General features: G+C 65.3%; 55 protein-coding genes (2 of these 55 running past the window's edge). 27 read left to right on the plus strand and 28 right to left on the minus strand.

What is annotated here, in order from left to right; genetic code table 11:
* The 3 genes from QQL87_RS26600 to mbfA form a co-directional block, all read right to left on the minus strand.
* Positions 1-1,160, minus strand: the 5' portion of a protein-coding gene (locus QQL87_RS26600; protein WP_284418364.1) for an amidase. Its footprint begins 310 nt before the window's first position; the window shows 1,160 of its 1,470 coding nt (coding positions 1-1,160); it begins with the start codon at positions 1,158-1,160; its stop codon lies beyond the left edge, outside the window.
* Positions 1,161-1,244: 84 nt separating this feature from the next.
* Positions 1,245-1,775, minus strand: a complete 531-nt coding sequence (locus QQL87_RS26605) for a cytochrome b (RefSeq protein ID WP_284418363.1) — start codon at positions 1,773-1,775, stop codon at positions 1,245-1,247.
* 78 nt (positions 1,776-1,853) lie between these two features.
* A complete protein-coding gene (mbfA, locus tag QQL87_RS26610; RefSeq protein WP_284418362.1) occupies positions 1,854-2,825 on the minus strand; it encodes an iron exporter MbfA in 972 nt (323 codons plus the stop codon).
* Positions 2,826-3,027: 202 nt separating this feature from the next.
* Here mbfA and QQL87_RS26615 point away from each other — a divergent pair, with 202 nt between their 5' ends.
* Positions 3,028-3,750: a hypothetical protein gene (locus QQL87_RS26615; RefSeq protein WP_284418361.1), complete on the plus strand. Its 723-nt coding sequence runs from the start codon at positions 3,028-3,030 to the stop codon at positions 3,748-3,750.
* A gap of 71 nt (positions 3,751-3,821) precedes the next feature.
* Here QQL87_RS26615 and QQL87_RS26620 read toward each other — a convergent pair whose 3' ends face one another.
* The 4 genes from QQL87_RS26620 to QQL87_RS26635 form a co-directional block, all read right to left on the minus strand.
* Positions 3,822-4,205 (minus strand): hypothetical protein, encoded by a 384-nt coding sequence (locus QQL87_RS26620; protein WP_284418360.1) that lies wholly within the window; start codon positions 4,203-4,205, stop codon positions 3,822-3,824.
* A 95-nt stretch (positions 4,206-4,300) separates the two neighbouring features.
* On the minus strand, positions 4,301-5,371 hold the full coding sequence (locus tag QQL87_RS26625; RefSeq protein WP_284418417.1) for an alpha/beta fold hydrolase: 1,071 nt from the start codon (positions 5,369-5,371) through the stop codon (positions 4,301-4,303).
* A 224-nt stretch (positions 5,372-5,595) separates the two neighbouring features.
* Positions 5,596-7,131 carry an acyl-CoA synthetase gene (locus QQL87_RS26630; RefSeq protein ID WP_284418359.1) on the minus strand — a complete coding sequence of 512 codons (1,536 nt, stop codon included), beginning with the start codon at positions 7,129-7,131 and terminating at the stop codon, positions 5,596-5,598.
* A 172-nt stretch (positions 7,132-7,303) separates the two neighbouring features.
* Complete coding sequence (locus QQL87_RS26635) at positions 7,304-8,476, minus strand: acetyl-CoA C-acetyltransferase (RefSeq protein WP_284418358.1); 1,173 nt, start codon at positions 8,474-8,476, stop codon at positions 7,304-7,306.
* Positions 8,477-8,614: 138 nt separating this feature from the next.
* Here QQL87_RS26635 and QQL87_RS26640 point away from each other — a divergent pair, with 138 nt between their 5' ends.
* The 8 genes from QQL87_RS26640 to QQL87_RS26675 all read left to right on the plus strand — a co-directional run bounded on the left by QQL87_RS26640 (position 8,615) and on the right by QQL87_RS26675 (position 17,932).
* Positions 8,615-9,274 carry a TetR family transcriptional regulator gene (locus QQL87_RS26640; RefSeq protein ID WP_284418357.1) on the plus strand — a complete coding sequence of 220 codons (660 nt, stop codon included), beginning with the start codon at positions 8,615-8,617 and terminating at the stop codon, positions 9,272-9,274.
* Between the two features lie 81 nt (positions 9,275-9,355).
* Positions 9,356-10,114 (plus strand): SDR family NAD(P)-dependent oxidoreductase, encoded by a 759-nt coding sequence (locus tag QQL87_RS26645; protein ID WP_284418356.1) that lies wholly within the window; start codon positions 9,356-9,358, stop codon positions 10,112-10,114.
* A 214-nt stretch (positions 10,115-10,328) separates the two neighbouring features.
* A complete protein-coding gene (locus QQL87_RS26650; RefSeq protein ID WP_284418355.1) occupies positions 10,329-11,135 on the plus strand; it encodes an enoyl-CoA hydratase/isomerase family protein in 807 nt (268 codons plus the stop codon).
* A gap of 41 nt (positions 11,136-11,176) precedes the next feature.
* Positions 11,177-13,045, plus strand: a complete 1,869-nt coding sequence (locus tag QQL87_RS26655; protein WP_284418354.1) for an AMP-binding protein — start codon at positions 11,177-11,179, stop codon at positions 13,043-13,045.
* A gap of 158 nt (positions 13,046-13,203) precedes the next feature.
* Positions 13,204-14,331 carry an acyl-CoA dehydrogenase family protein gene (locus QQL87_RS26660; RefSeq protein ID WP_284418353.1) on the plus strand — a complete coding sequence of 376 codons (1,128 nt, stop codon included), beginning with the start codon at positions 13,204-13,206 and terminating at the stop codon, positions 14,329-14,331.
* Between the two features lie 152 nt (positions 14,332-14,483).
* A complete protein-coding gene (locus QQL87_RS26665) occupies positions 14,484-15,728 on the plus strand; it encodes an acyl-CoA dehydrogenase (protein ID WP_284418352.1) in 1,245 nt (414 codons plus the stop codon).
* Positions 15,729-15,848: 120 nt separating this feature from the next.
* Complete coding sequence (locus QQL87_RS26670; RefSeq protein ID WP_284418351.1) at positions 15,849-17,096, plus strand: acyl-CoA dehydrogenase; 1,248 nt, start codon at positions 15,849-15,851, stop codon at positions 17,094-17,096.
* A 188-nt stretch (positions 17,097-17,284) separates the two neighbouring features.
* Positions 17,285-17,932, plus strand: a complete 648-nt coding sequence (locus QQL87_RS26675) for a nitroreductase (RefSeq protein WP_284418416.1) — start codon at positions 17,285-17,287, stop codon at positions 17,930-17,932.
* Positions 17,933-18,513: 581 nt separating this feature from the next.
* Here QQL87_RS26675 and QQL87_RS26680 read toward each other — a convergent pair.
* The 4 genes from QQL87_RS26680 to QQL87_RS26695 all read right to left on the minus strand — a co-directional run bounded on the left by QQL87_RS26680 (position 18,514) and on the right by QQL87_RS26695 (position 22,078).
* Complete coding sequence (locus QQL87_RS26680) at positions 18,514-19,197, minus strand: acyl-homoserine-lactone synthase (RefSeq protein WP_284418350.1); 684 nt, start codon at positions 19,195-19,197, stop codon at positions 18,514-18,516.
* An 82-nt stretch (positions 19,198-19,279) separates the two neighbouring features.
* Positions 19,280-20,014: a helix-turn-helix transcriptional regulator gene (locus tag QQL87_RS26685; protein WP_284418415.1), complete on the minus strand. Its 735-nt coding sequence runs from the start codon at positions 20,012-20,014 to the stop codon at positions 19,280-19,282.
* A 157-nt stretch (positions 20,015-20,171) separates the two neighbouring features.
* On the minus strand, positions 20,172-20,966 hold the full coding sequence (locus QQL87_RS26690) for an enoyl-CoA hydratase/isomerase family protein (RefSeq protein ID WP_284418349.1): 795 nt from the start codon (positions 20,964-20,966) through the stop codon (positions 20,172-20,174).
* Positions 20,963-22,078 carry a cyclic nucleotide-gated ion channel gene (locus tag QQL87_RS26695; protein ID WP_284418348.1) on the minus strand — a complete coding sequence of 372 codons (1,116 nt, stop codon included), beginning with the start codon at positions 22,076-22,078 and terminating at the stop codon, positions 20,963-20,965. The genes QQL87_RS26690 and QQL87_RS26695 overlap by 4 nt, the downstream gene beginning before the upstream one ends.
* Before the next feature lie 282 nt (positions 22,079-22,360).
* On the opposite strand from QQL87_RS26695, the gene QQL87_RS26700 reads away from it, so the two are divergent.
* The 4 genes from QQL87_RS26700 to QQL87_RS26715 all read left to right on the plus strand — a co-directional run bounded on the left by QQL87_RS26700 (position 22,361) and on the right by QQL87_RS26715 (position 25,097).
* The gene (locus tag QQL87_RS26700) at positions 22,361-23,029 is read left to right on the plus strand and encodes a Crp/Fnr family transcriptional regulator (protein WP_008961245.1); all 669 of its coding nucleotides are present in this window, start codon (positions 22,361-22,363) and stop codon (positions 23,027-23,029) included.
* Between the two features lie 20 nt (positions 23,030-23,049).
* Positions 23,050-23,931: a DUF6537 domain-containing protein gene (locus QQL87_RS26705; protein WP_284418347.1), complete on the plus strand. Its 882-nt coding sequence runs from the start codon at positions 23,050-23,052 to the stop codon at positions 23,929-23,931.
* A gap of 293 nt (positions 23,932-24,224) precedes the next feature.
* The gene (locus QQL87_RS26710) at positions 24,225-24,575 is read left to right on the plus strand and encodes a DUF3307 domain-containing protein (RefSeq protein WP_284418414.1); all 351 of its coding nucleotides are present in this window, start codon (positions 24,225-24,227) and stop codon (positions 24,573-24,575) included.
* Between the two features lie 129 nt (positions 24,576-24,704).
* Positions 24,705-25,097: a hypothetical protein gene (locus QQL87_RS26715; RefSeq protein ID WP_284418345.1), complete on the plus strand. Its 393-nt coding sequence runs from the start codon at positions 24,705-24,707 to the stop codon at positions 25,095-25,097.
* Between the two features lie 9 nt (positions 25,098-25,106).
* On the opposite strand, the gene QQL87_RS26720 is transcribed toward QQL87_RS26715, so the two are convergent.
* Positions 25,107-25,427 carry a YkgJ family cysteine cluster protein gene (locus tag QQL87_RS26720; RefSeq protein WP_284418413.1) on the minus strand — a complete coding sequence of 107 codons (321 nt, stop codon included), beginning with the start codon at positions 25,425-25,427 and terminating at the stop codon, positions 25,107-25,109.
* Between the two features lie 16 nt (positions 25,428-25,443).
* Entirely contained in the window at positions 25,444-26,142 is a 699-nt protein-coding gene (locus tag QQL87_RS26725; protein ID WP_284418344.1) for a helix-turn-helix transcriptional regulator, read from the minus strand.
* 218 nt (positions 26,143-26,360) lie between these two features.
* Between QQL87_RS26725 and QQL87_RS26730 the strand changes: the two genes are divergently transcribed.
* Positions 26,361-27,089, plus strand: a complete 729-nt coding sequence (locus QQL87_RS26730; RefSeq protein WP_284418343.1) for a glutathione S-transferase family protein — start codon at positions 26,361-26,363, stop codon at positions 27,087-27,089.
* 79 nt (positions 27,090-27,168) lie between these two features.
* On the opposite strand, the gene QQL87_RS26735 is transcribed toward QQL87_RS26730, so the two are convergent.
* Positions 27,169-27,801 carry a pyridoxamine 5'-phosphate oxidase family protein gene (locus tag QQL87_RS26735; RefSeq protein ID WP_284418342.1) on the minus strand — a complete coding sequence of 211 codons (633 nt, stop codon included), beginning with the start codon at positions 27,799-27,801 and terminating at the stop codon, positions 27,169-27,171.
* 120 nt (positions 27,802-27,921) lie between these two features.
* Between QQL87_RS26735 and QQL87_RS26740 the strand changes: the two genes are divergently transcribed.
* Positions 27,922-28,806, plus strand: a complete 885-nt coding sequence (locus tag QQL87_RS26740) for a LysR family transcriptional regulator (RefSeq protein ID WP_284418341.1) — start codon at positions 27,922-27,924, stop codon at positions 28,804-28,806.
* A 12-nt stretch (positions 28,807-28,818) separates the two neighbouring features.
* Here QQL87_RS26740 and QQL87_RS26745 read toward each other — a convergent pair whose 3' ends face one another.
* Positions 28,819-29,232: a PaaI family thioesterase gene (locus QQL87_RS26745; RefSeq protein ID WP_284418340.1), complete on the minus strand. Its 414-nt coding sequence runs from the start codon at positions 29,230-29,232 to the stop codon at positions 28,819-28,821.
* A 410-nt stretch (positions 29,233-29,642) separates the two neighbouring features.
* Here QQL87_RS26745 and QQL87_RS26750 point away from each other — a divergent pair, with 410 nt between their 5' ends.
* From QQL87_RS26750 to QQL87_RS26765, 4 genes are all read left to right on the plus strand, one after another.
* Complete coding sequence (locus QQL87_RS26750) at positions 29,643-30,662, plus strand: TRAP transporter substrate-binding protein (RefSeq protein WP_284418339.1); 1,020 nt, start codon at positions 29,643-29,645, stop codon at positions 30,660-30,662.
* A 265-nt stretch (positions 30,663-30,927) separates the two neighbouring features.
* On the plus strand, positions 30,928-31,437 hold the full coding sequence (locus QQL87_RS26755; RefSeq protein WP_284418338.1) for a TRAP transporter small permease: 510 nt from the start codon (positions 30,928-30,930) through the stop codon (positions 31,435-31,437).
* Positions 31,438-31,443: 6 nt separating this feature from the next.
* Positions 31,444-32,763, plus strand: coding sequence for a TRAP transporter large permease (locus QQL87_RS26760; protein WP_284418337.1), 1,320 nt, complete (start codon positions 31,444-31,446; stop codon positions 32,761-32,763).
* Positions 32,763-33,242, plus strand: coding sequence for a DUF3237 domain-containing protein (locus QQL87_RS26765; RefSeq protein ID WP_284418336.1), 480 nt, complete (start codon positions 32,763-32,765; stop codon positions 33,240-33,242). Before QQL87_RS26760 ends, QQL87_RS26765 begins: the two co-directional genes overlap by 1 nt.
* A gap of 211 nt (positions 33,243-33,453) precedes the next feature.
* Here QQL87_RS26765 and QQL87_RS26770 read toward each other — a convergent pair whose 3' ends face one another.
* Positions 33,454-33,789, minus strand: a complete 336-nt coding sequence (locus QQL87_RS26770; protein ID WP_284418335.1) for a hypothetical protein — start codon at positions 33,787-33,789, stop codon at positions 33,454-33,456.
* 1,020 nt (positions 33,790-34,809) lie between these two features.
* Between QQL87_RS26770 and QQL87_RS26775 the strand changes: the two genes are divergently transcribed.
* From QQL87_RS26775 to QQL87_RS26800, 6 genes are all read left to right on the plus strand, one after another.
* Positions 34,810-35,613 (plus strand): crotonase/enoyl-CoA hydratase family protein, encoded by an 804-nt coding sequence (locus tag QQL87_RS26775; protein WP_284418334.1) that lies wholly within the window; start codon positions 34,810-34,812, stop codon positions 35,611-35,613.
* Between the two features lies 1 nt (position 35,614).
* On the plus strand, positions 35,615-37,516 hold the full coding sequence (locus QQL87_RS26780; protein ID WP_284418333.1) for a feruloyl-CoA synthase: 1,902 nt from the start codon (positions 35,615-35,617) through the stop codon (positions 37,514-37,516).
* 25 nt (positions 37,517-37,541) lie between these two features.
* Positions 37,542-38,306 (plus strand): SDR family NAD(P)-dependent oxidoreductase, encoded by a 765-nt coding sequence (locus QQL87_RS26785; RefSeq protein ID WP_284418332.1) that lies wholly within the window; start codon positions 37,542-37,544, stop codon positions 38,304-38,306.
* 208 nt (positions 38,307-38,514) lie between these two features.
* The gene (locus QQL87_RS26790; protein ID WP_284418331.1) at positions 38,515-38,934 is read left to right on the plus strand and encodes an acyl-CoA thioesterase; all 420 of its coding nucleotides are present in this window, start codon (positions 38,515-38,517) and stop codon (positions 38,932-38,934) included.
* Between the two features lie 216 nt (positions 38,935-39,150).
* Entirely contained in the window at positions 39,151-40,296 is a 1,146-nt protein-coding gene (locus QQL87_RS26795) for an ABC transporter substrate-binding protein (RefSeq protein ID WP_284418330.1), read from the plus strand.
* A gap of 99 nt (positions 40,297-40,395) precedes the next feature.
* The gene (locus tag QQL87_RS26800) at positions 40,396-41,202 is read left to right on the plus strand and encodes a shikimate dehydrogenase family protein (protein ID WP_284418329.1); all 807 of its coding nucleotides are present in this window, start codon (positions 40,396-40,398) and stop codon (positions 41,200-41,202) included.
* A 29-nt stretch (positions 41,203-41,231) separates the two neighbouring features.
* Here QQL87_RS26800 and QQL87_RS26805 read toward each other — a convergent pair whose 3' ends face one another.
* From QQL87_RS26805 to QQL87_RS26815, 3 genes are read right to left on the minus strand one after another with little or no spacing between them, the layout of a single operon-like run.
* Positions 41,232-41,957, minus strand: a complete 726-nt coding sequence (locus tag QQL87_RS26805) for an ABC transporter ATP-binding protein (RefSeq protein ID WP_284418328.1) — start codon at positions 41,955-41,957, stop codon at positions 41,232-41,234.
* A complete protein-coding gene (locus tag QQL87_RS26810) occupies positions 41,954-43,723 on the minus strand; it encodes a branched-chain amino acid ABC transporter ATP-binding protein/permease (protein ID WP_284418327.1) in 1,770 nt (589 codons plus the stop codon). The genes QQL87_RS26805 and QQL87_RS26810 overlap by 4 nt, the downstream gene beginning before the upstream one ends.
* Positions 43,724-43,726: 3 nt before the next feature.
* Positions 43,727-44,767: a branched-chain amino acid ABC transporter permease gene (locus QQL87_RS26815; protein ID WP_284418326.1), complete on the minus strand. Its 1,041-nt coding sequence runs from the start codon at positions 44,765-44,767 to the stop codon at positions 43,727-43,729.
* Positions 44,768-44,963: 196 nt separating this feature from the next.
* Here QQL87_RS26815 and QQL87_RS26820 point away from each other — a divergent pair, with 196 nt between their 5' ends.
* Complete coding sequence (locus tag QQL87_RS26820; RefSeq protein ID WP_284418325.1) at positions 44,964-45,470, plus strand: MarR family winged helix-turn-helix transcriptional regulator; 507 nt, start codon at positions 44,964-44,966, stop codon at positions 45,468-45,470.
* 18 nt (positions 45,471-45,488) lie between these two features.
* Here QQL87_RS26820 and QQL87_RS26825 read toward each other — a convergent pair whose 3' ends face one another.
* The 9 genes from QQL87_RS26825 to QQL87_RS26865 all read right to left on the minus strand — a co-directional run bounded on the left by QQL87_RS26825 (position 45,489) and on the right by QQL87_RS26865 (position 55,459).
* A complete protein-coding gene (locus QQL87_RS26825; RefSeq protein ID WP_284418324.1) occupies positions 45,489-46,769 on the minus strand; it encodes a glycerate kinase type-2 family protein in 1,281 nt (426 codons plus the stop codon).
* A 28-nt stretch (positions 46,770-46,797) separates the two neighbouring features.
* Positions 46,798-48,021: an ABC transporter substrate-binding protein gene (locus QQL87_RS26830; RefSeq protein WP_284418322.1), complete on the minus strand. Its 1,224-nt coding sequence runs from the start codon at positions 48,019-48,021 to the stop codon at positions 46,798-46,800.
* A 253-nt stretch (positions 48,022-48,274) separates the two neighbouring features.
* Positions 48,275-49,498, minus strand: a complete 1,224-nt coding sequence (locus tag QQL87_RS26835) for an ABC transporter substrate-binding protein (RefSeq protein WP_284418321.1) — start codon at positions 49,496-49,498, stop codon at positions 48,275-48,277.
* Between the two features lie 355 nt (positions 49,499-49,853).
* Positions 49,854-51,077 carry an ABC transporter substrate-binding protein gene (locus tag QQL87_RS26840; protein WP_284418320.1) on the minus strand — a complete coding sequence of 408 codons (1,224 nt, stop codon included), beginning with the start codon at positions 51,075-51,077 and terminating at the stop codon, positions 49,854-49,856.
* Between the two features lie 12 nt (positions 51,078-51,089).
* Positions 51,090-52,106, minus strand: coding sequence for a branched-chain amino acid ABC transporter permease (locus tag QQL87_RS26845; RefSeq protein ID WP_284418319.1), 1,017 nt, complete (start codon positions 52,104-52,106; stop codon positions 51,090-51,092).
* Between the two features lie 2 nt (positions 52,107-52,108).
* Complete coding sequence (locus QQL87_RS26850; protein ID WP_284418318.1) at positions 52,109-52,987, minus strand: branched-chain amino acid ABC transporter permease; 879 nt, start codon at positions 52,985-52,987, stop codon at positions 52,109-52,111.
* A 13-nt stretch (positions 52,988-53,000) separates the two neighbouring features.
* Complete coding sequence (locus tag QQL87_RS26855; protein WP_284418317.1) at positions 53,001-53,714, minus strand: ABC transporter ATP-binding protein; 714 nt, start codon at positions 53,712-53,714, stop codon at positions 53,001-53,003.
* Positions 53,711-54,508, minus strand: a complete 798-nt coding sequence (locus QQL87_RS26860) for an ABC transporter ATP-binding protein (RefSeq protein ID WP_284418316.1) — start codon at positions 54,506-54,508, stop codon at positions 53,711-53,713. The genes QQL87_RS26855 and QQL87_RS26860 overlap by 4 nt, the downstream gene beginning before the upstream one ends.
* A gap of 66 nt (positions 54,509-54,574) precedes the next feature.
* Entirely contained in the window at positions 54,575-55,459 is an 885-nt protein-coding gene (locus tag QQL87_RS26865; RefSeq protein WP_284418315.1) for an IclR family transcriptional regulator, read from the minus strand.
* 227 nt (positions 55,460-55,686) lie between these two features.
* Between QQL87_RS26865 and QQL87_RS26870 the strand changes: the two genes are divergently transcribed.
* A protein-coding gene (locus tag QQL87_RS26870) for a 3-hydroxyacyl-CoA dehydrogenase NAD-binding domain-containing protein (RefSeq protein ID WP_284418314.1) crosses the window boundary here: on the plus strand, positions 55,687-55,929 show its 5' portion. It continues 1,851 nt past the right edge of the window; the window shows 243 of its 2,094 coding nt (coding positions 1-243); the start codon lies at positions 55,687-55,689; the stop codon falls past the right edge of the window.

A 55,929-nucleotide genomic window follows, 5' to 3' on the forward strand; every position in this document is an offset into this window, starting at 1 on the left:
CTCTCGAACAGGAGACGCCATTGGGCACGCAGCCGGGCACGGGCGCCAGTGGCCTGCACCCAGTCGCGATGGCTGAGTACGAGGCCGCGGAGCTGGTCCGCCGCGAGGCTCTTGGCCTCCGCCGGAAGGCGCGCCGCCGCCTGCTTCGCTCCGGCATAGATATCCGGCGGCATGGTAGCGCCGAGGAAGGCGTGCAGCATGCGCATATAGAGCCCGCTCGATGCGGCGAAGTCCGGCAGCAGCGGGCTCTGTCTGGTCACGCTGACACCGGCCCTGGCGAGATCGGCGGCGAGCCGTTCGATCGCGCCGCGCACGGCCGTGTCGGTCGGCAGCAGCGGATCGCTGGCGATCACCAGCACGCGGAAGTCCTGCAAACGGGCATGGCGCGGTGGCGGGAGGTCGAGGCGATAGGCCTTGCCGGCCTCGAGTGGGTCCGGACCGGCGATGACATCGAGCAGCAGCGACAGATCGGTGGCCGAGCGCGCCATCGGGCCGACCACGGCGAGGTCCGCCTCGTTCGGCAGCGGCGGGAATGGCGGCGGCGTGTGGCCGCGCGAGGCGACGAGGCCGTAGGTCGGCTTGTGCGCGGTGACGCCGCAGTGAAACGCCGGCACGCGCAGCGAGCCGCCGATGTCGGAACCGAGCGACAGCGATCCGTAGCCGGCCGCCAGCGCCGCCGCCGACCCGCCGGAGGAGCCGCCCGGCGTGCGGCCGAGATCGTAGGGATTGTTGGTGGTGCCGTAGATGTCGTTGTAGCTCTGCCAATCGCCGAGCGCGAACGGCACGTTGGTCTTGCCGAGCACGATGCCGCCGGCGTCCTTCACGCGCGTGATGGCGAGTGCATCCTCGGCCGCGATGAAATCCTTCTGCTGCGGAAAGCCCCAGGTCGTCGGCAGCCCGGCGACGTTGTAGGACTCCTTCACCGTCAGCGGCAGGCCGAGCAGCGGCCGGCGCTCGCCGCGCGCGAGCGCAGCATCGGCAGCGCGGGCGGCCTCGAGAGCGCGGTCGAAATCGCGCATGCAGACGGCATTGATCCTGGTGTCATGTCTGACGATGCGATCGATCGCGAGCTGGGTCAGCTCGACCGACGAGACCTCGCCGTGCGCCAGGGCCTTCGCCGTCTCGACGGCGGTTGCGAACGTCCATTGCGATGCGGCCAAGGGTTCTGCTCCCATGCGTTGAGGGAGCCATGTTGTAGCCGATGCCGAAGGCGGCGGCTTGATCGAAATTGCGCAGCCGCGCGGTCAGCCCGGCAGCATGCGCTGCATGACGCGGTCGCGATAGATGAAGACGTGGGCGAGCGCGGCGCCGACATGAACGACGATCAGGATCAGCAGCAGCCATTCGGACGCCTGGTGCAGCCCGTCGATGGCGCGGTTGCCGGCCGGGTCGCGCGCCGCCAGCATCGGCAGCGGAAACAGATAGAAGTACGACACGCTCCAGCCGCGGAACGAGGCGAACAGCCAGCCGGTGATGGTGGTCGCCAGCACCATCACATAGAGCATCCAGTGCACGGCCTCCGAGCTCAGCCGCTGCCACGGCGGCAACGAGCTTTCCGGCGCGACGGGATGGGTCAGCCGCCAGACGAAGCGCAGCGCGATCAGCGCCAGGAGGGTGAGGCCGAACGAGATGTGCAGGATCATCGGCGCGCCGGGCGGCGTGTTGGCGTGGAGGTCCGGCATCAGCCAGCCGATCGGATATTGGATGGCGAGCAGCGCCACCACCAGCCAATGCAGGATCTTGGCAGGCGTGCCGTATTGCAGGCGTGGTGTCATGACGAGCCTTTCGTTGTGGCCGGTCCGCTGCGATCGGCAGTCCGGCCGGGAGTTCTCCAGCGCGACCCTCGCCGCACGCTAAGCCGCTCCGATCAGGATCCCGACGCCGAGCACGATGATGCCGCCGAGCACGATCTGGAAGACGGCCTGCAGGAACGGCGTGTCCATGTAGCGGGCGCGGATGTAGGCGATCGCCCACAATTCGAAGAACACGACCACGCCGGCGATCGCGGTCGCGATCCAGAACGCGTTCGCCCAGGAATCGGGGACGAGATAGGGCAGCGTATGGCCGAGGCCGCCGAGCGTCGTCATCGCGCCGCAGACCGCACCGCGCAGCCAGGGCGAGCCGCGTCCGGTCAGCGATCCGTCGTCGGACAGCGCCTCGGCAAAGCCCATGCTGATTCCGGCGCCGATCGAGGCGGCAAGGCCGACCAGAAACGTCTGGAAGTTCTGGTGGGTGGCAAAGGCGGCGGCGAACAGCGGCGCCAAGGTCGAGACCGAGCCGTCCATCAGGCCGGCGAGACCCGGCTGCACATATTGCAGCACGAACACGCGCCGCCGCGTCTCGTCCTCCTTGTGGCGGACGTCGGGGCTGAGGATCTGGTCGGTCAGTTTCGCTGCAACCTGCTCGTGGCCCTTCTCGGCCAGCGCGAGATCGCCGAGCAGCCGGCGAACGCCGACATCCTTGGCCTGCTCGGCAGCCTTGGCATAGAAGCGCTCGGCCTCGAACTCCATCGTGCCGACCTCCTTGCGGATGGTGTCGAGCGACAGGTTCTTGGTCAGCCAGATCGGGCGCCGGCTCATGAAGCCCTTGACGTTCTCGCGCCGGATCGGCGGCAGGTTCTTGCCGAAGCGCTCCTCATAGAGTTCGAGCAGCATGTGGCGATGGCCCTTCTCCTCCTCGGCCATCTGCTCGAACAGTTTCGCCGAATCCGGATACCGCTCCGCCAGGTCCTCCGCGAAGCTCATGTAGATGCGGCCGTCTTCCTCTTCGGCCGAGATCGCGATCGCCAGGATCTCGCGCTCGGTGAGGTCGGCGAAATTCTTCATTCCAAGGTCCCCGGATTTGACGTTCGCAACATTCGACAGTTTAGAACGTTTCTAAAAGCTATATGGATTTGCCGCACGGCGGTCAAACTGCCGCCGCGCGGTCGTCGCGAAACATTTCGTGACGTCGCATTCAGGCCCCAGTCAGGGAACCGATACGCTAATTCACCGTTCGCGTTTCCGCTCAGCTACCTAAGGAGTTCCGATGGACAGCGTCAAATACCGGTTGAATGACCCTGGACTGGCGCCGCGCCGGACCAAGATGGATATTCCGGGCTGGGCCGGTGACCGGCAACCGCGCGCGAATGGCTCGCACGAGCAGGTCTGGCACTGCGTGCCGTTCTCCGAAGGCGCGCAATACGGGATCGAGCTGTTTTATCCGTACGCCTTCGAGCTGCAGGTGACGACGCGCGACGGCAAGCTGGAGATCTCCGGCGATTGGGGCGAGCCGCCGAGCCCGAGCCTGCAATGGCCGCCGTTCCGGGATTTCGGCGGAGCATTCTACACCTATCAGATCCTGCTCGATCTGAAGGTGCCACCCGGTTTTGCGATCCGGACCGAGCCGCATCCGCGGTTCTACACCGACCGGACCGACACGTGCCCGATCGCGGTGCCGGCGCTGGTGCGCGGCTTCTGGCCGATGCTGTTCTTCTGCGTCTTCAAGGCGCCGGCGGAAGGCCGCACCCACATCTTCCGTCCCGGCGAGCCGTTCGCGCAGGTGATCGTCATCCCTGAGGAAGCCAACTTCACGGTGGAGCCGATGAGCCCCGACGAGGCGGCTGAGCGCGAGCTGCAGTCGCGCCGCATCCATGCCAGCCGCCCGGTGCTCGCCAAGGAGACCGAGTGGGTGTCGAGCACCGACACCGTGTTCGACGGCACCTACCGCCATCTGCATCGTGCCGCCAAGGAGAAGGCGCGCAAGTCGTGAGGGCCGGAGGCTGAAACGAAAAGGGCGCCGGCTTCGCAGCCGGCGCCCGTCAGGCCGCACGCGCCATGCGATCAATAGCGATCGTAGTACCAGTGGTGATGGTGATGGTGGTGGTGATGATGGTAATAGCGGCGCGGCACCACGTAGACCCGCGGTCCGTAGCCATAGCCGTAGCCGTACCCATAACCGGGGCCGCGGTAGTAGCCATGGTGGTGATGGTGGTGGTGGTGATGATGATACCACTGGGCGAGCTGCACCTTCGGCTCATCCGCCTGCGGTCCCTGCTCGTCGAGCGCCTGCAGCACCCGGGCGGCATCCGGGATCGGCTCGAGCAGGTCGGCGTAGGAATTGACCTTCAGCACATCGGCCGGAGCCGGAGCCGCCGACGCCTGCACCGTGCCGAGCGCGCCGACGGCGGCCACCGCGCCCAACAATCCTGCGATCTTCTTATCCATAAATCATCTCCTGATGGGCATCGCCCGGATGCCAAAACGCCAACCCCGATTGTTCGTTCCTCGATTCACCCAATAGGTCGGAACGGAGTCCGAATTCAGGCTGTCGATCTGTTCAGGAACGTCAGCAGCAACTGAGAAACTCGTTCATGTTGCTCCTGCTGCACCCAATGTCCGGCACGATCGATCAGCTCGCACAGGATCATGTTGGTGCAGACTCGGGATTGCATCGCTTCAAACACGCCGGGCCGTTGGTAGATGCCCCAGTCTTGCAGGCCGGAGATGAATGCAGACGGAACGTCGATCGTGCGATCCGACCAGGTCTGCAATTCCGCGTCGAACAGGCCGGAGGTGCCGCAGCGGTACCATTGCAGCCCGCCTTGAAAGCCGTTGCGTTCATATTCGGCGGCGTAAACCGCGAGCTCATGCTCCGGCAGCCAGCGATTGGCTGCGATCTCATCGCAACTGGGCATCACCTCGGCGACGGTCTCGGCCATCGTCCTGTCGAGGTCCATCACGTAATAGGTCGGCAGCTTCGCGAGCTCAGTCGCGTTCCAGGCCTGCAGCGGCGTGGGCGCATTGTCCGGCCAGTCGGCGCTCTTGTGATGATAATAGGCGCGCAGGAAGGCGTGCAGGCCCTGTGGCGCCCTGACCATGTCGGCGTTCGCCTCTGGTGTCGAGTAGTACCACTGGTAGTGCTTGCGTGGTCGCGGCAGCGCGGCGAGTTCGCGATGCACGGGATCCTGCTGCGCCGTGAGCGGATGATCGGCGATGCCGAACGGTGCAGCCGGCGGCCCGGCGAACGGCGCGCTCATCATCACCACCGCGCGGAAGACGTCGGGGCGGATCACGGCACACCACGCGGCGACGAAGCTGCCGAAGTCGTGGCCGATGACGGCGGCGACATGGCGATGCCCGAAGGCATAGACGACGCCGAGCGCGTCGCGCACCAGGTTGGTGAAGCGGAACGGCGCGAGGTCGCCGTCATATTCGGCGCTCCAGCCGGTGGTGCGGCCATAGCCGCGCTGATCCGGGGCGAGCACGTGATAGCCGGCCGCCGCCAGCGCCGGCATCACCTTGCGCCAGCTGTAGGCGAGCTCCGGAAAGCCGTGCAGCAGCAGCACGCACGGCCGGCCCGGCGTCTCGAAGCCGGCTTCGAGCACATGCATGCGCAGGCCATTGATGCCGTCGACGAAGCGGGAGCGGATCGTGGGTGGGAGGGGAAGTGGGGGCAGGGACATCGCGTGATCTTTCCTCGCGTCGTCCCGGCGAACGCCGGGACCCATAACCACAGGATGGCATGGTGAGGTGTCGTAGCAGCTCCAGCCTTCGCAAAGCGAGGTACGGTGGCTATGGGTCCCGGCTCGAGGCCGGGACGACACCGTTGGTGGAGCTACGCCGCGCCCTTCTTCGGCCAGTAGCGCTCGCGCAGATGGCGCTTGACCAGCTTGCCGGTCGGTGTGCGCGGCAGCTCGGGCTCGAAGTCGATCGAGCGCGGGCATTTGATTGGCGACAGGCGCTGGCGGCAAAACAGCATCAACTGCTCCTCGAGCGCCTTGCCGGCGCGCGCCATGTCGTGCGGTTGCACCACCGCCTTGACCTCCTCGCCCATCTCCTCATTGGGCACGCCGAACACCGCGACATCGGCGACGTCAGGATGGGTGATGAGGACGTCCTCGGTCTCCTGCGGATAGATGTTCACGCCTCCGGAGATGATCATGTAGGACTTGCGGTCGGTGAGATAGAGAAAGCCGTCGGCATCGAGATAGCCGACATCGCCCAGCGTCGACCAGCCCTTGTCGTTATAGGCGCGCTTCGTCTTCTCCGGATCGTTGTGATAGGAGAAGGCAGGCGCGTCGGCGAAATAGACCGAGCCGATCTCGCCCGTCGGCAGCTCCTTGTCATCCTCGCCGAGGATCTTGATCTTGCCGACCACCGCGCGTCCGACGCTGCCGCGATGCTCCAGCCATTGCTTCGAGGTGCAGACCGTGACGCCGTTGCCTTCCGAGCCGGCATAGTACTCGATCAGGATCGGTCCCCACCACTCGATCATCTTCGCCTTGACGTCGACCGGGCAGGGCGCGGCGGCGTGGATCGCGCCTTTGAGCGTGGAGACGTCGTAGCTCTTGCGGACATCCTCGGGCAGCTTCAGCATCCGCACGAACATGGTCGGCACCAGCTGCGACTGGGTGACCTTGTACTTCTCGACGAGCTTGAGGAATTCCTCGGCGTCGAAATGCTCCATGATGATCGAGGTGCCGCCGAGCACAATGGCCATCATGTTGAAGCGCAATGGCGCTGCATGATAGAGCGGCGCCGGCGACAGATAGATGCTCTCGGCATTCATGCCGCACATGTCGGCGCAAAGCACGCGCAGGAACTGGTTCGGCGCCTCGATCGGCTTGCCCTCGAAATCCTTCTTGATGCCCTTCGGCCGCCCCGTGGTGCCCGACGAATACAGCATGTCGTAGCCGGCGACCTGGTCGGCAATCGGCGTCTTCGGCTGCGCGCCGGCCTCCTTGTCCCAGGAGCGGAAGCCGGGTTCGGGCTCGTCGACCATGAAGAACAGGGGGCCGTCAGGTGCCACGAGGTCGCGGACCTGCTCGGCGCATTTCGGCGAGGTGATGAAGACCTTGGCGCCGCAATCCCTGATGATGTAGGCGATCTCGTCCTTGGTGAGATAGCGGCTGATCGCGGTGTAGTAGAGGCCGGAGCGCTGCGCGGCCCAGGCGATCTCCATGAAGGCGAGCCGGTTCTCCATCAGGAAGGCGACGTGATCGCCCGCCTTGAGCCCAAGCGCGCGGAACAACTGCGCGCCCTGGTTCGACAGTTCGTCGAGCTCGCGATAGGTGATGGCCTTGCCGGTCCCCGCCATCTGATAGGCGATCTTGTCGGGATGGCTCTGGGCGTAGATGGAGGGGTGGGTCATGAGGGGCACACCGCTTGATCAGGAAAAAGCTGTCGTCCCGGCGAACGCCGGGACCCATAACCACAGGGGGGCTGTGGCGAGAGCGAGCTGTGGCTCCAGCTCGTGCATCATTGGATTCGGTGGCCATGGGTCCCGGCTCAAGGCCGGGACGACACCATTGTTGTTGCGACAGCTACAGACGCTCGACGATCGTCACATTCGCCATGCCGCCGCCTTCGCACATCGTCTGCAGGCCGTAGCGTTTGTTGCGGGCCTTCAGTGCATGTAGCAGCGTCGTCATCAGCTTGGTGCCGGAGCTGCCGAGCGGATGGCCGAGCGCGATGGCGCCGCCATTGACGTTGAGGCGAGCGGGATCGGCGCCGGTGGTCTTCAGCCACGCGGTCGGCACCGAGGCGAAGGCCTCGTTGACCTCGTAGAGGTCGATCTCGTCGATCGACATGCCAGCTTTCTGCAGCGCGCGCTGCGTCGCCGGCAGCGGCGCTTCCAGCATGATGACGGGATCGCCGCCCATCATGGTCATGTGGTGGACGCGGGCCAGCGGCTTGACCCCGAGCGACTTCAGGCCGCGCTCGTTGACGACCATCACGCCTGAGGCGCCGTCGCAGATCTGGCTTGCCGATGCGGCGGTGAGCTTGCCGTTCTCGGCGATCAGCTTCACGCCCTTGATGCCGTCGAGGCTGACGTCGAAGCGGATGCCTTCGTCGATGTGGTGGGTGTCGATCGAACCATCGGCACGGGTGATCTGCAGCGGGACGATCTCGTCCTTGAAGTGGCCGGCCTGGGTCGCCGCAATCGCGCGCTGGTGGCTGTGATAGGCGTATTCGTCGAGCTGATCCTTGGAGAGGCCGTACTTCTCCGCCATCATCTCGGCGCCGGTGAACTGGCTGAACTGGATGTTCGGATAGCGGCTCTCCATATTCGGGCTCTTGTAATGCCCGAAGCCGTTCTTCGCCGGCAGCGTCGACGACAGGCCCATCGGCACCCGGGTCATCGATTCCACGCCCGCGGCGATGACGACATCCATGGCGCCGGACATCACCGCCTGCGCCGCGAAATGCAGCGCCTGCTGCGACGAGCCGCACTGCCGGTCGATCGAGGTGCCTGGTACGCTCTCCGGCAGCTTCGAGGCCAGCACCGCGTTGCGCGCGATGTTGGTCGACTGCTCGCCGGTCTGCATCACGCAGCCCAGGATCACGTCCTCGACCTGGTCCGGCGCGGCGCCGGAGCGCTCGACCAGCGCGTCCAGCACGGTCGCGGCGAGATCGGCCGGATGCCAGCCGGCCAGACGGCCTCCCTTTCGGCCGCCGGCCGTGCGCGCAGCCGCGACGATGTAGGCTTCCGCCATGACGTGTCCTCCCTAGACTTGGTGTTCGTGATTGGCCGCGATTTAAATGCGCGATTGGGCCTTAGTCAATCGATCAATTAACTCTTGAGATCAACTCCGGCTTCGGCTTATCTGCCTCGATCATCAGCGAGAGCAGTCTTGGGACCTCAGCTTCAGAACAGCGTGCCGGAGAAACTTCCCGCAGGGCGGAATGCCACTGCGGAGAAGCTGCTGGACGCGGCGAGCGAGCTGATGATCGCGAGGTCGTCGATCGAGATTTCGCTGAGTGACATCGCGCAGAAGTCCGGCTCGAATGCTGCGCTGGTGAAATACCATTTCGGCAACAAGGACGGCCTGCTGCTGGCCCTGCTCGCGCGCGACGCGGCGACCGAGGTCGCCAATCTTGAATATCTGCTGGCGCAGCCGATTGGTCCGACGGCCAAGCTGAAGCTGCACATCAGCGGCATCATCCGCGCCTACTACCGGTTTCCCTACATGAACCGGCTGATTCACTATCTGCTGCACGAGAGCAGCGCCGAGGCCGCTGACGAGGTGTCCAAGTTCTTCGTCGCGCCGCTGCTGGATTTTCACCGTCGGCTGATCGCCGAGGGCGTCGCCAAGGGCGAATTCCGCGCGGTCGATCCGGTGCTGTTCTACACCAGCCTGATCGGCGCCTGCGATCATTTGTTCTTCGGCCGCCACGCCATGTCGCGCGCGATCGGCGTCGGCCCGGTCACCGATGACGTCTGCCGCCAGTACATCGCCCATATGGAGGCGTTGATCTGCGGCGGAATCGTGAAGGGGGCGAATGGCGAATAGGGAGTAGCGAATAGAGGGCCGCCCTATTCGCTACTCCCTACTCGCTATTCGCCAACAATAAACCTAGGGAGGAAACCAACCATGCAGTTGAACAACGTTGCCGTTCTCATCACCGGCGGTGGCTCGGGTCTCGGCGCCGCCACGGCGCGTGCCATGGCCGCGAAGGGCGCCAAGATCGCGGTGCTCGACCAGAGCAAGGAGAACGCGGAGAAGGTCGCCGCCGAACTCAACGGCGTCGCCATCCACGCTGATGTCACCGACGAGGAGCAGGTGAAGGCCGGCATCGCCAAGGCGGAGGCGGCGCATGGCGTCGCCCGCGTGCTGATGAACTGCGCCGGCATCGGCGGCTCGCAGCGCATCGTCGGCAAGGACGGCGTCTACCCGCTGGCCAAGTTCGCGCGCATCATCAACGTCAATCTGATCGGCACCTTCAACGTGCTACGCCTGTTCGCCGAACGCCTCGTCACCGCCGAGCCGATCGGCGAGGAGCGCGGCGTCATCATCAACACCGCCAGTGTCGCGGCTTACGAGGGCCAGATCGGCCAGATCGCCTATTCGGCCTCGAAGGGCGGCGTTGTCGGTCTCACGCTGCCGGCTGCGCGCGATCTCGCCAGCCAGAAGATCCGCGTCAACACCATCGCGCCGGGGCTGTTCCTGACGCCGCTGCTGATGGGCCTGAACGAAGAGGCCCGCAAGAGCCTCGGCGCCCAGGTGCCGCATCCGGCCCGCCTCGGCGACGCCTCGGAATACGGCAATCTCGCCGTCCACATCGTCGAGAACCCGATGCTGAACGGCGAAACCATCCGCCTCGACGGCGCCATCCGCATGGCCCCGCGCTAACGCGCACGCGGCGTCGTACTCGGTGCACCCTCTCCCCTTGCGGGAGAGGGTGGCGCCGAAGGCGCCGGGTGAGGGGTCTCTCTCCGCGAGTGCACGTGCCGAGACAGACCCCTCACCCAACCGCATGCGCGGCTGATGTCGGCGATGCCCTCTCCCACAAGGGGAGAGGGCGCTGTAACGACCGCCGGCGCTTGTTGAACCAGGGGAGCACCGTATGTCCCAACCGCTGCTGATCGAGCACGACAATGGTGTCGACCGGGTGACGCTCAATCGCCCGGAGAGCCTGAACGCGCTCGATCCGGCGCTGATCGACGCGCTCAATGCCTATTTCGAAAGTCTCCAGCGCAATCGCACCACGCGCGTCGTCGTGCTCAAGGGCGCGGGCAAGAACTTCTGCGCCGGGCTCGATTTGAAAGCTGCGATGCAGCGGCGCGGTGGCGTCAATGAGCCGCCCGGCGTCACCGAGTCCTTGGATTCGCAACGACGCATCGCGGACATCGTCATGCTGATGCGGCGCTGCCCGCAGCCGATCATCGCGCTGGTGCAGGGCGCGGCCGCCGGCGGCGGCTTCGCGCTCGCGCTCGCCGCGGACATCCGCATCGCGACGCGCTCGGCGCGGATGAACTGCGCCTTCATCAAGCTGGGGCTTGGCGGCTGCGACATCGGCACCAGCTACTTTTTGCCGCGCCTCGTCGGCGTCTCCGTCGCCTCGGAGCTGATCCTCACCGGCCGCTTCATCGGCGCCGAGCGCGCGCTGATGGTCGGACTGGTCTCGGAGATCGTCGAGGAGGATATGCTCGAGAGCGCGGCAGCTCCATTCGTCGACGCGATGATGACGGCCTCGCCGGTCGGGCTTCGTCTCTCGAAGGAATGCCTCAACATGAGCGTCGATGCGTCGTCGATCGACGCCGTCATCGCGATGGAAGATCGCAACCAGGTGCTGTGCAGCCGCTCGGAAGATTTCAAGGAGGGCATAGAAGCCTTCCTCCAGAAGCGAAAGCCGGTCTATACCAACCGCTAGATATCAAGATCCGTAAAGGACGATATTTCGGGAGACGCAAAATGGACGGGACGGCAGCGAAAGTGCTGGAGAAACCGGCATTCCGCAAGGTCAATTGGCTGGCGCGTGACATCGACGTTGAACGGCGCGGTGACGGCGTCATCGTCATCAAGTCACGCATTCCCCTGCAGGCCTATGAGCCGCATCTCGCCGCCCCGCTCGCCCGCTGGGCGAAGGAGGCGCCGATGCGGACCTGGCTCGCGCAGCGCAGCGGCGCCGACCGGCAATGGCGCAAGCTGTCCTATGCGGAGGCCAAGCGCACGGTCGACGGGCTGACGCAGGGCCTGCTGAACCTGAAGCTCGACGGCCGTCCGGTCGCGATCCTCTCGGGCAATTCGGTCGAGCATGCGCTGATCACCATGGCCGCGATGCAGGCGCGGCTGCCGGCCGCGCCGGTGTCGCCGGCCTATTCGTTGATGAGCCACGATCACCTCAAGCTGAAATATCTGTTCGGTCTGGTGAAGCCGGGCGTAGTGATGGTGCAGGACGGCCCGACCTTCGAGAAGGCGCTCAAGGCACTCGATCTTGACGGCGTCACGGTCGTCCACGTCGCGCGTCCCTGCGAGGGCATTCCGAGCGTCAGCTTCGCCGACCTCGCCGCGACGCCGGTGACATCGGAGGTGGAATCCTCGATCGGGCAGATCACCCCGGACACCGTCGGCAAGCTCTTGTTCACGTCCGGCTCGACCGGCATGCCCAAGGCGGTGATCAACACGCAGCGCATGATGTGCGCCAATGCGGCGATGATGATGCAGACCCGGCCGCGCGGACCGGATGCGCCGATCTCCACGGTACTGGACTGGATGCCGTGGAACCACACCATGGGCGGCAACGCGCTGTTCAATCCGCTGCTGATCGAGGGCGGCACGCTCTATATCGACGACGGCCGGCCGATGCCCGGGATGTTCGACGAGACGATCAAGAACTTGCGCGAGGTGTCGCCGACCTACTACGCCAACGTTCCCGCCGGCTACGCCGCGCTGGCGGCCGCGATGGAGAAGGACGATGCGCTGTGCCGCTCCTTCTTCAAGGATCTCGGCATCATGGCCTATGGCGGTGCACGGCTGCCCGACGATCTCTACGAGCGGATGCAGGCGCTGGCGGTGAAGACCACCGGCGAGCGCATCGTGTTCTACACCGGCTGGGGCTCCACCGAGACGGCGCCGACCTCGACCGGCACCTATTGGAACACCGAGCGCGTCGGCCTGATCGGGCTGCCATTCCCGGGCGTCGAGCTGAAGATGGTGCCGACCGGCGACAAATACGAGCTGCGGCTGCGCGGCATCAACGTGATGCCCGGCTATCTCGGCCAGCCCGAGCTGACGAAGAAGGCGTTCGATGACGAAGGCTTCTACTGCATCGGCGATGCCGGCGTGTTCGTCGATCCCGCCGATCCGGTTCAGGGCATCATCTTCGCCGGTCGCGTGGTCGAGGACTTCAAGCTCACCACCGGCACCTTCGTCCATGTCGGCTCGCTGCGCACCGATGCGATCGCAGCGGCGACGCCCGCGATCCACGATGCGCTGGTGACGGGGCAGGATCGTGAGTATGTCGGCCTGCTGGCCTGGCCCAATCTGCACGCCTGCCGCCAGCTGGTCGGCAATCCCGAAGCGACGTTCGAGGATGTGGTCAAGCATCCGGCGGTCATCGATTGCGTCCGCCGCGGCCTCCAGGCGCATAACGCGGAATGCGAAGGTGCGAGCAGCCGGCGCATCGTGCGCGCGATGCTGATGGTCGAGCCGCCCTCGATCGATGGCCATGAGCTCACCGACAAGGGCTACATCAACCAGCGCGCCGGCCTCGACCGTCGCGCGGCACTGGTCGAGCGGCTCTACGCGGCCGCGCCCGACAAGGAGGTGATCGTGCTGTGATGAAGCCCCTCTCTCTCCACTGGTCATTCCGGGATGCGTGCGAAGCACGCAGGCCCGGAATCCATAACCCCGATCGGGCGTATGGATTCCGGGCTCGCGCTCCGCGCGCCCCGGAATGACGACGACTTTTGTCCCGATTTCCAAAGCGAGTAGCTCCCATGAACTTCGATTTCTCCGACGACCAGAAGCAGCTGCGGGACCAGGCGCGGAAGTTTCTCGCCGAGAAGTGCCCGCCCAAGGCGGTACGCATCGTGCTCGACGGCAAGGAGTCCTATGATCGCGCGCTGTGGAAGGGCTTTGCCGAGATGGGCTTCCTCGGCGTCGCCATCCCCGAGGAATACGGCGGCGCGGGCGCCGGGCATCTCGAGCTCTGCGTGATTGCCGAGGAGGTCGGCCGCGCGCTGGCGCCGGTGCCGTTCTCTTCCACCGTGTATCTCGCTGCCGAGGCCCTGATGCTCGCCGGCAGCGACGCGCAGAAGCAGGCCTGGCTGCCTCGAATCTCAAGCGGCGAGACGATCGGCACCTTGGCGCTGTTCGAGGGCACCGGCAATCCCTCGCCCAAGGCGATCAAGTGTGAGGCCGCCAACGGCGTGCTCAACGGCGTCAAGAAGCCGGTCGCCGATGGCGCCATTGCCGATCTCGTCATCGTCGCCGCGCGCACGGCGTCCACCGGCCGCGACAGCGACATCTCGCTGTTCCTGGTCGATGTGAAGGCCGGCGGCGTTGAGGCGAAGGCGCTGACCAATCTCGATCCGACGCGGGGCCAGGCCGAACTCACCTTCACGAACTGCAAGGCGGAGCCGCTCGGCGCGGCCGGCGACGGCTGGAGCATCATCACGCAGGTGCTCGATCGCGCCGCGGTACTCACCGCCTTCGAGCAGGTCGGCGGATCCGACCGTGCGTTGGAGATGGGCCGCGACTACGCGCTGGACCGCATCGCCTTCGGCCGTCAGATCGGCTCGTTCCAGGCGGTCAAGCACATGCTGGCCGACATGTACGTCTCGGCGACGCTCGCGCGCTCGAACGCCTATTACGGCGCCTGGGCGCTCTCGACCAACGCGCCTGAATTGCCGGAAGCCGCGGCCTCGGCGCGCATCAGCGCCACGCAGGCCTATCAGCACTGCGCCAAGAACAACATCCAGGTCCATGGCGGCATGGGCTTCACCTGGGAGTTCGACTGCCACATGTACTACCGCCGCGCCAACGCGCTCGCGCTCGGCCTCGGCAGCCTGTCCTATTGGGAAGACCAGCTGATCGACCGCATGCGCAAGCGCAATGCGGCGTGAGCTGGAGCTGAACATGACGTCGTCATTGCGAGGAGCCGAAGGCGACGAAGCAATCCAGACTTCCTTTCCGGCCCTGGATTGCTTCGCTTCGCTCGCAATGACGAGACTGAGAAAGCCGCATTGATCATTGCTATGACAGCAGAGGCTTGCAGATGAATTTCGATGACACCCCGCAAGAGGCCGCGTTCCGCAGCCAGGCCCGTGCCTGGATCGCCGCCCATGCGCCGAAGCAGTATGAAGACGAGCTGCGCGCGTCCTCGCTGGGCCGCACCGCGCTGAAGAACGCCAACATTCTCGAGGTCGCCAAGGCGTGGCAGAAGAAGAAGGCGGAGGCCGGCTGGGCCTGCCTGCACTGGCCCAAGGAGTATGGCGGCCGCGGCGCTTCGCCGATCGAGCGCGTGATCTGGCAGCAGGAGGAGGGGCCGTTCGGCAAGCTCTCCGGCCTGTTCATCATCGGCCATGGCATGTGCGGGCCGACCGTGATGGCCTACGCCTCGGAGCAGCATAAGCGCGAGCATCTGCCGCCTTTGGCCTCCGGCGAGAAGGTCTGGTGCCAGCTGTTCTCCGAGCCTGCCGGCGGCTCCGACGTCGCGGGCCTGCGCACCCGCGCCGAGAAGCGCGGCGACGACTGGGTGATCAACGGCCAGAAGATCTGGACCTCGGGCGCGCATTATTCCGACTTCGGCATCCTGCTGACGCGCACCGATCCGACCGTCCCGAAGCACAAGGGGCTCACCATGTTCTTCCTGGACATGAAGAGCCCGGGCGTCGACATCCGGCCGATCAAGCAGGCGAGCGGCCATTCGGACTTCAACGAGGTCTACTTCACCGACGTGGTGATCCCGGACTCGCAGCGCCTCGGCGCCGTCAATGACGGCTGGAACGTCGCGCTGACGACCTTGATGAACGAGCGGATGTCGATCGGCGCCGGCGTCGCCACCGGCTTCCCGGAGCTGTTCGACTTCTGCTCCAATCTGATGCTGGACGATCGCCCCGCGATCGATGACCGCAACGTGCGCTCCAGGCTCGCGAGCTGGGCGGTGAAGGCGAGCGGGCTGAAATACACCAGCATGCGCGCCATCTCCGCGCTGTCGAAGGGCGAGCGGCCGGGGCCGGAGAACTCGATCGGCAAGCTGGTCGCGGGACCGATGATCCAGGACGTCGCGTCCTACGCGCTCGATCTGCAAGGGGCGGCCGGCGTGCTGAGCGGTCCCGAGGCCGAGCTCGCCGGCAAGTTCCAGGCGATGCTGCTGCGCGCGCCGGGCACCCGCGTCGAAGGCGGCACCGACGAGATCATGCGCAACATCATCGCCGAGCGCGTGCTCGGCCTGCCCGGCGATATCCGCGTCGACAAGGACCTGCCGTTCAACCAGGTGCCGACGCGAGGACGTGCTTAGTTGCTGTCGTAGGGCGGGTTAGCGCAGCGTAACCCGCCGATGACGTGTACGGCGCTGATCAAGTGGCGGGTTACGCCTTTCGGCTAACCCGCCCTACGCAAATCGAGTGAGGGTTAGCCCATGAACTTCGACGACACCCCGCAGGAAGCCGCCTTTCGCGAGACCGCGCGCGCCTGGGTCGCGGCCCATGCGCCGAAGGAGCTGGAGGAGGAGCTGGCGAGCTCCTCGCTCGGCCGCATCCGGCTCAAGCATGCCGACATCGTCGAGGTCGGCAAGGCCTGGCAGAAGAAGAAGGCCGAGGCCGGCTGGGCCTGCCTGCACTGGCCGAAGGACTATGGCGGCCGCGGCGCTTCGCCGATCGAGCGCGTGATCTGGCAGCAGGAGGAGGGCGTCTACGGCAAGCTGACGCAGCCGTTCCAGATCGGCGAGGGCATGTGCGGCCCGACCGTGATGGCCTATGGCAGCGAGGCGCACAAGCGGCGCTATCTGCCGAAGCTTGCCTCCGGCGAGGAGATCTGGTGCCAGCTGTTCTCGGAGCCGGCCGGCGGCTCGGATGTCGCGGGCTTGCGCACCCGCGCCGAGAAGCGCGGCGATGATTGGGTGATCAACGGCCAGAAGATCTGGACCTCCGGCGCGCACTACTCCGATTACGGCCTCTTGATCACGCGCACCGATCCCAACGTGCCCAAGCACAAGGGCCTGACGATGTTCTTCCTGGACATGAAGAGCCCGGGCGTCGAGGTCCGCCCGATCAAGCAGGCCAACGGCATGCAGGAGTTCAACGAGGTCTATTTCACCGATGTGGTGATCCCGGACGCGCAGCGCCTCGGCGCCGTCGGCGACGGCTGGAACGTCTCGCTGACCACGCTGATGAACGAGCGCATGTCGATCGGTTCGCGGCTCGCGACCGGCTTCCCGGAAATGTTCGAGCTCTGCACCAACCTGATGACGGATGATGGGCTGGCCATCGACGACCGCGCGGTCCGCTCGAAGCTGGCCTCCTGGGCGGTCAAGGCGAGCGGCCTGAAGTACACGAGCTACCGTGCGATCTCGGCGCTCTCCAAGGGCGATCGTCCCGGACCGGAGAACTCGATCGGCAAGCTGGTCGCCGGCGTGATGCTGCAGGACATCGCCACCTACGCCATGGATCTCGAAGGCGGTGCCGGCGTGCTCACCGGCGCCGATGAGGAGGTGACGCAGGGCCAGTTCCAGCAGATGCTGCTGAGCTCGCCGTCGATGCGCATCGCCGGCGGCACCGACGAGATCCTGCGCAACATCATCGCCGAGCGCGTGCTTGGTCTGCCCGGTGATATCAGGGTCGACAAGGACGTGCCGTTCAACAAGGTCCCGACCAAGGGACGAAGCTAAATCCTCATCCTGAGGAGCTGCGTAGCAGCGTCTCGAAGGATGAGGCCCGTGATCTGGCCTCATGGTTCGAGACGGCGCTTCGCGCCTCCTCACCATGAGGAGAACGCGCTCGGCGTATGGAGAGCCATTCGATGGAAGCAAAAGTTACGACCGCAGAGACAGACCCCATCACCACTCTCGAAGAGCTGATGACCGCGCGCTTCTCCTGTCGCAGCTTCCGAGCCGATCCCGTGCCGCGCGCCGTGATCGAGCGCATCCTGACGGCGGCGCAAAAGACCGCGTCCTGGTGCAACAGCCAGCCATGGCGGGTCGAGATCACCTCCGGTGCGGCGACCGAGGCGTTCCGGAAAGTGATGTATGCGGCCGCATCCAGCGGCAAGCCGGCGTCTGGCGACTTTCCGTTTCCGCGCGAATACCAGGGCGTCTATCTGGAGCGGCGGCGCGAAAGCGGCTTCCAGCTCTACAACGCGCTCGACATCGCGCGTGGTGACAAGGCCGGCTATGCCCGGCAGGCGCTGGAGAACTTCAACTTCTTCGGCGCGCCGCATGTGGCGATCATCCACAGCGACGAGGCGCTCGGCACCTACGGCGCGATCGATTGCGGCGGCTATGTGACGAGCTTCATGCTGGCGGCGCAGGCGCTCGGCGTCGCCACGGTGCCGCAGGCGGCGCTGGCGTTTCATGCCGACGTGGTGCGGCAACATTTCGGCCTTGGTGACGACCGCAAGGTCGTCTGCGGCATCTCGTTCGGCTATCCCGACCTCGCACACAAGGCCAACTCGTATCGGACCAGCCGCGCTGCCCTCGCGGAGACCGTTCGCTTCGTCGACGTGTAGGCGGCCGTGAGCGGCCGCGCGATCGAAGTTCCAGGAATCGAAACTGCCCGACATGATCGCAGGCGCAGCAAACCTTACGCATCAAGGCTGCGCTTCGATCTGATTTGTTAAAAAATGTTGCTGGCGGGTCTTCGGAGCGGTGCAGCTCCGGTCCGATTTGCGGTCGATCAATGTGGCGGCGTCCGCATCATCCGATACGACATTCAAACTGGCTCTGAAATCAAGGCTTTGGCGGTCGCCAACTTGATTCGGGGTGGGCGATCGAATGCTAATGGCTGCTGTTGGACGACTTCGGTGCGCATTTTTCCTTGAGCTCGTGGGCTTCGAGCAATGATATTGACAAAATCCTCTCTAACATTTTGAGTTGCATAGCCCGAGCGTCTACGATGCAGAATTGCAGACGCTCGATGATCTTCTCGATTGAAGGTTCAGTCACGGCTCAAAACCTGAAATGTCAGCGATGGATTCCATGAACACGCCGTCCAACCTTTACGCCCTCGAGGTGGATGAGGCGACGCTCCTTGGTCACCGCCTCCTGAAGGCGTTCCATAGACTGCGGCTGACGCGGCACCGGGAACAGCTCATTGCGCTGGCTGAACGGCTGGTGGAAGATGAAGAAAGATATCCGGCAGGGCCTGGCGGCTGACCTCTTCGAGCCCTTTCCAAGTCAGCGTCGGTCGCGTCAGACCGATCTGCTTGCACAACGACTTCCATGTCGTCTCATCACAATCGACCAGCACTGCCAGGACCGACATCCCGTCCATCATGTGGGGAACCCCCAGCGGCCTTGCCTTCCAGCCGCACTTCTCGAAGCGCGGCAGCCACCAGCTTTCGAGCACGATCGAAAAGCCGGTGAGCCCGATCGAGATGCCGTACTCCATGATCGCGGTGAGCAGCAGCATGTCGATGCGCGGGCCGGCATGCTCGCCCCGGCGCTCCGGGATCACGAAGATCCGTGATAGTTCGTACACGTCCGGACGCTGAACGGGTCCGCGCAGATTGAGATAGGGAAAGATGTCGCTCATCAGCGTCGGCAGCAGCGTGGGCACCGCGCGCATCGCGCCAATCAGCTGACCCTTGTCGATGCAGAACAGATAGACAGTATCTTCGGTATCGAACTGATCGATCTCGCGTCCATCCGGACGATCGAGGTCCATCCATTTGCGCTGCTTGACGTAGATCTCATGGCGCAGCCGGTAATATGGATCGAAATATTTCTCGTACAGCGAACGATTATCTTTTCGAACGACATGAATCTCAGGCATCGAAACCCCCGGTCGTCTGAATCAACTTGGGGTTTGCAATTTGCTGATGCGCTCGAATTGATCCAGTGGAAAAAAAGCCAGATCAGATCGAGATCTCGCCGTTGACAAGAGCGGTCGCAACCGTCGCGGTCTTGTTCTTGGTCGCGAGCTTCCGCTGCGCCTCTTCGAGGTGCCAACGGACGTTGCGCTCGGAGACACCGAGGATGCGCGCCGTCTCCCATGCCGTCTTGCCGCGCGCCGCCCAGCTCAGCACTTCGGCCTCGATGCGCGACAGGCGACGGCCCTGGCTGCTCACGGCCGTGCGCGCCAGCGCGCGCAGCCTCTGATGCGTGAAGATGCTGATCAGATGCAGCGCGCCTCTGGCGTCGGGCGCGAGATTGGGCTGCTCGCCGGCGATGCTGACAGCGCCGACCGCATCGTCGTAATGGATCGGCACGCAGAAGCCTTCGTTTAATCGGAAATCTCGTGCCCGCGTCATCACCTGATGCGCACCCGGCTCGTCCTCGCGGTCATAGGGCACTTCGGACCATGCGAAGGGATTCAGCGTCGACAGGCAATGCCGCGGAATCGGGTCGCAGCGGTGAAACTGCTCCCGCGCATACATGTCGAACCATTCCCGCGGCCAGCCATTGGCCAGGACGGTCTGCTGCAGCGATTGCCCCGCCGCCGGCACGCCCGCCATAATGTAGGCATGGAAGCCCAGATCGCCGATCATCTTCTCGAATTGGGAGAGCACGCTCGCACTGGTCTTCGACGCTTCGATCGCATCGACGTAGTCCAGAGCCCGCCGTCCCCAATACGCGTCTATCACTTGCATGTGAAAGTCTCCGCCCAAAGCCAAGCTAGCTGCGGACAAAGGGCTGTCAACCGCAAATTGGAGCTTTACGTCGATAGTTCGTTGAGCGTGTGGCGGCACACCGGCTGGATACAGCGGGATGCATGCAATCCTCATCGGACTAATGCGCGCATTGCCCTCAAAATCGCGGTGTCCTTTTCTCTGCAAACGATCTCATGCCTTCGCGGATCTCGGTCCCGACCATGCTGTCCTGATGTCTGCGACGTGCTGCCGCATCATCGAGCATGCCACGGGCAAACTCATTGATCGCGCGTTTCATGCCGCGCATGGCGGCTGGGGCGTTGCCGGCCAGGACCGTTGCCAGTCGGTCGACCTCGCCATCGAGCGCGTCGGGTGCGACCATGGCCGTGAGGTAGCCGATGCGCAGCATCTCGCGGGCGTCGATCCTCTCTGCCGTGAGGAAGAGGCGTTTGGCATTATCGATGCCGAGCCGGGAGACGTAACGCTTGATGCCGCCGGGATAGTAGTGGAGGCCGAGCCGCGCGGCGGGCATGAACATCTCGGCGGTGTCGACCCCGACGCGGAAATCGCAGGCCAGCGCGAGGTCGGTCGAGCCGCCATAGACCCCGCCATTGATCCGGCAGATCGTCGGGAGAGCGAGGTCCTCCAGCCGGTCGACGACCTCCTCGAAGGCCGGGGGCGCCGCGGACGTGTCTGTGGCGGGCGCTGCGCCGATCGCGCCGAGATCGAAGCCGGCACTGAAGGCCCGCCCCGTCCCGGTCAGGACGACGACGCGCAAGCTCGCATCGGCCTCGATACGGTCGAACAGCGCGAGCAGGGCACCGAGATCCTCCGGCTGCAGGCGGTTGAGGTGGCGGGGACGATTGAGACGGATGGTGGCGCGCGGCCCCTCGATCGTCAGCAGCGGCGGGCTTGGCGTGTCCCCGGCCGGGCTGGTCTGTCCATCGGTCATGTCTTGTTCTCCAGGGCGCGGCGCCGGGCTTCGGCATCGATGCTTTGCGCCAGATCGGGGTGGCGTGCCATCAGCACGCGGAAATCGACGAGGTCGAGCACCAGCAGCTTGGACAGCACGGTCGTGCTGATATTGGCCGAGCGCAGGTTGTTGCCAAGCAGCGCCATCTCGCCGAAGAACGCGCCCTCGCCGAGCCGGATCTTCTTGCCCGGCAGGTCGACCTCGACCTCGCCGGTGGCGATGAAATACATGCAATCGCCCGGCGTGCCCTTGCGGATGACGGTGGTGCGCGGCGGCAGGTCGATCGTGCGCAGCATCTGCGTGACGTCGGCGATCGTGGCGGGCCCGAGGCTGGCGAAGAACGGTACCCTGCTGACGGATTCCCAGGTCTTGAGGAAGTTGTCGCGGCGGGTCTCCGCGGCGAAGCCGGTCGCCAGGATGCCGGTCCACAGGCCGAACACGCCGAGGCCGGAGATCATCACCCCGGCGGCGACCAGCCTGCCGAGAGGCGTGATCGGCACCACGTCGCCATAGCCCGTCGTGGTCAGGGTCACGACGGCCCACCACAGCGCCGACGGGATGGTGCCGAAGGTGGCCGGCTGTTCGTCGTGCTCCAGCGCGTATTCGGCCACCGATCCGAGAAACAGCACCAGCAGGAACAGCACCAGCACCGACAGCAGCGGCCGGGCTTCGACCACCAGCACGCGGCGCAGCTGGCGCAGGCCGGGGACGCCGGGGATCACCTTGAGCACCCAGGTAACGGCCAGCAGCCACGCGGTGCGCGGCTCGGCGCCGGAGATCAGCGCGGCCGGCACGGCGATGGCCGAAGCGGTGTCCAGCAGGCCCCGTCCCGAGATCAGGTAGGCGCCGGCCCGCCGCATCCGCGCCGCCTGCTGAACCCGGATGGCCCATTCGACGACGAAGAAGACAAGGCATCCCCATAACAGGGCAACGGTCCAGCGCCGCGCGGCGCCATCGGCCGTGTCCATGGTCGACAGCACCATGGCGCCCATGCCGAGCACCACGGCCACGTAGGCGGCGCGGGTCATGTTTCGTCCGGCCGTTGCCGCGACAAACGCCGCCAGGGCAGGAGAGTGCAGCGGTTTGGCCATGGGAGGCAGGCGCCTGTCGATCCTCTTGTTCCGGACACGGGCAAGGTGCCCTGAGCAGGGAAGGCCCGTCAACGACGCCGGCCGCAGGGCCGTGCGGCGTCAACAGGCAGGCCCGGTCCGATCGGCTGCGAGCGGGGAATTTTTCCTCCCCGGCTCAAATACCGGTTCAATCGTCGTCTGTTCGCCGTATATCAGAGGCGGGCATGGACGCGCTAAATCCGCCGAGGAGAGCCGGAACCAAGCGTCCGTTCACCTCTCATCGCAACAGTCTGGTTGATCCCGATGGACACCTCACACCTGGTCGAACATGCAGGCGCCGCCGGCAGCCTCTTCGCATCGATCTTCGTGGTTGCCACGCTGTCGATGCGGACGATGATTCCGCTGCGGGTGTTCGCCATCCTCACCAACATCGTCCTGATCGCGACGGCGGTGCCGATGCACAATTATCCGGTCCTGGTGCTGCACGGCGTGCTGCTGCCGCTCAACAGCTATCGCCTGCACCAGATGCTGCAGCTGGTTCGCGACGTGAAGCAGTCGGTCAACAGCGACCTTTCGATGGAATGGCTGAAGCCGTTCATGACGGAGCGCAAATGCGGTCCCGGCGAGGTCCTGTTCTACAAGGACGAGAAGGCCGACAGCATGTACTACATCGTCAGCGGCCGTTTCCGGCTGGTCGAATCGGGCATCGAGCTGCCGGTCGGCGCCATCGTCGGCGAATTCGGGATGATCTCGCCGTCCAATACGCGCACGCAGACCCTGGAATGCGTCGAAGGCGGGCTGATCCTGTCGGTCTCCTACGACCAGGTCGAGCAGCTCTACGTCCAGAACCCCGCCTTCGCCTTCTACTTCCTGCGCCTTGCCAGCGCCCGGCTGTTCCAGAACATCGAGACGCTCGAGCGGCGGCTGGCGCAGCAGACTGCGGCCGCGGCGCCGGTGGCGAAGTCGGCGTGATCCGGAGGGTCTGAAGCACCGTGGAAAGCGTCCGGTCCTCGCTGCGCTATTTGTTCGCCGATCTCATCGGCGACCACGACGGCGAGCCGCCGTTTCTGCCGGATGGCCTGCCCGATGCGGCAAGTCTGGCCGTGAGCGAGGGCATCCATCTCCTGATGGAGTATCAGGGCGCCAGCTACGCGCAGCTCTATGTCGATCGCATCAAGCGGTTCGTTCGTCGATCGAACGTCGATGCGGCCATGCTCTGCGAGATCGCCCAGCTGCTGGCCGAGCGCATGGCCTATGAGGATCCGATCAGGATCGCGCAGCTGAGATTGATGAGCCTCGCGCGCGGGCGCAGGGCGGGCGGGCGTGAGACCGACGACGTCAGGCGGTTCCGGCTCGACGAACTGATCGGGGCGCTGCCGCAGTCGATCGCCGATTCGATGTTGTCGGGCTTCGAGCAGATCGGCTGGCTCGGCCGCCGCCGGATCAAGGTCCGCTTCTCGGTCCGGTCGCGGCTTGCGGTGCGCTGGCTCAAGCTGGTGGCCGGGCTGCGGCGCTGGCGGCTGCAGTCGGTGCGCTATGCCGAGGAGCGGATCTGGGCCGAGCGGTGGCTGCACATGATCGCGCGCGCGCTGGACAAGCAGCCCGCGGCGGCACCCGCCGTGATCGCGACGGCGACGATGATCCAGGGGCAGGGTGACGCCTACCGTCAGGGGCTCGCGGATTGGCACGCCATCATCGACGACCTGGCCAAGCCGACCTTCGATGGTGCGCTGCCGATCCACGATCTCGCCGCCGCCATTGCCGAGGCACGCGCCGTCGCGCTGGCGGAGCCGGGGCAGGGCGCCCTGAAGCGGACCATCGCCCAGATCCGCGCCCGGGCGCTGGCGGCGCCGAGCAGCAACGCTGCGGAGTGAGTTCCTCCGTCGGCTCGGCTTCCCTGAACCCGCAGCCACGCAGGTAACCTTACCTCTCGCAGAAGGTGTGGGAAGGGTAGCAGGGTGCGATCTGAAGTTCCCTTTCGCGTGCAATTCGCCATCGGAGATGTCATAAACATCGCATACGCGTCGAATTGGCCGGGTATTCTCATCAGATTGCGCTGAACGCCTCCAGTTCCCGGTGCGTCCAAGGGTTAGTCGTAGCGAGAGCGTCAGCTTTGTCTTTTCCCGCTTTGTCGTCGCAGGTTCCGGTTGGTGCGCTGGTCGGCTGGATGCTGCTGCTCACCTTCAAGCACATCATCGCCGACTTCGTTCTTCAGAACGCCTGGATGGCCTATGGCAAGGACCAGCGGAAAGGCTGGGCGCTGCCGCTGCTGGTGCACTGCCTGATCCATCTCGCCGTGGCGATGGTGCTGATCCTGATCGTCGCGCCAAAGTTCTGGTTCGTCGCCGTCATCGACTTCGCGATCCACATCACCATCGATCGCATCAAGGGCATCTGCTCGTCCCGCTTCGGCATGACGCTGGAGCATCCCTGGTTCTGGACGCTGATCGGCGTCGACCAGGCGCTGCATCATTTGACGGGGTTCGGGCTCTCCATCTTCATGGCGGCCAACGGCTGACGGTGCTGGAGCACGGCCAGGGGGCTGAGGCCCGCGGGCTGCCTCCACACCCCTTATGCCCGCTCATCAACATGGTTAACCCCGCGTTAGCGATTCGCGTTGCATCCTTCATACAAGGGGATCCAACCGATGCTTCCAAGCCGTAGTGCGTTCGACAGCGATGCCTGCCCGGTCGGCGAGGAACTTCTCGGCGCGCTCTATCGCGCCGACGAAAACGGTCTGCCTGCGCTGGTCGACAGCGTGTCGGGCGATGTCAGGGCCATGCTGGCGCTGTTCTGCTACAGGCGCACTCATCTGCATTCACTTGCGCTGGCGATCGCCTCCAGCTGCAGCGAGCAGGATCTCGTGCAGTTCGGCGGACGGGTCGGCTCTGTGCTCTACGCGCAGTCCCGCAGCAGCAGGAACGGGCGGCCGAGCCCGCTGTCGAGCAAGAAGCCGATCTCGCTGTCGACCAAGCCATTGTCGGCGGTGGCGCCGCTCGATGACGACCTCGACGAGGATGTCGTTCCCGTCACCGCCTGAGCTGCTCGTTCAGATCAGCACCGGCAGGCCGAACTTGCGCCGCGCCATCGCGCACTCGTCATCGCCCGGCATGCAGGTGCGGCAGACTTCGGGACGGATCGCGTAGATCCGGCAGGCGACCCTTTGCGCGATCTTGCCGTCGAGCGCACAGCAGCGGTCGCCGTCGCAGCGCATGCCCGACAGCCGCTCATTGACCAGCTCGGCCGGGATCAGATCGAGCGCGGCATCCTCCTCGATCGTGAAACGCGGCCAGTTCGACGAATAGGCGCAGCAGGCGCCGCAGTTTTGACAGGGGCTGCTGTCAGTCCCGTCAGACACCGGTTCAGACATCCGCTCAGACATGCGTTCAGACATCCTTGGGAACCTCCCAGACCAGGCTGCGCCGCCATTTGGCACGCAGCGCCTCGCGCCGCTCCGGATATTTGTCGTCGAGATAGGTGGCCTCGACCACCCGGTCGGTGCGGAAGCTGCGGAAGTCGTGACGCAGCTCGCACCAGGCGGCGAGGATGCGCACCGCGTCATGATAGCCGATCGCGATCGGCCAGATCACGCGCTCGCTGTCGCGGCCCTGCTCGTCGCGATAGCGCAGCAGGATCTTCTTGCCCTCGTGGATCTGCGCGCGCGTGCGCGACATGTCGATGCGATCGGGCTCGCGGCTCCACGGCCGCGGCGCGCGGCTCGCCGGCTCCAGCACGAACGGCCTTAAGCGCTCCGGCACGGTGTCGGCGATCTTGGCCATCAGGTCCTCCGCCGCGCGGGCCAGCACCGGGTCGGCGTTGACCGCGACCCATTGCGCCCCGAGCACGGCCGCCTCGATCTCGTCCGGCGTCAGCATCAGCGGCGGCAGGTCAAAGCCCTTCTCCAGGATGTAGCCCATGCCGGCCTCGCCCCGGATCGGCACGCGCTGGCCGATCAGGGTGGCGATGTCGCGATAGATCGTGCGCTTCGACGTCTCCAACTCGGCCGCGATCGCATCCGCCGTCAACGGGCGGCGCGTGCGTCTCAGCACCTGGATGATCTGGAACAGCCGGTCGGCACGTCTCATGGTGTGTCCTGCGGAAGCGAGCACCCCCGCCGATGCTGACAGGATGCTGGCAGCAGCCTGTCTTTATACCGGGCCAACAACGAGATTGAAGGGGTGATGTCGATGATGATGCTTTATGGCCTGGGCCTTGCCACCACGCTACTGCCGCTGCTGACACCATGGTGGCAGCAGCATGCCCGTAGCCTCCGTCGACTGCTCAGGAAGTCGGGAGTGCTGTCATGATCACCTTGTTCGGGTTGGGCGCGGGCTTCGGCCTGCCGGAGATCAGCCCCTTCGTCACCAAGACGGAGGTGCAGCTGACGATGGCGGGCCTCGCGTTTCGGAAGCAGCGGGCGATGCCGCCGGCTTCGCCCAAGGGCCAGCTGCCCTTCATCGACGATGGCGGCGCGCTGATCGCCGATTCGACCTTCATCCGCGCGCATGTCGAGCGCAAATATGGCTTCGACTTCGATCACGGGCTCGACGTCCGCGCCCGGGCGCAGGCCTGGGCGTTCGAGCGCATGATCGAGCACCATCTGTATTTCGCGCTGGTCGGCGCGCGCTGGGTCGATCCGGTCAACTTCGCCAAGGGGCCGGCGCATTTCTTCGACGGCGTGCCGGCCGACAGGCGCGAGAAGCTGCGCGAGGACGCCCAGTTCCGCGTCGCCGAGAACTACCTGATCTCAGGGCTCGGCCGTCACGCGCCGGACGAGGACATCGATCTCGCCGCGCGCTCGCTGCGGGCGCTGTCGGTGCAGCTCGGCGACCGGCCCTATCTGATGGGCGATCGCCCGTGCGGCACCGACGCGACGGCGTTCGCCGTCGTCGCCGGCATCCTTACGCCATTCTTCGAGTCCGAGCTGCGCCGGCGCACCGAGAGCTTCGCCAATCTCGTCGCCTATGCCGATCGCATGATGGGGCAGTATTTTCCGGAGTTCGACTGGGGCCGGGCGGCCGAGGCCGCCTGAGCTCGAGCCTGACAGGCATCATCATTCCGGGGCGAGGCCTCGAGCCCGGAATGGCGATGTTGTCTTGCGCCCATCGCAATCAGACGGCGGCTGCACTCTCGCCCTTCAATCGCGCCACCTCCGCCTCCAGCTCGGCGATCCGGGCGTCGCGAACCGCCAGCGCCTCAGCGACATCAGCCGCGTCGAACTTCTGCGGGATGTGCTGCGGGCAGTTGGTGTCCCAGGCGGCGATCGTGAACAGAATGACCTGCTCAGGGCGTGCCTTGTAGCCCCTCGGCATCAGGGACTCGGTCAGCGCGGGATCGTCCTCGACCACGCGGGCGGTGCCCCAGATCTTCACGCGACGGCGATGCGCGTAGTCCATGATGAAAATGTAGGCGTGCGGGTTCTCCGACAGATTGCCCTGGGTGATGAATTGCCGGTTGCCGCTGAAATCGGCGAACGCCAGCGTCCGGCTGTCCAGCACCTTGAGAAAGCCCTTCGGCCCGCCGCGATGCTGGATGTAGGGCTGGCCATCGGCCGAGGCGGTGGCGAGATAGAAGCTCGTGGCCTCGGCGAGGCGGCCGGCGAGATCGGCGTCGACCTCGTGGCGCCAGCCGCGTGTCTCCTCGACGCGGGCATAGCCCTCGCGCGATCCCTTGCGCGTCTGGATCTCCTTCACGGCCGGGGAGAACACGATGTCGGCGGGCGCCGTGGTGGCTGTCTGGGTCATGGCGATGACTCCTCCTCGATGCGGCAGTGACTGCCGCCGTGCCGCCAATATGGGGCGAATCCCCGCGAGAAATAATCCGGCGAGTTGACATTGGATCGTTGCAAGTGTTGCAATAATCCGATGGACCGCATCGACGCCATGCAGGCTTTCGTGACCGTCGCCGAGCTCAACGGCTTTGCTCCGGCGGCGCGCCGGCTGAAGCTGTCGCCGTCGGCGGTGACGCGCCTGGTCGCCGCCCTCGAGGAGCATCTCGGCGTCCGCCTGCTGCAGCGGACGACGCGCTCGGTGACCTTGACCGATTCCGGGCGGCGCTATCTGGAGCGCGCCACCCGCATCCTGGCTGATCTCGCCGAGGCGGAGCTCGCCGCCGAGAGCGAGCGGCTGCAGCCGGTCGGGCGGCTCGTGGTGTCGGCGCCCGTCGGCTTCGGCCGCCTGCATGTCGGCCCGGTGATGTCGGCCTATCTCGGTCGCTATGCCGAGGTTTCGGCCGAGTTGCGCTTGGAGGATCGCATCATCAACCTGGTCGAGGACGGCATCGACTGCGCCGTGCGCATCGGCCAACTCGGCGATTCCTCGCTCGTGGCCCGCCAGGTCGGCAGCATGAAGCGGATCGTTGTCGGCGCGCCCGCCTACTTCAAGGCGCATGGCGAGCCGCGCACGCCGGAGGCGCTGGCGAAGCATCAGACCATCCAGTTCGGCGCGCGGACGGACTGGCGTTTCATGAAGGAGGACCAGGAGCAGAGAATCGCGATCAGTCCGCGCCTTGTCACCAACAATGCCGATGCCGCCATCCAATACGCCGAGGCGGGCGGCGGCGTGACGCGGGTGCTGGCATATCAGGCGGCGGAAGGCTTGCGCGCCGGCCGCCTCAAGCGTGTGCTGGCGAAATACGAGCCGGCGCCGCAGCCGATCCACATCATGTTCCCGAGCTCGCGGCTGCTCTCCGCCAAGGTGCGCGCCTTCATCGATCTGATCACCGCGACCTGCGACTGGCGCTTCGGCTGAAGCGCGTTGCCGCTACTGTTTTTTCGGCACCACGCGGAACGTCGCATTCGCCCGCGCGATCACGGCATCGTCCGCCAGCACCAGGCTCTGCACGAAGCACACCGTCCGACCGCTCCTGATCACGTCGCTCTCGACGCTGAGCCACTGCCCGATCCCGGCGCTGCCGATATAGTCGACCGCAAGGTTGATCGTGACCAGCGACACCTCCCAGCCCAGCGCCTTCGCACAGCTGTAGCCCATGGCATTGTCGGCCAATGAGGCGATCAGGCCGCCATGGATCAGCCCGCGCGAATTGGTGTGTGGCGTGGCGAGCCGCAGGCCGAGGATGACGGCCTTGTCCGTGGTCTTCGCGTAGAGCGGCTCCCACGGATCGGTGAACGGGCTCTTGCGAAAATGCGGTTCGAATCCGGCGGGAATGCTGCTCATGGGCGTCTCGATCGTTGGCTCGCGATGTCCACAGTCAACGACATCAGCGCGCGTTTTGCACCGCCTACAAAGTTTCAAACGGATTTTGCACCTGCGTTTGAAATGGCGCGCGTCGACACCGTGGCGACTTGCGCACGATGTCGCAGGGCGTCCGGCCCGCGCCTGCGGCAATTTCGTGGTGTGCGGAGAAGGGCGCGCAATTTCGGGTGCAACGGAGATCCTTAACGTGTTAATGAAATGCCGTGCGCCTGCGACTTCGTTGGCCGGACTTGCGTTGGCTGAAGCGATGGGCTCCGCATGGCGGCGTGCAGCGGTGGTAAGCCTGCCGTCACGCTTGCAATGATGTTTATATGCTATAACAATGAAGCAAAGGGCCCTCGAAGGCCCACCGATGGAAGGAGACGACCCCGATGAGGAAGACGCTTCTGGCGTTGGCGCTGGCTGCCGGTGTGACCACTCCCGCTTTGGCGCAGGACAAGACGTTCGAACTGAAGATTTCGCACTGGGTGCCCGCGAGCCATCCGCTGCAGAAGGCGCTGGAGGATTGGGCCGCGTCGGTCGAGAAGGCCTCCGGCGGTACCATCAAGGGCAAGGTGTTCCCGGCCCAGCAGCTCGGCAAGGCGTTCGACCATTATGACATGGCGCGCGACGGCATCGCCGATGTCACTTATGTGAACCCCGGCTATCAGCCCGGCCGTTTCCCGATCATCGGCGCCGGTGAGCTGCCGTTCCTGGTCTCGGACGCCAAGGGCGGCTCGGAAGGCCTCGACGCGTGGTATCGCAAATATGCCGAGAAGGAGATGAAGGACGTCAAGTATTGCCTCGCCTTCGTCCACACGCCCTCTGCCTTCCACACCCGCACCAAGAAGGTCGTCGTCCCCGAGGACGTCAAGGGCATGAAGATCCGCCCGGCGGACGCGACGATCGCGAATTTCGTGACCGTCCTCGGCGGCACCAATGTGCAATCCTCGGCACCTGAGGTGCGCGACATCATCGAGCGCGGCGTCGCCGACGGCGTCACCTTCCCGGCCGGTTCGCTGGTGCTGTTCGGCGTCGACAAGGTCACGAAGTACCACATGGACGCGCCGTTCTATGTGACGACCTTCGTCTTCGTCATGAACAAGGACAAGTACAACCAGATGTCGGCGGTGCAGAAGAAGGCGATCGACGACAATTGCAATACCGAGGCCGCCGGCCGGGTCGGCGAGCCCTGGGGCAAGTTCGAGGACGCCGGCGTCGACAAGATCAAGGCGCAGGCCGACCAGGAGGTCTACAAGCTGACCCCGGAGCAGACCGCCGCCTGGAAGAAGGCCTCCGAGCCGCTCTTCAAGACCTGGGCCGACGGCGTCAAGAAGACCGGCATCGACGCGGACGCCGCCATGACCGAGCTGAAAGCCTCGCTCGCCAAGTACAACGCGCTGGCGCAGTAGCGTCTTTCGATACCAAGCTGTTGCGCGGCAGACGGTGCGCTCCCTCTCCCCGTTCTTACGGGGAGAGGGTTGGGGTGAGGGGCAGCCACGCGCACCGACCGTGCGGAGAGCCCCCCTCACCCGAATTGCATCTTCGATGCAATCCGGCCTCTCCCCGCAGGCGGGGGAGAGGCTGAGAACCGCCTGCTGCGTAGCAACTCGCTCCAATCTCTTCGCGACCCAATCTCTTCGCGACCTAAGCCAAACTTTCTGAAACGGGGACGCCATGCAGCGCGCCTACATGGACCGGATCATCGATGCGATCGAGTGGATCGCCGCGTTCTTCGTCGGCATCGTCGCGCTCGACATCTTCCTGTCGGTGCTGTTGCGCAACACGCTGAACTACGCGATTCCGGATTCGTTCGACATCGGCCGCATGCTGCTCGGCATCCTGATCTTCTGGGGCATTGCTGCGACATCGTATCGCGGCACCCACATCACGGTCGACCTGATCTGGGGCAATGTCGGCCCGCGCTATCAGCGCTGGATCGACATCTTCGCCACCCTGGTGCTGCTGTTCGTCGTCACGGTGCAGACCTGGACGCTGTTCGACAAGGTGCGCGGCACCTATGAGGACAACGTCCTCACCTACGACCTGCACATGCCGACCTGGCCGTTCTTCGCCATCGCCTGGATCGGCGACGTCTCGGCGGTGCTGCTGATCGCCATCCGGACCTATCGCCTGATCTTCCATCCCGAGGAGATTCATGACCCTCACGTCAAGCCCACGGAGTAGTGCCGCATGAGCACGGATGCGGTCGCAATCATCGGCTTCGTTTCACTGTTCGGCTTGATGCTGCTGCGCGTGCCGGTCGGCATGGCGATGGGCCTCGTCGGCGTGTCAGGCTTCGCCTATCTCGTCAACGGTACGGCGGCGCTCAAGCTGGTCGGCCAGACCTCGATGCGCACGGTCACGGACTATACGTTCGGCGTGATCCCGATGTTCCTGCTGATGGGAACGTTCGTGTCCAACTCCGGCATGAGCCGTGAGCTGTTCCGCGCCGCCAACGGCTTCGTCGGCCATCTGCGCGGCGGACTCGGCATCGCCACCGTTGCCGCCTGCGGCGGCTTCGCCGCGATCTGCGGCTCGTCGGTGGCGACCGCCGCGACGTTCTCGGCGGTGGCCTATCCCGAGATGCGCCGCTTCGGCTATCCGCAATCCTTCGCCACCGGCGTCATCGCCGCCGGCGGCACCCTCGGCGCGATGCTGCCGCCCTCCACCGTGCTCGCCGTCTATGGCATCATCACCGAGCAGGACATCGGCAAGCTGTTCATCGCCGGCATCATCCCGGGCCTGCTGGCGATGACCATGTACATGATCACCATCACCGTGATCGGCCGCGTCAAGCCGGACTTTCTCCCCAAGGGCGAGGCGCTGCCGTGGCGCGATCGCATCAAGGGATTGAAGGGCATCTGGGCGCCGATGCTGCTGTTCCTGTTCGTGATCGGCGGCCTCTATGGTCTTCCGTTCCTGCCGCGCTTCACGCCGACCGAGGCCGGCGGTGTCGGCGCCACCGGCGCCTTCCTGATCGGCCTGTTCACGGGACGGCTGAACAAGGAGAAGATCCTGGCCTCGCTGCTGCAGGCGACGCGTACCGCGGCGGCCGTGTTCACCGTGCTGATCGGCGCGCTGATCTTCGGCTACTTCCTCACGGTGACGCAGACCCCGCAGAAGGTGACCGAGTTCCTCACCGGCCTCGGCCTCGGCCCCTACGGCGTGCTGGCGCTGATCATGGTGATGTATCTCGTCCTCGGCTGCCTGATGGACGCGATGGCAATGATCATCCTGACCGTGCCGATCATCTTCCCGGTGATCCAGCATCTCGGCTTCGATCCGATCTGGTTCGGCGTCATCATCGTGATGACCGTCGAGCTCGGCCTGATCCATCCCCCGGTCGGCATGAACGTCTTTGTCATCAAGAGCGTGGTGAAGGACGTGTCCTTCTCCACGATCTTCAAGGGCGTGCTGCCCTTCGTCGCCACCGACCTGATCCGTCTGGTGATCCTGATCGCCTTCCCGCTGCTCGCCACCTGGCTGCCGCAACAGATGATGAACCGCTGATGACGACACCCATCCTCGAGACCCGATACGTCTTCACTCTCACCGTATCGATCGGTGACGTCACCAGCGCCGGCGAGACCGGCGTCGGCGTGCGCCGCATCATTCCGATCCATGGCGGCGAGGTGAAGGGACCGGGCCTCAATGGCGAGGGCATCAGCGGCAGGATCTGCGGCTTCGGCGCCGACTTCCAGGTCATCCGTCCCAACGAGCTGATCGACCTCGAAGCCAAATACGCCTTCGAGACCGATGACGGCGCGACCATCTACGTCGACAATCGCGGCATCCGCTTCGGGCCGATCGACCTGCTGCAGAAGCTCAAGCGCGGCGAGCCGGTCGACCCCAAGCTGATCTACTTCCGCACCCACCCGCGCTTCGAGACCGGCCACGACAGATATCGCTGGCTGATGGAGCACGTCTTCATCGGCTCCGCCGCCCGCCATGCGGACCGCGTCATCATCGACGTGCACATGGTGCTGTAGACTGCGTTAGTAGCGCAGGTCGATCGCATAGGGTGGTCTGAGTTTGGCCGTCGCCTGTCTCCACGCCGTCATGGCCGGGCTTGTCCCGGCCATCCACGTGGTCCTGCATGCTCCGAACGACGTGGATGCCCGGGACAAGCCCGGGCATGACGGAGGAACTGGCTGAAGCGGTCGTTCGTCGCGACAGCTTCGTATTTGGGAAGACCCACGACTAATCCTCGTCGTCCCAGCCCGCCCGGCCATAGCCGCCGTGGTCGCAATTGCGGTCGCGGTAGACCGGCACGTAGCGGTGACGCTCATAGCCGTAGCCGTCATACGCCGCGTCGCGGTAGTGGGAGCGGTAGACCGGCGCGGGCTCATAGGATTGCGCCTGCGCTTCCGACGCCGCCGCCAGCGCGCCACCGATGAGAGCGCCGGCCACCAGCCCGCCGAACAGCGCCGCGTTGCGGCCGTCATGGGCTTGAGCCGGCGCCGCGCCGGCGAGCAGGGTGGCGGTCACGGCGAGCGCGGCGACGCCGCCGGCGAGAGATGTCTTCAGCGAAACCATGGTCCCCTCCATTGGGAAGTGTGGTGACGATGATGGTCTACAGGGCGCGCTTTGAAGCCATGCTGAATGCGATGTTGTCGGCCGTTCACCTGGGGGGCTGTCGCGCGGAATTCTCGTTTGCCCCGATGCGTCTCTCCAGCAGGTGGCTTCGGAGCATTGCCTTGCTGCGACGGGAAGCGGGGTGACCTGATCGGATGCGCGCTAGGGTCATTGACCCGTCCGCGGGTCATTCCGGGGCGGGCCGCGAAGCGGCACGGGCCCGGAATCCATACTCACGATCGTGGTTATGGACTCCGGGCTCGCCCTGCGGACGCCCCGGAATGACTGGTGGAGGGATCTCGCGACTGCCTGGCGGATCCGCCGGCGCCTCTTCTATAAAAGAAAAATAGATTGCTATTATTCGGAAATTGTGGTTCTCTCTCCCCATCCCGTCCCAAGCCGAGGGGCGTTGCGCGCGATCGTCACGACACGCGGGGCGGGGAGCGGTGGCCGCGATCATGCCGCAGCGTGTCCGACAGGATGCGCGGACGAACGGCGTGGCGCGGACGCGAAGTCGTGTGGTCCTGACCTCCCGATGCCGAGGTCAAGTGGACGCCAGCGCGGAAGTGCGGCGTCGACGACGGGGTCAATCAAGCCGGTCCCCGGGGAGAGCACGAAGCAAGCGTGAAAACCATCGCGCAGGGAAGGCCGGGCGTGTCCGGCTGCACCTGTGGTACCTGCCGCCTGCATTTTTTTGAGCAGGCGGGCCGCAGGCGTCAGTCGGCGCCTGGCCTTCCCTGCGCCCTCCGCACATGAGGGTGAACAGACATCGGCAAACCCCGGGCGCGATTCCGCCGCGGGAATGCCGCATCATGTCATTTGCCTTTGCGCTGATGCGCCTTACGATGAGTCGCGCGCCGCATCGCGTAGTTGATCCCGGCGCTCATTTTGCATCGCACAACATGATGTCGGGAGCCGCTTATTGACTCCTGCCGAGATCGTTATAAAACATAACTATTCTGAACAGGACACAATCAAGCGATGGGAAACGCCGACTCCGCCACGCCAGCGGGCGATTCGTCTCTGCTGCAGATCGAGCAGCAGGGCGCCGTCCTGACGATCGGGCTCAACCGCCCCGCCAAGCGCAATGCGCTGAATGACGGCATCATCCTTGCCATCGGCGAGTGCTTCACCAGCCTGCCTGAGGATGTCCGCTGCGTCGTGATCCACGGCATCGGCGACAATTTCTCCTCCGGCCTCGATCTCTCCGAGCTGCGCGAGCGCGACGCCACCGAAGGCCTTGTGCATTCGCAGATGTGGCATCGCGTGTTCGACCGCATCCAGTATTGCCGCGTGCCGGTCATCGCCGCGCTGAAGGGCGCCGTGATCGGCGGCGGGCTCGAGCTCGCCTGCGCCGCGCATATCCGCGTCGCCGAGCCGTCGGCGTACTTTGCGCTGCCCGAAGGCCAGCGCGGCATCTTCGTCGGCGGTGGCGGCTCAGTCAGGCTGCCGCGCCTGATCGGCGTCGCCCGCATGATGGACATGATGCTGACCGGCCGCGTCTATTCGGCGACCGAAGGCTCGTCCTACGGCTTCGCGCAATATCTCGTCGATGCCGGCGCCTCGATGACCAAGGCGCTGGAGCTGGCGGCGAAGATCGCGAACAACGCGCCGCTGACCAACTTCGCGGTGCTGCAGGCGCTGCCGATGATCGCGGAGGCCAACCCGCAGACCGGCCTCCTGATGGAATCTCTCATGGCCACCGTCGCGCAGAGCGACAAGGAGGCCAAAAGCCGCATCCGCGCCTTCCTCGATCACAAGACCGCAAAAGTGAAGCCGACGTGACATGACTGCGCAAACAACAACAAGCATACAGGGGGGAACGGACGACACGGCGCGCAGCGCCAGTGTGCATCCGTTGCGCGCCATCTCGTTCAACGATCCCGTCGTCAACGTCGAGCGCCGCGACGACGGCACCATCTATCTCCGGCCAAAGCAGCCGCTCGGCGACTTCCCGCAGCGGATCACCGACCGGCTGCATCATTTCGCCGAGACCACGCCAGAGCGCATCTTCATGGCCGAGCGCGTCGGGCCTTCGGGCTGGCGCGAGCTGACCTATGCGACGCTGCTGGCGGCGAGCCGTCACATTGCGTCGGCGCTGCTCGCGCGCGGGCTGTCGCCGGAGCGCCCGGTCATGATCCTGTCGGGCAATTCCATCGACCATGCGCTGGTCGCGTTCGGCGCGCTCTATGCCGGCGTGCCGTTCTGTCCGGTGTCGCCGGCCTATTCGCTGGTGTCGCGTGACTACGGCAAGCTCGCTTATCTGATGAAGCTGCTGACGCCTGGGCTCGTCTTCGTCGACGACGCCGACAAGTTCGCCGACGCACTGGCCGCGAACGTGCCGGAGGGCACGGAGATCGTGGCGGCGTTCGGCTCGGTGCCGGGCCGCCACGTCACGATGCTGGCCGACCTGATCGCAACGCCGCTGTTCCCCGGCCTCGGCGCCGCGCATGAGAAGATCGGTCCGGACACGATCGCGAAATTCCTGCTGACATCAGGCTCGACCGGCAATCCGAAGGCCGTCATCAACACCCAGCGCATGATCTGCGCCAACCAGGTGATGATCCGCGAGACGCTTGCTTTCCTGAAGGACGAGCCGCCGGTCATCATCGACTGGCTGCCCTGGAACCACACCTTCGGCGGCAACCACAACATCGGCCTGACCCTGTTCAACGGCGGCTCGATGTATCTGGATTCCGGCAAGCCGGTGCCGGGCGGCATCGAGGAGACCGTGCGGAACCTGCGCGAGATTTCGCCGACGGTCTATTTCAACGTTCCCAAGGGCTACGAATCGCTGCTGCCCTATTTCCGCGAGGACCCCGGCTTGCGGAAGACCTTCTTCCGCCGGTTGCATGCGATGTTCTTCTCCGGCGCGGCGCTGGCGCCGCATGTCTGGAACGAGCTCGATGAGCTGTCGGTGGCCGAGACCGGCACTCGCGTGCCGATGCTGACGGGCCTCGGCTCCACCGAGACGGCGCCGTTCTTCATGTCGGTCAATCCGCGCACCAGCCGCTCCGGCCATGTCGGCCTGCCGGTGTCGGGCAACGAGGCCAAGCTCGTGCCCAACAACGGCAAGATGGAGGTGCGCGCCAAGGGCCCGAACGTCACGCCGGGCTATTGGCGCCTGCCTGAGGTGTCGGCCGCTGCGTTCGACTCCGAAGGCTACTACCAGATGGGCGACGCGCTGAAGCCCGTCGATCCCAACGACTTCAACGCCGGCTTCGATTTCGACGGCCGCGTCGCTGAGGACTTCAAGCTCGCCTCCGGCACCTGGGTTTCGGTCGGTCCGTTGCGCGCGCGGTTCGTCGCGGCATGCGCGCCGCTGGCGCGCGACGTGATCATCGCCGGCATCAACCGCGATGAGATCTCGGCCATCGTCGTGCTCGACCTCGATGGCTGCCGGCTGATCAACCCGACGCTGCCGATGGACGATCTCGCCGCGACGGCGGCCGATCCGTTGATCGTCGCGGCCTTCCGCGAGCGCTTCGCCAAATTCCAGGGCACCGCAACCGGCTCGTCGACCCGGATCACGCGCGCCGTGCTGCTGGGCGTGCCGCTGTCGATCGACAAGGGCGAGGTCACCGACAAGGGCTCGATCAACCAGCGCGCCGTGCTGGAGAACCGCAAGGACCTGATCGAGCGCATCTACGCCGCGACGCCGGGCGACGACGTCATCCTCGCTCGCTGACCTGCGCATTCAAGGGAGAAACGACATGTTGTTGAAGGATCAGGCCGCCATCGTTACCGGCGGCGCTTCGGGCCTCGGCGCCGCCACCGCCCGCAAGCTCGCGTCGCAGGGCGCCAAGGTCGCCGTGTTCGATCTCAACGCCAAGCTGGCGGAGGAGGTTGCGGCCGAGATCAAGGGCGTGGCGGTGGTCTGCGACGTCTCCGATGCGGCCGGCGCGGAAGCCGCCGTCGCCAAGGCGGTCGAGGCGCTCGGACAGCAGCCGCGCGTGCTGGTGAACTGCGCCGGCATCGGCGTCGCCAAGCGCGTCGTCGGCCGTGACGGCCCGATGGCGTTGTCCGATTTCGAGAAGGTCATCAAGGTCAACCTGATCGGCTCGTTCAACATGCTGCGCCTGGTCACCAACGGCATGACCAAGCTGGAGCCGCAGGCGACCGGCGAGCGCGGTGTCGTCATCAACACGGCGTCCGTCGCCGCCTATGACGGCCAGATCGGTCAGTCGGCCTATTCGGCGTCGAAGGGCGGCATCGTCGGCATGACGCTGCCGATCGCGCGCGAGCTCGCCCAGTTCGGCATCCGCGTGCTGACCATCGCGCCCGGCCTGTTCCTGACGCCGCTGCTTGCCAATCTGCCGCAGGAGGCCCAGGACTCGCTCGCCGCCGCGATCCCGTTCCCGCGCCGCCTCGGCCACGCCGATGAGTTCGCTGCCCTGGCGCTGCATATGGTCGAGAACCCCTACCTCAACGGCGAAGTCGTCCGCCTCGACGGCTCGCTGCGCATGGCGCCGAAGTGACACATCGTCATTGCGAGGAGCGAAGCGACGACGCAATCCAAGTCCCGACCTGGTCCTGGATTGCTTCGCTTCGCTCGCAATGACGGAGAGAATCGTAGGGTGGGCAAAGCGCAGCGTGCCCACCGATCAGGAAAATGGTGGGCACGGCGCTACGCGCCTTTGCCCACCCTACCGGCCGCCATCGGCGCTGTAGCGAGGTTCACAATCGATGTTCGTCAACCGCCGCGACGTGCAGATCCAGTGGGGCGACTGCGATCCTGCCAACATCGTGTACTACCCGCGCTACTTCGCGATGTTCGACGATGCGACCTCGGTCATGTTCGAGGCGGCCGGCTTCTCCAAGCAGGACATTGTCCGCCGCTACGGGCTGGTCGGCATTCCCATGGTCGACACCCGTGCCAAGTTCTACATTCCGTCGACCTATGGCGACTGGATCACGATCGAGAGCCGGATCGAGAGCATCAAGCGCTCGTCCTTCGACGTCACCCACAAGGTGTTCAAGGGCGAGGCGCTGGCGATCGAGGGGTTCGAGACCCGGGTGCTGGTCGGGCGCGATCCGGCCGATCCGGACAAGCTGAAATCGGCGCCATTTCCCGACGAGATGAGAGCCAAGTTTCTCGGGGAGTGAGTCGTGGAAATGGGTGCGACATGCGGCCGTCTTAAGGATGTTCAGCCGTCGTGCTTTGGTCGACTGGTGAGGCGTGATCTTCTCGTGTTCAATGCTATGACCACGTTTGAAGACACGTCGGCCGGCCGAGTTGGAAGGCGCCCCGGATCAGGGGCGGGACTGCAAACAGGATCGGCGGATCACGAGCTGAACCGAAAAGATTGAGGGAGGATTTTTATGAAAACGGCCTATCTGGCGGCGGCTGGCGTCATCGCGATGCTGGCCTCTGCGCCGGCGCTGGCGCAGACCAGCGAGATCACCATCGGCATCACCACCACGACGACGGGCCCGGGCGCGGCGCTCGGCATCCCCGAGCGCAATGCGCTGGAGTTCGTGCCGAAGGAAATCGGCGGCGTGCCGCTCAAGGTCATCGTGCTCGATGACGGCGGCGATCCGACCACCGCGACCACCAACGCCCGCCGCTTCGTGACCGAATCCAAGGCCGACATCATCATGGGTTCGGCCCTGACCCCGCCGACGATCGCGGTGTCCAACGTCGCCAGCGAAGCGGGCATTCCGCATTTCGGCCTCGCGCCGTTCCCGGTTACGCCGGAGCGCGCCAAATGGTCGGTGGTGATGCCGCAGCCGGTGCCGATCATGGGCAAGGTGCTCTACGAGCATATGAAGGCGCACAACATCAAGACCGTCGGCTATATCGGCTACTCGGATTCCTACGGCGATCTCTGGTTCAACGATCTGAAGAACCAGGGCGTGCCGATGGGCATCACCATCGCCGACGAGGAGCGCTTCGCGCGCCCCGACACCTCCGTGACCGGCCAGGTGCTCAAGCTGGTCGCCGCCAATCCGGATGCGATCCTGGTCGGCGCCTCCGGCACCGCGGCCGCGCTGCCGCAGACCGAGCTGCGCGAGCGCGGCTACACCGGCCTGATCTACCAGACCCATGGTGCTGCGAGCATGGACTTCATCCGCATCGCCGGCAAGGCGGCGGAGGGCGTGATCATGGCCTCGGGTCCGGTGATGTCGCCGGAGACGCAGGCCGACGACGCCCTCACCAAGAAGCCCGGCCTCGAGCTCAACAAGGCCTACGAGGGCAAGTATGGCCCGAACAGCCGCAGCCAGTTCGCCGGTCACTCCTTCGACGCGTTCGAGATCCTCAAGCGCATCATCCCGGTGGCGCTGAAGACCGCCAAGCCCGGTACGCCGGAGTTCCGCGAGGCGATCCGCCAGGCGCTGCTGACCGAGAAGGACCTGGCGGCCTCGCAAGGCGTCTACAACTTCACCGAAAAGGATCGCTCCGGCCTCGACGACCGCGCCCGCATCATCCTGACCGTGAAGGACGGCAAATACGTCCCCGCGAAGTGAGCTCGCGGACCATAGCGAATATCGGGAAAGGCCGGCTCATTGAGCCGGCCTTTCGGCTATTGAGACCCAGATTTTCTCGTTTTTGCCGGGAGGCCAGCCATGATCCCCGCCCCCACCGGAGCCACAAGGCTCCACATCATCATCGGCGATCCGATCGCGCAGGTGCGTGCGCCCGCCGGCGTCAGCCAGGCGTTCATTGATCGCGGCAGCGACGCGATCCTGGTCGCAGTGCAGGTCGCGCCGTCCGATCTGACCGACTTCCTCGCGACGATGGCGCGGGTGAAGAATCTCGACGGCATCGTCGCGACGATCCCGCACAAATTCGCCTGCTACCGCGCCTGTGCCACCGCGACCGAGCGCGCGCATTTCATCGGCGCCGTCAACCTGATGCGGCGCGGTCCGGATGGCCGCTGGCATGGCGACATGGTCGACGGCCTCGGGTTCGTCGGCGCGGCAAGAGCTGCGGGATTCGATCCGACGGGCCGTCGTGCGCTTCAGATCGGTGCGGGCGGCGCCGGCTCGGCCATCGCGCTCGCCTTGATCGATGCCGGCGTGCGCGAGCTCGCCATCCACGACAGCGATGCCGGGCGCCGCGATGCGCTGATCGCGCGCCTCAACGAACGGGGCAGGGGACGCGCCCTCGTCGGCAGCACCGATGCTGGCGGCTTCGACATGGTCGCGAACGCCACGCCGGCCGGCATGCAGCCGGACGATCCCCTGCCGGTCGACATCGCGACGGTCAGCCCGTCAGCCTATTGCGGCTGCGTGATCACCCGGCCGGAAGTATCGCCCTTCATCGCCGCCGCGCGTGAGCTTGGCTGCCTGACCGCGACCGGCACCGACATGTACCGGGCGCTGGAGCGCGAGATGGTCGATTTCCTTCTGACGCGGGAGGCGCCATCGTGAGACCGCGCCTTCCCATCAAGATGTCCGGCTCAGCTCGCCGCCACCTCGGCAAAGCCAAGATAGCTCGCCGCGACGCGCGGGTCGGTCGCGATGTCAGCAGCCTTGCCGTTGAGCACGAACTCGCCGAGCTCCATGACATAGGCGCGGTCGGCGACGTTCAGCGCAGCCTTGGCGTTCTGCTCGACCAGCAGCACCGAGACGCCTTCCTGGCGCAGCTTGGCGACGATCTCGAAGATGCCGGCGACGATGATCGGCGCCAGACCGAGGCTCGGCTCGTCCAGCATCAGCATCTTCGGCGCACCCATCAGTGCACGGCCCATGGCGAGCATCTGCTGCTCACCGCCCGAGAGCGTGCCGGCGAGCTGCTTGCGCCGCTCCTTCAGCTTCGGGAACAGCGTGTAGACGTGCTCGAAGCCCCTGGTGGCGTGCGCCTTGGACATGCGGAAGGCGCCGAGCTGCAGATTGTCCTCGACGTTCATCGACGCGAACAGCTCACGATGCTCCGGCACGAGGCACAGCCCGCGCGCGACGCGGTCCTCGATCTCGTAGCGGGCCAGGTCCTCGCCCAGGAACGATACGCGGCCCTTGAGCGGAAACACGCCCATGATGGCGCTGAGCAAGGTGGTCTTGCCGGCGCCGTTGGCGCCGATGATGGTGACGATCTCGTTCTCGGCCACGGTGAGCGAGACCGAGCGGACGGCTTCGACCTTGCCGTAGGAGACGTGGGCGTCGGTGACTTCCAGCAAGGTGCTCATGCGGTGGCTCCGAGATACGCCTTGATCACCTCGGGATTGGTCTTGATCGCGGCTGGTGTGCCCTCGGCGATCTTGGTGCCGAAATCGAGCACCACGATGCGGTCGGCGAGATCCATGACGAAGCCCATGTCGTGTTCGACCAGCAGCACCGACATGCCTCCGGCGCGGAGATCGCGCAGCAAGGCGCCGAGGCGCTGCTTCTCCATGTGGCGCAGGCCGGCCGCGGGCTCGTCGAGCAGCAGCAGCATCGGATCGACGCACAGCGCACGCGCGATCTCGACGATGCGCTGTTGGCCGAGGGACAGCGAGCCGGCGAGCTGGTGCATCTGGTCGCCGAGCCCGACACGCTCGATCTGGCGCGCGGCTTCGGCGAGCAGCTTGGCCTCGTCGCCACGGTCGAGCCGGAACATGCTCGACAGCGCATTGGAGTGGCCGCGCAGATGGGCGCCGATCGCGACGTTCTCGAGCACGGTCATGTCCGGCACCAGCTTGACGTGCTGGAAGGTGCGGGAGATGCCGAGCTTGACGACGTCCTGCGGCGGCGCGTTGCCGACGGCCTTGCCGAGCACCGAGATGTTGCCCGAGGTCGGCGGCAGCACGCCGGTGATCAGATTGAAGGTCGTGCTCTTGCCGGCGCCGTTGGGGCCGATCAGCGCGACGATCTCGCGGGCCTGGACGTCGAACGAGACGTTGTTGACCGCGACCACGCCGCCGAACTGCTTTCGCGCGTTGTCGACCTGCAGCAGCACGCTCGGCGCCGAGGCGGAGCGCACGCGAGCAGGTAGCTGGATCGAGGTGTCCGGCTTCTTGGCGGCGGGCTTGAACGGCAGCCGCGACGTCAGCCAGGGCCACAGGCCGGTCGGCGCGAGCTGCAGGAGAGCGATGAGGAGGATGCCGAACACGATGGTCTCGAGCTGGCCCTCGCCATGCAAAAGCAGCGGGAGGTAGCTCTGCAGAATCTCCTTCAGCACCACCACGATCGCCGCGCCGAGCACACCGCCCCAGACATAGCCGGCGCCACCGACGACCGCGACGAACAGATATTCGATGCCGGCCTGGGCGCCGAACGGCGTCGGGTTCACGGCGCGGGTGAAGTGCGCGTAAAGCCAGCCGGACAGGCCGGCGAGCACGGCGGCGTAGATGAACACCAGCAGCTTGGCACGCGGCGAGTACACGCCGAACGCCTCTGCTGCGATATGGCCGCGGCGCAGCGCCCGGATGGCGCGGCCGGTGCGGCTGTCCAGCAGGTTCATCGTCAGCAACGCCGAGATCAGCACGGCGGCCCAGATCGCGAAGTAGATCGTACCGGGATCGAGCATCCTGAGGCTGCCGATCGACAGCGGCGGGATGCCGGAGATGCCGTCATTGCGGCCGAGGAACGCGAGCTTGCTGAAGAGATAATAGAGGCCGAGACCCCAGGCGAGCGTGCCGAGCGGCAGGTAGTGGCCGGACAGCCGGACGGTGACGAGGCCGAGCAGCACCGCGGCAAGGCCGGACACCAGCAGCGACAGCGGCAGGGTCAGCCACGGCGAAACGCCATACTGCGCCGAGAGCACCGCGGTGGTGTAGGCGCCGAAGCCGACGAAGGCGGCCTGGCCGAACGAGGTGAGGCCGCCGACGCCGGTCAGCAGCACCAGCCCCATCGCCACCAGCGCGGACAGTCCAATATTGTCGAGCAGCACGATCCAGAACGGCGGTACGCCCGGGATGAACGGAACAGCCGCAACGATGACGGCAAAGATGATGAGAGGCCAACGCTCGCGCACGGCTCAATCCTTCTCTTCTTCGACCGCGGGCGCGGCGAGCGAACGCAGCAGCAGAACCGGGATCAGCAGCGTGAAGACGATCACTTCCTTGAAGTTCGAGGCGTAGAACGAGGAGAACGCCTCGACGATGCCGACGACGAGCGCGGCGACCGCGGTCAGCGGATAGCTGATCAGGCCGCCGATGATCGCGGCGATGAAGCCCTTCAGGCCGATCAGGAAGCCGGTGTCGTAATAGAGCGTCGTGATCGGGACGATCAGGATGCCGGAGAGCGCGCCGATCGTGGAGGCCAGGAGGAAGGCGATCTGGCCGGACAGCGTGGTGCGGATGCCGACGAGGCGCGCGCCGAGCCGGTTGACGGCAGTGGCGCGCAGCGCCTTGCCGTACAGCGTCAGGCCGAAGAACAGCCAGAGGCCGACGATGAAGGCGACGGTGATGCCGTAGACGGCCATGCCCTGGCCGGTGAAGCGCAGTGAACCGAGCGTCGCGCTGGCCGTGAGCAGCGTCGGGCCGCGCTGGCCCTCGGCGCCGAAGAACAAGAGTCCAAGGCCCTGCAGCGCCAGATGGACGCCGACGGAGGCGATCAGCAGCACCAGCACCGAGGTGTGGGCAAGCGGCTGGAACACGATGCGATACAGCGACAGGCCGATCGAGGCGACGATCAGCAGCGACAGTACGAGGCTGACGCCGGCCGGCATGCGCTGATCGGCGGCCCACATCGTGGCGAGCATGACGACCACCGGGAAGGCGACGTTGAGGCCGAAGGCGCGAAGGATCTTCGGCATGTGCAGCGTCTTGCGCATCGCATAGAGGTCGAAGGCAAAGGCCACCAGGCCGATCACGACGGCAAGCTTCGCGGTCCCCGGCGTGCGGCCGGCGGCGAGCGAGGCGTAGGTGAGGGCGCCGTAGGTGACGAATTCGCCCTGCGGGATCAGGATCACCCGGGTGACGGCAAATACCAGCACGAGCGCCAGCCCGAGCAGCGCGTAGATCGCGCCGTTGGTGATGCCGTCCTGCAGCAGGAACAGCAAGATCGTGGTGTTCAAGACCGGACGCTCCCCCTCTGTGATGACCGCAGGCGGGCTGCGCCTGGCGCGATCCGCTGGTCGGGGCAGTTGAATTCGGCTGCCCGTGTTTGGTATGGTGGATAACAATTATCGATTATAATCTCAAGGCCGCTGTTCCCGGCTGCGGCATTCGAGACAGGGATGGAAGCAGGTGCGATGAATTTGGCGGATTGTGATGGCCGATAGCGCCAAGCCCGTCAGCAAGAGGGACAGCCGCAAGGAAGCTGCCGTAGCCGTCGACGAGACGCAAGCGGTCCAGCTCGGCGAGCTCTCGGATCTGCTCGGCTATGTGCTGAAACGGGCGCAGCTCAAGGTGTTCGAGGATTTCCTGCGCTGCGTCGCGCCGCTGCAGCTGACCCCGGCGCAGTTCTCGGTGCTGCTGCTGCTCGACGCCAATCCCGGCCGCAACCAGACCGAGATCGCCAATACGCTGGGCATCCTCCGGCCCAACTTCGTGTCGCTGCTGGACAGCCTGGAGAGCCGTGACCTCTGCACCCGGGTCCGCTCGGCCAATGACCGACGCTCCCATATCCTGATGCTGACCGAGAAGGGCAGGGGCGTGCTCGCCCGCGCCAAGAAGCTGGTGGTGTCGAAGCACGAGGCGCGGCTGAACGAACTGCTCGGCCCGGACGGCCGCGACGCGCTGCTGGCGATGCTCACCAAGATCGCAGAGGAGTTCTGAAGGGCGCCGCCGGCGCCCTCAATCGACCAGGATGACCCGGACGTCGTTGACGTTGGTCAGTGTCGGTCCGGTCTGCAGCAGGCCGCCCGTCGCGGCGAAGAACGCGGTGGCGTCGTTGTTGGCGAGATAGGCCTGCGGATCGAGCTTCTGGTTTCGCATCGCAGCAATGACCTCGGCATCGACCAGCGCACCGGCCGGATCGGAGGCGCTGCCGCCGCCGCCATCAGCGCCGTCGGTATCGCCCGCGAGCGCCGCAACCCCCTCCATGTCCTTGAGGAGGTCGGCGAGCGCCAGCGCATATTCCTGGTTCGGTCCGCCGCGGCCCTGGCCGCGCACGGTCACCGTGAGCTCGCCGCCGGAAATGATAGCCATGCGGCGGCCGAGCGCGCGGGCCTCGCGCGCGAGCTTGGCATGATCGGCGGCCACCTCGCGGGCCTCGCCCTCGAGGTCGGCGCCGAGATCGAGCACGTCGTAGCCCGCTGCCTTGACGCTGGCGACGGCGGCTTCAAGCGAGCTGGCGGGGCGCGCGATCAGCTCAAACGAGGCGCGGGCGAAGGCGGCATCGCCGGGCTTGCAGCTCTCATTGGCGCTATCGTCGAGCGCCCGCGCGATCGCTGGGTCGACCTCGAGCCTGTATTTCGCAACGATCGCACGCGCGTCGGCCAGCGTGGTCGGATCGGGCACCGTCGGCCCGGATGCGATGGCCGAGGGATCGTCATGCGGCACGTCCGAAATGGCGAGCGTGACGATCTCGGCCTTGTGCCCCGCCCGCGCCAGCCGGCCGCCCTTGATGCGCGACAGATGCTTCCTGACCGTGTTCATCTCGCCGATCGGCGCACCCGAGCGCAGCAGCGCCCGGGTCAGCTGCTGCTTCTGCGCGAAGCTGACGCCATGGGCGGGCGCGACCCAGTTGGCGGAGCCGCCGCCGGAGATCAGCACCAGCAACAGGTCGTCGGCCTCGGCCGTTGCGGCCAGCTGCAAGGTGTCGTCGGCCGCCTTCAGTCCGGCCTCGTCCGGCATCGGGTGGCCGGCTTCGATCACCTTGACGCGGCGGGTCGGCACGCCGTGGCCGTGACGGGTGGTTGCAATGCCGGTGAGCTTCGCCGGGTCGAACCCGAGCGTGTCCAGGTAATGGCGCTCCGCGGCGAGCGCCATCGCGGCCGCGCCCTTGCCGGCGGCAAGACAGATGATTCGTCCCTTGGGAGCGGCCGGCAGGAACGACGGCAGCACCACGTCGGGATGCGCCGCGGCGACCGCGGCGTCGAAGATGGCGCGCAACAGCGGACGGCGGCTGGTCATGCGGCGCCGCCCATCTGTCGTGCAGAGGCTATTTCAGCTCGCCGTTCATGACCTCGCCGAACAGCTGCCAGCGCTCGCCCTTGAACTGCATCAGCTGCAGCTGCTCGATCGGCTGGAAATCCTCGGGCCCCGTGGTCAGCGTGATTCCGGGCAGCAGCCCGCCTTGCGCAAACTGCTTCAGGCTTGCGGCCTGCTTCATGATATTCGCGCGAGTCAATTCGTCGCCGCATCGCTTCAGCACCTCGACCATCGTGGTGGCGATGTTGTAACCGGTCAGCGCCGACGAATCCACGGGATTGATTTCCGGCAGATATTTGGCGAGCAGCTCTCTGAATGCGCCGAGACCCGGGTCGTTGGCCCATTGCGGGTCGGAAGCATCCTTGGCATAGGCGGCCGAGATCACGCCTTGCGCGTTCTCGACCCCGGCGGGCCGCATCACGGCCGCGGTGGAGGCGCTGACGTTCGAGATGATGGTCAGCGGCTTCCAGTTCATCTCGCCGAGCTTCTTGATCGCCTGGGCGCCGGATTTCGGCGTCGTGAACAGCACGACGATGTCGGGATTGGCGGACTTGATCTTGACGATGTGCGATTCGACCGTGGGCTCGGCGATCTCGTAGCTCTCTTCCAGCACCAGGCGGGACCCGTCCCCGAGCCCGTCCTTGAGGCCCTTCAGATAGTCCTTGCCCATGTCGTCGTTCTGATAGAGCACCGCGATCTTGCCGCTCGGCTGCTGCGCAGTGAGATATTTGGCGTAGATGCGCGCCTCGGACTGGTAGCTCGGCAGCCATCCCATGGTCCAGGGGAAGCTCTTCGGCTCGTTCCACTTGGTCGCGCCGGTCGCCACGAACAGCTGCGGCACCCGCTTGGAATTGAGATATTTCTGGATCGCCGTGTTGGGCGCTGTGCCGAGCACGCCGAACAGGAACAGCACCTCGTCGCTCTCGACCAGCTTGCGCGCCTGCTCGACGGTCTTCGGCGGCGAATAGGCGTCGTCATAGGAGATGAAGTTGATCTTGCGGCCGTTGATGCCGCCCTCGTCGTTGACCTTCTTGAATACGGCCGTCATCGCCTTGCCGACCGAGCCATAGGCCGAGGCCGGGCCGCTATACGGCACGATATTGCCGATCTTGATCTCGGTGTCGCTGGCGCCGGTGTCGTACTTCTTGTCGGCATATGCGCTACCGGCGGCAGCGCTGGCCAGGGCGAGGCCGAGCAGGCTGGAGACCGTGCGGCGGGTAAGGGGGGTGGTCATCGCGGTGGGATTCCTTCTGGGCCTTCGAGATTGGCCTTGTTGTTGGATCCGCCCATAGCACGGGCGACTCGTTTCACTCCGAACGAGTCCCCATAGCGCAGCCGCACGAGGCAAGTAACTGCCGCAGACGCATGACCGCTGTCCTTCGAACTCCTAGCTTAAGAAATGCTTGGCAGAGACGATCGAGCTGCGCTCATCGACAAACTCCTGCGGCGTGACGCCGCAGGAGTTGATGTTGAAGGGTGTCAAGCCGTCAGCCGCCGACGTCGGCCGAGATCACGTCGCCAAACAGTTCCCACTTCTCGCCCTTGAAGCGCATCAGCTGCAGCTGGCTCACGGGCGCGAAGTCGGTCGCCGAGGTGTTGATCGTGATGCCCGGCAGCAGCATCTCGGTGCGGAAGTTGCGCAGGCTCGCCGCCTGCTTCATGACGTTCTCGCGAGAGAGATCGTCGCCGCACTGCTTCAGGACCTGGACCAGGGTCTGCGCCACGCCGTAGCCGACGACGGTGCCGTTATCGAGCTTGTCGCCCTCCGGGAAATCCTTGGTCATGAACTCGAGGAACTGCTTCATCCCGGCATCGTCCTTCCATTGCGGGTCGGAGACGTCCTTGAGGTAGGCGGCCGAGATGATGTCCTGGGAATTCTCATAACCGGCCGGCCGCAGCACGCTGCCGACCGAGGCGGAGACGTTGTTGAGCAGATGCAGCGCCTTCCAATCGACCTCCTTGACCTTCTTGATCGCCTGGGCGGCGAATTTCGGCGTCGTGATGTTCATGAACACGTCGGCGCCGGTCGATTTCAGCTTGACGATGTGGCTGTCGATCGTCGGCTCGGTGGTCTCGTAGCTCTCCTCCATGACGATCATGCTCGCCGCCTTGGCGCCGAGTCCGTCCTTCAGGCCTTTCAGATAGTCCTTGCCGTAGTCGTCGTTCTGATAGAGCACCGCGATCTTGGCGTCCGGCTTCTCCTTAAGGAGATACTTGGCATAGATCCGCGACTCCGCCTGGTAGCTCGGCTGCCAGCCCATGGTCCACGCGAAGTTGGAGGGGTCGTTCCACTTGGTGGCGCCGGTCGCGACGAACAGCTGCGGCACCTTCTTCGCGTTCATGTATTTCTGAATGGCCGTGTTCGACGGCGTGCCGAGCGAGTTGAAGATCAGCAGCACTTCGTCGCTCTCGACCAGCTTGCGGGCCTGCTCGACGGCTTTCGGCGGCGAATAGGCGTCGTCATAGGAGATGAAGTTGATCTTGCGGCCGTTGATGCCGCCCTCGGCATTGATCTTCTTGAAGTAGGCCGCCTCCGTCTTGCCGATGATGCCGTAGGCCGAGGCCGGCCCGCTATAGGGCATGATGTTGCCGATCTTGATTTCGGTATCGGACGCGCCGGTGTCGTACTTCTTGTCGGCGGCGATTGCGCTGCTCGCGGCGAGGACGATGGCGGCGGCCGTGGCGAGGGCTGCCCTTCGCGTGATCATCATGGTGCGTTTCTCCCGTGTTGGTTTTGGATGACGTGTCCCGGCTTCGCTGATCGAAGCTCTCGTTGGGATGGGAACTATAGCAGAGGCGATGCGGCGCGGCTGCGACATCACGGCACGGTCCGTGTTTTCGCGGACGGCACCGGCGGTGCTGCCTGATGTGCAACTGCGAGAAGGCGGCGCAATCTTGGAGCGTGCGTGCTCTGCAAGAACAGCTTGAGATCAGCAGGGCGGTGCTTGCTCACCTTCGGGCCCGGACAGCGTGGCCCAACAAAAAGCCCCCCGTGCAAGGCAGCACGGAGGGCCAGACAAGATCGGCACCGCTTCTGCGGCGATGCGCGATGGCTCTAATTCTGAGCTACTCGATGGCGCCGCTGATCGCCTCGCCGAACAGCTCCCACTTCTCACCCTTGAACCGCATCATCTGCAGCTGCTCGATCGGGGCGAAATCGGTGGCCGAGGTGCTGATCTTGACGCCCGGCAGCAGCGTGTCGGGTGCAAAATCCTTCAGGCTCGCGGCCTGCTTCATGACGTTGGCACGGGTCAGGTCGTCGCCGCACATCTGCAGCACCTTCACCACCGTCTGCGCTGCGCCGTAGCCATACACCACCGAGCTGTCGAGCTTGTTCGCATCGGGATAGTACTGCGCGAGGAATTCGAAGAACTTCTTCATGCCGGGATCGTTGTCCCACTGCGCGTCGGCCGCGTCCTTCGCGTAGGCGGCCGAGAGAATCCCTTGCGAGTTCTCGAAGCCGGCCGGCTTGATGACGCTGCCGACCGAGGCCGACACGTTGACCACCAGATGGGTCGGATGCCAGTCGATCTCGGCAAGCTTCTTGATCGCCTGGGCGGCAAATTTCGGCGTCGTGACGCTGAAGAACACATCGGCGCCGGAGGCCTTCAGCTTGACGATATGGCCGTCGATCGAAGGCTCGGAGGTCTCGTAGCTCTCCTCCATGACGATCATCGACGCGGCCTTGTCGCCGAGGCCGTCCTTGAGGCCCTTCAGATAGTCCTTGCCGAAATCGTCGTTCTGGAACAGCACGCCGATCTTGGCGCCCGGCTTGTCCTTGAGCAGGTACTTCGCGTAGATGCGGCCCTCGCTCTGGTAGCTCGGCTGCCAGCCCATGGTCCACGGGAAGTTCTTCGCATCGTTCCACTTGGTGGCGCCGGTTGCGACGAACAGCTGCGGGATCTTCTTGCCGTTGAGATATTTCTGGATCGCCGAGTTCGACGGCGTGCCGAGCGGGTTGAAGACGAACAGCACCTCGTCGCTCTCGACCAGCTTGCGCACCTGCTCGACCGCCTTGGGCGGCGAATAGGCGTCGTCATAGCTGACGAAGGTGATCTTGCGGCCGTTGATGCCGCCCTCGGCGTTGATCTTCTTGAAATAGGCTTCCTCGGTCTTGCCGATCACGCCGTAGGCGGACGCAGGTCCGCTATAGGGCATGATGTTGCCGATCTTGATCTCGGTGTCCGATGCGCCGGTATCGTATTTCTTCTGGGCGAGCGCGCCGCCCGACGTGAGGGCGACGACCGCCGTCGCGAGCGCGGCGATCCGTAGGTGTTGAACGACCTGCAAGAGAATTCCTCCTTAGTTCTTTCTGAGTTTGCCGAGCAGCTGCTGGGCCACCATGGCCACCTGCCGCGCGCCGTGCGGCACGAGGAAGATGACGAGGAACAGCAGCACGCCGAACACCGCGCCGGACAGGCCTTTCGAAATGCCTTCGGCGATATTGGGAACGAAGATGATGAAGGCCGCGCCGACGAACGAGCCGGGCAGCCAGCCGACGCCGCCCACGACCATGCCGAGGAACAGCGAGATCGCCAGCACGATCGTGTAGCTGTCGGGCGCCACGAACTGCACCGCGATGGCGCCGAGGCCGCCGGCAACGCCGGTGATCCCGGCGCTGACGCCGAACGCCAGCGTCTTGTAGGTCGCGACGTCGATGCCCATGGCGGAGGCCGCGATCTCGTTGTCGCGAATCGCCATGAAGGCGCGGCCTGAGCGCGAGCGCAGCAGGTTGACGGAGAAGATGTAGATCGCGATCGTGATCGCCAGGGTGAAGTAATACAGCCACATGTCCTGCGACATCGGCAGGCCGAACGGCGCGTCGGGCTTGGTCACGACCAGGCCCTGCACGCCGCCGGTCCAATGCTCGAAGAAGCCGAGCTTGAGGATCTGCGGCATCGCGGTGGCGAGCGCGAAGGTCGCCAGCGCCAGGTAGACGCCCGACAGACGCAGCGCCGGCTGGCCGAACAGGAAGCCGAAGCCGAAGCAGATCACGCCGGCGACCGGCAGCGTCAGCGCGTAGTTGACGTTGTACTGCTCCATCAGAATTGCCGACGTGTAGGCGCCCACGGCGTAGAAGGCGCTGTTGCCGAGCGAGAACTGGCCGGAACCTCCGGTCAGGATGTTCAGCGCCAGCACGGCGAGGCCGTAGATCAGCAGCATCGTCATCTGGAAGATGATGAAGTTCTTGACGAACAGCGGCACGACCAGGAGCAGCAGCACGACGACGAAGGTGGTGCCGGAGCTCAGGGTCATGGCCCGCTTCGGAACGGCGTCGACCGCGGGCGCCTGGGATGCGATTTCCTCGATTGCGCTCATGATCAGACTCGCTTCACGATGTTGCGGCCGAACAGGCCGGCGGGCTTGATGACCAGGACGGAGATGATCAGCGCCAGCGCGATCGGCAGCTTCATCTCATTGCCCACGTGCGGAATGTAGGTTCCGGCGAGGTTCTCGAAGACGCCGACCAGGAAGCCGCCGAGCACCGCGCCGAACGGGCTGGTGAGGCCGCCGAGCACCGCCGCGGCGAAGCCGTAGATCAGCACGCCGCCCATCATGTTGGGCTCCAGGAACACCACCGGGGCGATCAGCATGCCGGCGATCGAACCGATGGCGGCCGCCATGCCCCAGCCGAGCGCGATCATCCAGGAGGTGTTGATGCCGACCAGCCGCGCCGATTCCGGCACGGCCGCCGCCGCGCGCATCGCGAGGCCGACCCGCGTATACTGGAAGAAGAAGTACAGGCCGATCAGAAGCAGGACGGTGATCCCGATCATGCCGGCCTGGTGCGTCGAGATCAGCTGGCTGCCCAGGAACGGCGAGGAGCCGAACGGCGTCGGATACTGCTTGATCGTGAAGTCCCAGATCAGGCCGGCGCAGGAGTTGATGATCGAGAACAGCGCGATGAAGCCGGCGACCTGGGTCAGGATCGGCGCCTTGGTCAGCGGCTTGAACAGCACGCGCTCGATCAGGATGCCGCCGGCGAAGGAGAAGGCCAGCGTCACCACGAAGGCGACCCAATAGGGCAGGCCCCATTGCATCAGCTGCCAGGAGATGAAGGTCGAGAACATCGCCATCTCGCCTTGCGCGAAATTGAGATGGTCGATGGCCTGGTAGATCATGACGACGGCGAGCGCCATGCATGCGTAGATCGCGCCCGTGGCAATGCCGGCCAGGACCTGGTTGGTGAAGAGTTCCATTGTCCCGCCTCCGTTAGTAGCCCAGATAGGATTTACGGACGTTCTCGTCGTTCGCGATGTCCGCGGCCGCACCCGACATCACGATCCGGCCGGTCTCGATCACATAGGCCCGATCGGCGAGCTCCAGCGCGAGCTGCGCGTTCTGCTCGACGACGAGGATCGACACCTTCTCCTCGCGATTGATCTTGCCGAGGATTCCAAAGAGGTCGCGGACGATCAGCGGCGCAAGGCCGAACGACGGCTCGTCCAGCAGCATCAGACGCGGACGCAGCATCAGGGCCCGCGCCACCGCCAGCATCTGCTGCTCGCCGCCCGAGAGCGTGCCGGCCTGCTGGGTGTGGCGCTCCTTGAGCTTCGGGAAGTAGGAGTACATCCGCTCGATGTCGGCGACGATGCCCGGCTTGTCGCTGCGCGTGATGGCGCCGAGCTGCAGGTTTTCCTCCACCGTCATGTTGGTGAAGGTGCCGCGGCCCTGCGGCACGTGGGCGATGCCGAAGCGGACGATGCTCTCGGTCGATCTGTTGTTGAGCGGCTTGCCCTCGAACTCGATCGCGCCGGTCGAGCGCACCATGTTGCAGATCGCGCGCAAGGTCGTGGTCTTGCCGGCGCCGTTGGCGCCGAGCAGGGTCGTCAGCGAGCCCTCGTTGAGCGAGAAGGAGAGGCCGTGCAGGGCCTGGACCTGGCCGTAATAGGCGCGCAGGTCCTTGACGTTCAGAAGCGCGGTCATTGATCCTTGCTCCCGAGATAGGCCTTGATGACGTCGGGATCGGCCTGCACCTGGGCGGGCGTGCCCTCGGCGAGCTTGCGGCCGAAATTCAGCGCCACGACGTGGTCGGCGATCGACATCACCAGGCCCATGTGATGCTCGACCAGCAGCACGGTGACGTGGCGATCGTCGCGGATGCGGCGGATCAGGTCGCCGAGCACATGGACTTCCTCGTGGTTGAGGCCGCCGGCCGGCTCGTCGAGCAGCAGGATCTTCGGATCGGCGGCCAGCGCGCGCGCCAGCTCGACGCGCTTCTGGGTGCCGAACGGCAGCCCGGACACGGTCTTGTGCGCGACGTCCTCGAGATCGAGGTAGGCGAGAATCTCGTGGACCTTGGTGTTGACGGAGTTTTCGCTGCGCCGGATCCAGGCCAGCCGCAGCGAATCCGAGATGATGTCGCTCGACGTCCGCGCGTGGGTGCCGACGCGCACATTGTCGAGCACGGAGAGATTGGGGAACAGCGCGACGTTCTGGAAGGTGCGGCCGATGCCGATCTCGGCGATGCGGTGCGGCGGCCGCGTCAGGATGCTGCGGCCCTCCATCAGGATGTCGCCGGCGCTCGGCTGGTAGAGCCGGCTGAGGCAGTTGAACAGCGTGGTCTTGCCGGCGCCATTGGGGCCGATGAGACCGAGGATCTGGCCCTGCTGCATGTCGAACGACACGCCGTTGAGCGCCACGATGCCGCCGAACACGACGCTGACGTCGCGGACCGCGAGCAGCGGGGCGCTGGTCTGGGCGAGTTGTGCCTGCGTCATCTCGTCTCGCCCCTCCCGAACACGCTCAGGTGAGGACGCGGCGCCAGCCGGCCGCCACGATGCAGGCTATCTGATACCCTCGGCAACACGGGCAACTTTTCCTCCTGGCTTCGGCTTCTTATTGAGTTCTTTGTTGGATGGGGTGCTTGTTTGATTAGTTTGCGGCACAAGTCCCCCCAGGGCCGCTTCGATGTTCCTTACCATCGCGACGAGACGAGGTCCAATGTCGGTGCGCAGCCGCTCTTCCGTGAAGCGGAATGCGGGCGCGCCGCAATTGATCGCGTAGGGACCCGTCCCATCGTTGAGCCTCAGCGCGACGCCGACGGCGTGAACGTCGTCCTGCCATTCGCCGGCCGAAATCGTGAAGCCGTATTTGGCGACGGTCTCGCCGGCGCGCTCGATGCCGTCGCGAATCTTCGCCCAGCGGCTGCCGTAATGCTCGCGCAGCTCGCGCATGAGGCCGGCGCGCTCCTCTTCGGGCAGCGCCCAGATATACGCCCGCCCCATCGCCGTGGTGGCGATCGGGATCCGTGATCCGACGTCGAGCTGGACGTTGACGACGCCGTGGCGGCTCTGTCCGATGTAGATCATGCTGAGCCGGTCGCGCCCGCCGAGCGCCACCGCGCCGCCGGTCTCGCGCATCAGCTGCTCGCGGAACGGCTCGGACAGCTGGCGTACGCCGAGATTGGCGAGCGCGGCGTAGCCGAGCAGCAGGGCGGACGGCGCCAGCTGATATTTTTCGAAACGGGGAACGGGCGTGAGGTAGCCGAGCTTGGTCAGCGTGTAGGTCAGGCGCGACACGGTGGGCTTCGGCAGATTGGTGCGGGCCGCGATCTCCTGGTTGCCCAACAGGCCGTCATTGGGCCTGAAGGCCCTGAGCACCTCGAGGCCGCGTGACAGCGCAACCACGAAGTTGCGATCGGTCGCGGGTTTCTTCCCTGGGCGTTTCATGTCATCGGCTGTTGATTGATGAGCCTCGTTGACAACGCTCGTGCTTCAAAATAACCCTTGCTGTCAAGATGTGGAATTAGATTTCGCACTGCGGAATTGATGTTCCGTAGCGGGTAGACGCAAGCAGGGCTGATACTCTGCGCAAATGAAGAGCCAACAATTGGCCGGCGCGTTAACCGGCTGCCAAGAAACGACATCTCAAGAAACGACATCCCAAGGAGCTTAGCGTGAGCGAAGTGGCAAAGCTTGATCGTCATGACATCATCGGCATCGTCACCCTCGACAGTCCGCCCGTCAATGCGCTGAGTGCCGCAGTGCGCGGCGGTATCCTGGACAACGTCAAGGCGGCGATCGCCGATCCCGAGATCAAGGCGATTGTGCTGACCTGCGGCGGGCGCACCTTCATCGCCGGCGCCGACATCACCGAGTTCGGCAAGCCGCCGAAGCCGCCGGCCCTCAACGACGTGCTG

This window comes from Bradyrhizobium sp. SSBR45G (genome assembly GCF_030159255.1).
Lineage (GTDB): Bacteria > Pseudomonadota > Alphaproteobacteria > Rhizobiales > Xanthobacteraceae > Bradyrhizobium.

Bases quoted from the DNA above. Each gene is read 5' to 3' on its own strand.
- QQL87_RS26730 (WP_284418343.1), top strand. From the start codon at position 26,361: ATGATCACCTTGTTCGGGTTGGGCGCGGGCTTCGGCCTGCCGGAGATC.
- QQL87_RS26715 (WP_284418345.1), top strand. From the start codon at position 24,705: ATGCTTCCAAGCCGTAGTGCGTTCGACAGCGATGCCTGCCCGGTCGGC.
- QQL87_RS26770 (WP_284418335.1), bottom strand. From the start codon at position 33,789: ATGGTTTCGCTGAAGACATCTCTCGCCGGCGGCGTCGCCGCGCTCGCC.
- QQL87_RS26645 (WP_284418356.1), top strand. From the start codon at position 9,356: ATGCAGTTGAACAACGTTGCCGTTCTCATCACCGGCGGTGGCTCGGGT.
- QQL87_RS26835 (WP_284418321.1), bottom strand. From the start codon at position 49,498: ATGATGATCACGCGAAGGGCAGCCCTCGCCACGGCCGCCGCCATCGTC.
- QQL87_RS26750 (WP_284418339.1), top strand. From the start codon at position 29,643: ATGAGGAAGACGCTTCTGGCGTTGGCGCTGGCTGCCGGTGTGACCACT.
- QQL87_RS26845 (WP_284418319.1), bottom strand. From the start codon at position 52,106: ATGAGCGCAATCGAGGAAATCGCATCCCAGGCGCCCGCGGTCGACGCC.
- QQL87_RS26680 (WP_284418350.1), bottom strand. From the start codon at position 19,197: ATGCCTGAGATTCATGTCGTTCGAAAAGATAATCGTTCGCTGTACGAG.
- QQL87_RS26650 (WP_284418355.1), top strand. From the start codon at position 10,329: ATGTCCCAACCGCTGCTGATCGAGCACGACAATGGTGTCGACCGGGTG.
- QQL87_RS26630 (WP_284418359.1), bottom strand. From the start codon at position 7,131: ATGACCCACCCCTCCATCTACGCCCAGAGCCATCCCGACAAGATCGCC.
- QQL87_RS26690 (WP_284418349.1), bottom strand. From the start codon at position 20,966: ATGACCGATGGACAGACCAGCCCGGCCGGGGACACGCCAAGCCCGCCG.
- mbfA (WP_284418362.1), bottom strand. From the start codon at position 2,825: ATGAAGAATTTCGCCGACCTCACCGAGCGCGAGATCCTGGCGATCGCG.
- QQL87_RS26710 (WP_284418414.1), top strand. From the start codon at position 24,225: ATGCTGCTGCTCACCTTCAAGCACATCATCGCCGACTTCGTTCTTCAG.
- QQL87_RS26635 (WP_284418358.1), bottom strand. From the start codon at position 8,476: ATGGCGGAAGCCTACATCGTCGCGGCTGCGCGCACGGCCGGCGGCCGA.
- QQL87_RS26785 (WP_284418332.1), top strand. From the start codon at position 37,542: ATGTTGTTGAAGGATCAGGCCGCCATCGTTACCGGCGGCGCTTCGGGC.
- QQL87_RS26795 (WP_284418330.1), top strand. From the start codon at position 39,151: ATGAAAACGGCCTATCTGGCGGCGGCTGGCGTCATCGCGATGCTGGCC.
- QQL87_RS26805 (WP_284418328.1), bottom strand. From the start codon at position 41,957: ATGAGCACCTTGCTGGAAGTCACCGACGCCCACGTCTCCTACGGCAAG.
- QQL87_RS26740 (WP_284418341.1), top strand. From the start codon at position 27,922: ATGGACCGCATCGACGCCATGCAGGCTTTCGTGACCGTCGCCGAGCTC.
- QQL87_RS26850 (WP_284418318.1), bottom strand. From the start codon at position 52,987: ATGGAACTCTTCACCAACCAGGTCCTGGCCGGCATTGCCACGGGCGCG.
- QQL87_RS26675 (WP_284418416.1), top strand. From the start codon at position 17,285: ATGACCGCGCGCTTCTCCTGTCGCAGCTTCCGAGCCGATCCCGTGCCG.
- QQL87_RS26820 (WP_284418325.1), top strand. From the start codon at position 44,964: ATGGCCGATAGCGCCAAGCCCGTCAGCAAGAGGGACAGCCGCAAGGAA.
- QQL87_RS26745 (WP_284418340.1), bottom strand. From the start codon at position 29,232: ATGAGCAGCATTCCCGCCGGATTCGAACCGCATTTTCGCAAGAGCCCG.
- QQL87_RS26685 (WP_284418415.1), bottom strand. From the start codon at position 20,014: ATGCAAGTGATAGACGCGTATTGGGGACGGCGGGCTCTGGACTACGTC.
- QQL87_RS26775 (WP_284418334.1), top strand. From the start codon at position 34,810: ATGGGAAACGCCGACTCCGCCACGCCAGCGGGCGATTCGTCTCTGCTG.
- QQL87_RS26735 (WP_284418342.1), bottom strand. From the start codon at position 27,801: ATGACCCAGACAGCCACCACGGCGCCCGCCGACATCGTGTTCTCCCCG.
- QQL87_RS26860 (WP_284418316.1), bottom strand. From the start codon at position 54,508: ATGACGCAGGCACAACTCGCCCAGACCAGCGCCCCGCTGCTCGCGGTC.
- QQL87_RS26625 (WP_284418417.1), bottom strand. From the start codon at position 5,371: ATGCATGTGCTCGAAGCCGGCTTCGAGACGCCGGGCCGGCCGTGCGTG.
- QQL87_RS26670 (WP_284418351.1), top strand. From the start codon at position 15,849: ATGAACTTCGACGACACCCCGCAGGAAGCCGCCTTTCGCGAGACCGCG.
- QQL87_RS26825 (WP_284418324.1), bottom strand. From the start codon at position 46,769: ATGACCAGCCGCCGTCCGCTGTTGCGCGCCATCTTCGACGCCGCGGTC.
- QQL87_RS26780 (WP_284418333.1), top strand. From the start codon at position 35,615: ATGACTGCGCAAACAACAACAAGCATACAGGGGGGAACGGACGACACG.
- QQL87_RS26725 (WP_284418344.1), bottom strand. From the start codon at position 26,142: ATGAGACGTGCCGACCGGCTGTTCCAGATCATCCAGGTGCTGAGACGC.
- QQL87_RS26830 (WP_284418322.1), bottom strand. From the start codon at position 48,021: ATGACCACCCCCCTTACCCGCCGCACGGTCTCCAGCCTGCTCGGCCTC.
- QQL87_RS26790 (WP_284418331.1), top strand. From the start codon at position 38,515: ATGTTCGTCAACCGCCGCGACGTGCAGATCCAGTGGGGCGACTGCGAT.
- QQL87_RS26760 (WP_284418337.1), top strand. From the start codon at position 31,444: ATGAGCACGGATGCGGTCGCAATCATCGGCTTCGTTTCACTGTTCGGC.
- QQL87_RS26720 (WP_284418413.1), bottom strand. From the start codon at position 25,427: ATGTCTGAACCGGTGTCTGACGGGACTGACAGCAGCCCCTGTCAAAAC.
- QQL87_RS26765 (WP_284418336.1), top strand. From the start codon at position 32,763: ATGACGACACCCATCCTCGAGACCCGATACGTCTTCACTCTCACCGTA.
- QQL87_RS26855 (WP_284418317.1), bottom strand. From the start codon at position 53,714: ATGACCGCGCTTCTGAACGTCAAGGACCTGCGCGCCTATTACGGCCAG.
- QQL87_RS26655 (WP_284418354.1), top strand. From the start codon at position 11,177: ATGGACGGGACGGCAGCGAAAGTGCTGGAGAAACCGGCATTCCGCAAG.
- QQL87_RS26755 (WP_284418338.1), top strand. From the start codon at position 30,928: ATGCAGCGCGCCTACATGGACCGGATCATCGATGCGATCGAGTGGATC.
- QQL87_RS26615 (WP_284418361.1), top strand. From the start codon at position 3,028: ATGGACAGCGTCAAATACCGGTTGAATGACCCTGGACTGGCGCCGCGC.
- QQL87_RS26865 (WP_284418315.1), bottom strand. From the start codon at position 55,459: ATGAAACGCCCAGGGAAGAAACCCGCGACCGATCGCAACTTCGTGGTT.
- QQL87_RS26620 (WP_284418360.1), bottom strand. From the start codon at position 4,205: ATGGATAAGAAGATCGCAGGATTGTTGGGCGCGGTGGCCGCCGTCGGC.
- QQL87_RS26665 (WP_284418352.1), top strand. From the start codon at position 14,484: ATGAATTTCGATGACACCCCGCAAGAGGCCGCGTTCCGCAGCCAGGCC.
- QQL87_RS26695 (WP_284418348.1), bottom strand. From the start codon at position 22,078: ATGGCCAAACCGCTGCACTCTCCTGCCCTGGCGGCGTTTGTCGCGGCA.
- QQL87_RS26605 (WP_284418363.1), bottom strand. From the start codon at position 1,775: ATGACACCACGCCTGCAATACGGCACGCCTGCCAAGATCCTGCATTGG.
- QQL87_RS26800 (WP_284418329.1), top strand. From the start codon at position 40,396: ATGATCCCCGCCCCCACCGGAGCCACAAGGCTCCACATCATCATCGGC.
- QQL87_RS26700 (WP_008961245.1), top strand. From the start codon at position 22,361: ATGGACACCTCACACCTGGTCGAACATGCAGGCGCCGCCGGCAGCCTC.
- QQL87_RS26660 (WP_284418353.1), top strand. From the start codon at position 13,204: ATGAACTTCGATTTCTCCGACGACCAGAAGCAGCTGCGGGACCAGGCG.